The sequence below is a fragment of the Pseudomonas sp. PSE1(2024) genome (assembly GCF_050990555.1).
Lineage (GTDB): Bacteria > Pseudomonadota > Gammaproteobacteria > Pseudomonadales > Pseudomonadaceae > Aquipseudomonas > Aquipseudomonas aphyarum.
This window is the reverse complement of the sequence record NZ_CP158967.1, coordinates 3,408,506-3,464,947: the sequence shown is the minus strand read 5'-3', so window position 1 is coordinate 3,464,947 and position 56,442 is coordinate 3,408,506. Positions and strand designations below refer to the sequence as shown.

At 58.2% G+C, this 56,442-nt stretch carries 54 protein-coding genes and 2 pseudogenes (1 of these 56 running past the window's edge); 22 read left to right on the top strand and 34 right to left on the bottom strand.

Translation table 11 applies throughout. The features are described 5' to 3' along the window. On the top strand, nt 1-171 hold the 3' portion of the coding sequence (locus tag ABTV87_RS15595) for a hypothetical protein (RefSeq protein ID WP_085605137.1). 123 nt of this gene lie to the left of the window's left edge; the window shows 171 of its 294 coding nt (coding positions 124-294); the start codon falls outside the window, past its left edge; its stop codon occupies nt 169-171. A gap of 368 nt (nt 172-539) precedes the next feature. Here the strand turns inward: ABTV87_RS15595 and ABTV87_RS15590 are convergent. Beyond that, nucleotides 540-683, bottom strand: a pseudogene (locus ABTV87_RS15590) (IS4 family transposase); the annotation flags it as partial. A 153-nt stretch (nt 684-836) separates the two neighbouring features. Here ABTV87_RS15590 and ABTV87_RS15585 point away from each other — a divergent pair. Next, complete coding sequence (locus tag ABTV87_RS15585; RefSeq protein ID WP_139834455.1) at nt 837-2,006, top strand: acyltransferase family protein; 1,170 nt, start codon at nt 837-839, stop codon at nt 2,004-2,006. A 390-nt stretch (nt 2,007-2,396) separates the two neighbouring features. On the opposite strand, the gene ABTV87_RS15580 is transcribed toward ABTV87_RS15585, so the two are convergent. The 11 genes from ABTV87_RS15580 to ABTV87_RS15530 all read right to left on the bottom strand — a co-directional run bounded on the left by ABTV87_RS15580 (nt 2,397) and on the right by ABTV87_RS15530 (nt 12,745). After that, on the bottom strand, nt 2,397-3,566 hold the full coding sequence (locus tag ABTV87_RS15580; RefSeq protein ID WP_170929347.1) for an acyltransferase family protein: 1,170 nt from the start codon (nt 3,564-3,566) through the stop codon (nt 2,397-2,399). A gap of 162 nt (nt 3,567-3,728) precedes the next feature. Next, on the bottom strand, nt 3,729-4,859 hold the full coding sequence (locus ABTV87_RS15575) for an acyltransferase family protein (protein ID WP_170929348.1): 1,131 nt from the start codon (nt 4,857-4,859) through the stop codon (nt 3,729-3,731). Nucleotides 4,860-5,090: 231 nt separating this feature from the next. Further along, on the bottom strand, nt 5,091-5,375 hold the full coding sequence (locus ABTV87_RS15570; RefSeq protein WP_085603328.1) for a hypothetical protein: 285 nt from the start codon (nt 5,373-5,375) through the stop codon (nt 5,091-5,093). An 83-nt stretch (nt 5,376-5,458) separates the two neighbouring features. After that, on the bottom strand, nt 5,459-5,689 hold the full coding sequence (locus tag ABTV87_RS15565) for a hypothetical protein (RefSeq protein ID WP_433897867.1): 231 nt from the start codon (nt 5,687-5,689) through the stop codon (nt 5,459-5,461). Nucleotides 5,690-5,809: 120 nt separating this feature from the next. After that, the gene (locus ABTV87_RS15560) at nt 5,810-6,040 is read right to left on the bottom strand and encodes a hypothetical protein (protein ID WP_433897866.1); all 231 of its coding nucleotides are present in this window, start codon (nt 6,038-6,040) and stop codon (nt 5,810-5,812) included. Between the two features lie 71 nt (nt 6,041-6,111). Continuing rightward, nucleotides 6,112-7,737, bottom strand: a complete 1,626-nt coding sequence (locus ABTV87_RS15555; protein ID WP_433897865.1) for an ABC-F family ATP-binding cassette domain-containing protein — start codon at nt 7,735-7,737, stop codon at nt 6,112-6,114. Nucleotides 7,738-7,880: 143 nt separating this feature from the next. After that, nucleotides 7,881-8,918 carry a DNA topoisomerase IB gene (locus tag ABTV87_RS15550; protein WP_433897864.1) on the bottom strand — a complete coding sequence of 346 codons (1,038 nt, stop codon included), beginning with the start codon at nt 8,916-8,918 and terminating at the stop codon, nt 7,881-7,883. 73 nt (nt 8,919-8,991) lie between these two features. Next, nucleotides 8,992-10,071, bottom strand: coding sequence for a molybdenum ABC transporter ATP-binding protein (gene modC, locus ABTV87_RS15545; protein WP_433897863.1), 1,080 nt, complete (start codon nt 10,069-10,071; stop codon nt 8,992-8,994). A gap of 3 nt (nt 10,072-10,074) precedes the next feature. Further along, nucleotides 10,075-10,755, bottom strand: a complete 681-nt coding sequence (gene modB / locus ABTV87_RS15540; RefSeq protein ID WP_007958914.1) for a molybdate ABC transporter permease subunit — start codon at nt 10,753-10,755, stop codon at nt 10,075-10,077. Next, entirely contained in the window at nt 10,756-11,511 is a 756-nt protein-coding gene (modA, locus tag ABTV87_RS15535) for a molybdate ABC transporter substrate-binding protein (protein ID WP_221535021.1), read from the bottom strand. Between the two features lie 172 nt (nt 11,512-11,683). Then, nucleotides 11,684-12,745, bottom strand: a complete 1,062-nt coding sequence (locus tag ABTV87_RS15530) for an NAD(P)H-dependent flavin oxidoreductase (protein ID WP_221535020.1) — start codon at nt 12,743-12,745, stop codon at nt 11,684-11,686. Nucleotides 12,746-12,959: 214 nt separating this feature from the next. Between ABTV87_RS15530 and acuI the strand changes: the two genes are divergently transcribed. Beyond that, a complete protein-coding gene (gene acuI / locus ABTV87_RS15525; RefSeq protein ID WP_433897862.1) occupies nt 12,960-13,943 on the top strand; it encodes an acrylyl-CoA reductase (NADPH) in 984 nt (327 codons plus the stop codon). Here the strand turns inward: acuI and ada are convergent, their stop codons facing one another. The 5 genes from ada to ABTV87_RS15500 all read right to left on the bottom strand — a co-directional run bounded on the left by ada (nt 13,944) and on the right by ABTV87_RS15500 (nt 17,085). Beyond that, on the bottom strand, nt 13,944-15,017 hold the full coding sequence (gene ada, locus ABTV87_RS15520; RefSeq protein ID WP_433897861.1) for a bifunctional DNA-binding transcriptional regulator/O6-methylguanine-DNA methyltransferase Ada: 1,074 nt from the start codon (nt 15,015-15,017) through the stop codon (nt 13,944-13,946). A gap of 88 nt (nt 15,018-15,105) precedes the next feature. After that, nucleotides 15,106-15,768, bottom strand: coding sequence for a DNA oxidative demethylase AlkB (gene alkB, locus ABTV87_RS15515; protein ID WP_433897860.1), 663 nt, complete (start codon nt 15,766-15,768; stop codon nt 15,106-15,108). A 5-nt stretch (nt 15,769-15,773) separates the two neighbouring features. Next, nucleotides 15,774-16,487: a 2OG-Fe(II) oxygenase gene (locus ABTV87_RS15510; RefSeq protein ID WP_433897859.1), complete on the bottom strand. Its 714-nt coding sequence runs from the start codon at nt 16,485-16,487 to the stop codon at nt 15,774-15,776. Nucleotides 16,488-16,577: 90 nt separating this feature from the next. Further along, a complete protein-coding gene (locus ABTV87_RS15505; protein ID WP_007958927.1) occupies nt 16,578-16,748 on the bottom strand; it encodes a hypothetical protein in 171 nt (56 codons plus the stop codon). A gap of 34 nt (nt 16,749-16,782) precedes the next feature. Next, nucleotides 16,783-17,085 (bottom strand): DUF1883 domain-containing protein, encoded by a 303-nt coding sequence (locus tag ABTV87_RS15500; RefSeq protein WP_007958929.1) that lies wholly within the window; start codon nt 17,083-17,085, stop codon nt 16,783-16,785. A gap of 211 nt (nt 17,086-17,296) precedes the next feature. On the opposite strand from ABTV87_RS15500, the gene ABTV87_RS15495 reads away from it, so the two are divergent. After that, on the top strand, nt 17,297-17,653 hold the full coding sequence (locus tag ABTV87_RS15495) for a hypothetical protein (RefSeq protein WP_039768742.1): 357 nt from the start codon (nt 17,297-17,299) through the stop codon (nt 17,651-17,653). Nucleotides 17,654-17,725: 72 nt separating this feature from the next. Beyond that, nucleotides 17,726-17,956 (top strand): hypothetical protein, encoded by a 231-nt coding sequence (locus ABTV87_RS15490; protein WP_011334337.1) that lies wholly within the window; start codon nt 17,726-17,728, stop codon nt 17,954-17,956. 2 nt (nt 17,957-17,958) lie between these two features. Here the strand turns inward: ABTV87_RS15490 and ABTV87_RS15485 are convergent, their stop codons facing one another. Both ABTV87_RS15485 and ABTV87_RS15480 read right to left on the bottom strand, forming a co-directional pair. Then, the gene (locus tag ABTV87_RS15485) at nt 17,959-18,255 is read right to left on the bottom strand and encodes a hypothetical protein (protein WP_127798285.1); all 297 of its coding nucleotides are present in this window, start codon (nt 18,253-18,255) and stop codon (nt 17,959-17,961) included. 140 nt (nt 18,256-18,395) lie between these two features. Then, complete coding sequence (locus tag ABTV87_RS15480) at nt 18,396-18,584, bottom strand: hypothetical protein (protein WP_007958936.1); 189 nt, start codon at nt 18,582-18,584, stop codon at nt 18,396-18,398. Nucleotides 18,585-18,831: 247 nt separating this feature from the next. Here ABTV87_RS15480 and galU point away from each other — a divergent pair, with 247 nt between their 5' ends. Then, nucleotides 18,832-19,671 (top strand): UTP--glucose-1-phosphate uridylyltransferase GalU, encoded by an 840-nt coding sequence (gene galU, locus ABTV87_RS15475; RefSeq protein ID WP_007958937.1) that lies wholly within the window; start codon nt 18,832-18,834, stop codon nt 19,669-19,671. 129 nt (nt 19,672-19,800) lie between these two features. Next, complete coding sequence (gene gorA / locus ABTV87_RS15470) at nt 19,801-21,159, top strand: glutathione-disulfide reductase (RefSeq protein WP_433897858.1); 1,359 nt, start codon at nt 19,801-19,803, stop codon at nt 21,157-21,159. On the opposite strand, the gene ABTV87_RS15465 is transcribed toward gorA, so the two are convergent. Further along, nucleotides 21,156-22,160 carry a DNA-binding protein gene (locus tag ABTV87_RS15465; RefSeq protein ID WP_433897857.1) on the bottom strand — a complete coding sequence of 335 codons (1,005 nt, stop codon included), beginning with the start codon at nt 22,158-22,160 and terminating at the stop codon, nt 21,156-21,158. The two genes, gorA and ABTV87_RS15465, sit on opposite strands and share 4 nt — an antisense overlap. Nucleotides 22,161-22,337: 177 nt before the next feature. Between ABTV87_RS15465 and ABTV87_RS15460 the strand changes: the two genes are divergently transcribed. The 3 genes from ABTV87_RS15460 (at nt 22,338) to ahpF (ending at nt 25,667) form a co-directional block, all read left to right on the top strand. After that, entirely contained in the window at nt 22,338-23,276 is a 939-nt protein-coding gene (locus ABTV87_RS15460) for a site-specific integrase (RefSeq protein WP_221535006.1), read from the top strand. A gap of 136 nt (nt 23,277-23,412) precedes the next feature. Then, nucleotides 23,413-23,976, top strand: coding sequence for an alkyl hydroperoxide reductase subunit C (ahpC, locus tag ABTV87_RS15455; RefSeq protein WP_007958941.1), 564 nt, complete (start codon nt 23,413-23,415; stop codon nt 23,974-23,976). Nucleotides 23,977-24,104: 128 nt separating this feature from the next. Further along, nucleotides 24,105-25,667 carry an alkyl hydroperoxide reductase subunit F gene (gene ahpF / locus ABTV87_RS15450; protein WP_433897856.1) on the top strand — a complete coding sequence of 521 codons (1,563 nt, stop codon included), beginning with the start codon at nt 24,105-24,107 and terminating at the stop codon, nt 25,665-25,667. Nucleotides 25,668-25,749: 82 nt separating this feature from the next. Here the strand turns inward: ahpF and gloA are convergent, their stop codons facing one another. Beyond that, nucleotides 25,750-26,271 (bottom strand): lactoylglutathione lyase, encoded by a 522-nt coding sequence (gloA, locus tag ABTV87_RS15445; protein ID WP_065260490.1) that lies wholly within the window; start codon nt 26,269-26,271, stop codon nt 25,750-25,752. Between the two features lie 142 nt (nt 26,272-26,413). Here gloA and ABTV87_RS15440 point away from each other — a divergent pair, with 142 nt between their 5' ends. Beyond that, a complete protein-coding gene (locus ABTV87_RS15440; protein ID WP_221535004.1) occupies nt 26,414-26,932 on the top strand; it encodes a DUF4946 domain-containing protein in 519 nt (172 codons plus the stop codon). Nucleotides 26,933-27,139: 207 nt separating this feature from the next. Here the strand turns inward: ABTV87_RS15440 and ABTV87_RS15435 are convergent, their stop codons facing one another. The 3 genes from ABTV87_RS15435 to ABTV87_RS15425 form a co-directional block, all read right to left on the bottom strand. Continuing rightward, nucleotides 27,140-27,505 (bottom strand): histone-like nucleoid-structuring protein, MvaT/MvaU family, encoded by a 366-nt coding sequence (locus ABTV87_RS15435; protein ID WP_011334329.1) that lies wholly within the window; start codon nt 27,503-27,505, stop codon nt 27,140-27,142. Between the two features lie 234 nt (nt 27,506-27,739). Next, entirely contained in the window at nt 27,740-29,275 is a 1,536-nt protein-coding gene (locus ABTV87_RS15430) for an EAL domain-containing protein (RefSeq protein WP_433897855.1), read from the bottom strand. A 106-nt stretch (nt 29,276-29,381) separates the two neighbouring features. Continuing rightward, the gene (locus ABTV87_RS15425; protein WP_433897854.1) at nt 29,382-30,254 is read right to left on the bottom strand and encodes a LysR family transcriptional regulator; all 873 of its coding nucleotides are present in this window, start codon (nt 30,252-30,254) and stop codon (nt 29,382-29,384) included. A gap of 77 nt (nt 30,255-30,331) precedes the next feature. On the opposite strand from ABTV87_RS15425, the gene ABTV87_RS15420 reads away from it, so the two are divergent. Beyond that, nucleotides 30,332-31,279, top strand: a complete 948-nt coding sequence (locus ABTV87_RS15420; protein WP_433897853.1) for a DMT family transporter — start codon at nt 30,332-30,334, stop codon at nt 31,277-31,279. Between the two features lie 246 nt (nt 31,280-31,525). Continuing rightward, a complete protein-coding gene (hppD, locus tag ABTV87_RS15415; protein WP_007958955.1) occupies nt 31,526-32,602 on the top strand; it encodes a 4-hydroxyphenylpyruvate dioxygenase in 1,077 nt (358 codons plus the stop codon). A 127-nt stretch (nt 32,603-32,729) separates the two neighbouring features. Here the strand turns inward: hppD and rarD are convergent, their stop codons facing one another. The 3 genes from rarD to ABTV87_RS15400 form a co-directional block, all read right to left on the bottom strand. After that, nucleotides 32,730-33,611, bottom strand: coding sequence for an EamA family transporter RarD (gene rarD / locus ABTV87_RS15410; protein ID WP_258711796.1), 882 nt, complete (start codon nt 33,609-33,611; stop codon nt 32,730-32,732). Nucleotides 33,612-33,750: 139 nt separating this feature from the next. Beyond that, on the bottom strand, nt 33,751-34,764 hold the full coding sequence (locus ABTV87_RS15405; protein WP_129973253.1) for an aldo/keto reductase: 1,014 nt from the start codon (nt 34,762-34,764) through the stop codon (nt 33,751-33,753). Nucleotides 34,765-34,833: 69 nt separating this feature from the next. Continuing rightward, nucleotides 34,834-35,733 (bottom strand): LysR family transcriptional regulator, encoded by a 900-nt coding sequence (locus tag ABTV87_RS15400; RefSeq protein WP_221534999.1) that lies wholly within the window; start codon nt 35,731-35,733, stop codon nt 34,834-34,836. 97 nt (nt 35,734-35,830) lie between these two features. Here ABTV87_RS15400 and ABTV87_RS15395 point away from each other — a divergent pair, with 97 nt between their 5' ends. Together ABTV87_RS15395 and ABTV87_RS15390 are read left to right on the top strand one after the other, a co-directional pair. Continuing rightward, nucleotides 35,831-36,193, top strand: coding sequence for a hypothetical protein (locus tag ABTV87_RS15395; RefSeq protein ID WP_221534998.1), 363 nt, complete (start codon nt 35,831-35,833; stop codon nt 36,191-36,193). Between the two features lie 478 nt (nt 36,194-36,671). Beyond that, a pseudogene (locus ABTV87_RS15390) lies at nt 36,672-37,044 on the top strand (DUF6124 family protein). A 191-nt stretch (nt 37,045-37,235) separates the two neighbouring features. Here the strand turns inward: ABTV87_RS15390 and ABTV87_RS15385 are convergent. Beyond that, nucleotides 37,236-38,546: an MFS transporter gene (locus ABTV87_RS15385; protein ID WP_085603380.1), complete on the bottom strand. Its 1,311-nt coding sequence runs from the start codon at nt 38,544-38,546 to the stop codon at nt 37,236-37,238. A gap of 171 nt (nt 38,547-38,717) precedes the next feature. Between ABTV87_RS15385 and ABTV87_RS15380 the strand changes: the two genes are divergently transcribed. The 4 genes from ABTV87_RS15380 (at nt 38,718) to ABTV87_RS15365 (ending at nt 44,174) form a co-directional block, all read left to right on the top strand. After that, nucleotides 38,718-39,842: a sugar diacid recognition domain-containing protein gene (locus ABTV87_RS15380; RefSeq protein WP_114883310.1), complete on the top strand. Its 1,125-nt coding sequence runs from the start codon at nt 38,718-38,720 to the stop codon at nt 39,840-39,842. 91 nt (nt 39,843-39,933) lie between these two features. Beyond that, the gene (locus ABTV87_RS15375; RefSeq protein ID WP_221535813.1) at nt 39,934-41,073 is read left to right on the top strand and encodes a glycerate kinase; all 1,140 of its coding nucleotides are present in this window, start codon (nt 39,934-39,936) and stop codon (nt 41,071-41,073) included. Nucleotides 41,074-41,319: 246 nt separating this feature from the next. Next, the gene (locus ABTV87_RS15370; RefSeq protein WP_085603386.1) at nt 41,320-42,945 is read left to right on the top strand and encodes a methyl-accepting chemotaxis protein; all 1,626 of its coding nucleotides are present in this window, start codon (nt 41,320-41,322) and stop codon (nt 42,943-42,945) included. Nucleotides 42,946-42,986: 41 nt separating this feature from the next. Beyond that, entirely contained in the window at nt 42,987-44,174 is a 1,188-nt protein-coding gene (locus ABTV87_RS15365) for a pyridoxal phosphate-dependent aminotransferase (protein WP_221535812.1), read from the top strand. A gap of 125 nt (nt 44,175-44,299) precedes the next feature. Here ABTV87_RS15365 and ABTV87_RS15360 read toward each other — a convergent pair whose 3' ends face one another. The 5 genes from ABTV87_RS15360 to ABTV87_RS15340 form a co-directional block, all read right to left on the bottom strand. Then, on the bottom strand, nt 44,300-45,268 hold the full coding sequence (locus tag ABTV87_RS15360) for a 2-hydroxyacid dehydrogenase (RefSeq protein WP_221535811.1): 969 nt from the start codon (nt 45,266-45,268) through the stop codon (nt 44,300-44,302). A 21-nt stretch (nt 45,269-45,289) separates the two neighbouring features. Continuing rightward, nucleotides 45,290-46,588 (bottom strand): MFS transporter, encoded by a 1,299-nt coding sequence (locus ABTV87_RS15355; protein WP_085603390.1) that lies wholly within the window; start codon nt 46,586-46,588, stop codon nt 45,290-45,292. A 56-nt stretch (nt 46,589-46,644) separates the two neighbouring features. After that, complete coding sequence (locus tag ABTV87_RS15350) at nt 46,645-47,679, bottom strand: sugar kinase (protein ID WP_433897852.1); 1,035 nt, start codon at nt 47,677-47,679, stop codon at nt 46,645-46,647. Then, the gene (locus ABTV87_RS15345) at nt 47,672-48,454 is read right to left on the bottom strand and encodes a sugar phosphate isomerase/epimerase family protein (protein ID WP_221535830.1); all 783 of its coding nucleotides are present in this window, start codon (nt 48,452-48,454) and stop codon (nt 47,672-47,674) included. Before ABTV87_RS15345 ends, ABTV87_RS15350 begins: the two co-directional genes overlap by 8 nt. A 189-nt stretch (nt 48,455-48,643) precedes the next feature. Next, nucleotides 48,644-49,672 carry a LacI family DNA-binding transcriptional regulator gene (locus ABTV87_RS15340; protein ID WP_309475620.1) on the bottom strand — a complete coding sequence of 343 codons (1,029 nt, stop codon included), beginning with the start codon at nt 49,670-49,672 and terminating at the stop codon, nt 48,644-48,646. 237 nt (nt 49,673-49,909) lie between these two features. On the opposite strand from ABTV87_RS15340, the gene ABTV87_RS15335 reads away from it, so the two are divergent. The 3 genes from ABTV87_RS15335 to ABTV87_RS15325 all read left to right on the top strand — a co-directional run bounded on the left by ABTV87_RS15335 (nt 49,910) and on the right by ABTV87_RS15325 (nt 55,735). Beyond that, nucleotides 49,910-50,731, top strand: coding sequence for a hypothetical protein (locus ABTV87_RS15335; RefSeq protein ID WP_085603397.1), 822 nt, complete (start codon nt 49,910-49,912; stop codon nt 50,729-50,731). Between the two features lie 166 nt (nt 50,732-50,897). Next, entirely contained in the window at nt 50,898-52,883 is a 1,986-nt protein-coding gene (locus ABTV87_RS15330) for a hypothetical protein (protein ID WP_221534901.1), read from the top strand. A gap of 194 nt (nt 52,884-53,077) precedes the next feature. Next, nucleotides 53,078-55,735 (top strand): autotransporter outer membrane beta-barrel domain-containing protein, encoded by a 2,658-nt coding sequence (locus ABTV87_RS15325; protein ID WP_433897851.1) that lies wholly within the window; start codon nt 53,078-53,080, stop codon nt 55,733-55,735. A 52-nt stretch (nt 55,736-55,787) separates the two neighbouring features. On the opposite strand, the gene ABTV87_RS15320 is transcribed toward ABTV87_RS15325, so the two are convergent. Beyond that, nucleotides 55,788-56,429, bottom strand: a complete 642-nt coding sequence (locus ABTV87_RS15320) for a DUF1345 domain-containing protein (protein WP_085603401.1) — start codon at nt 56,427-56,429, stop codon at nt 55,788-55,790. Nucleotides 56,430-56,442 lie beyond the last annotated feature (13 nt).

Genomic DNA, 56,442 nt, shown 5'->3' with positions numbered 1-56,442 from the left:
TACATCAACGGTAAAGAAGGGAAACTGAAGAAATTCAACGAAAACGCCTTCGAAGCGAAAGGCGGCGGGGTGACCATCTCGCTGACGATCATGTCCGACGGCTCACCTGATGTCTCGTATACGGGCAAGAACAAAGCCAATGGGGTTTGCCAAGTGAAGAAAACGAAGTAATCCGGGTGTTCCATTAACCGGGCTTTGATCGCCCGGGCGTTGAGTGAACAGAAAAAAGGCCGATTCGATCTTGATTCTGTTCACTTAAGGGGAGAAGCCTTATGGTTCACTGGAGACCGTGTCTTTGAAATCTTCAGCGTCCTTGGCCTCGAAGGCCTTGGGTGGTGATAACGCTCCAATACCTCCCTTAACTCTGATAATCGTTGAGTCTGCCTTGACCTTCATAGCGGACTTCACGCGCCTCCCGGTGCGTCGGGAGCGTCAGGTTTCGTGTCCTGGCCTGCGGAGAGACTTTCATGCGCACCAAGCGGTCGTGCTGGCTGTAACGGGTCACCTCCTCACTATTCGTGCTTGTTTTTGGCCGGGATCAGCCAATGGCGGTGAATGGTGGCCTGACTGGAAAGGTTTACCGCCGACGCCACCCATTCAACGGGGATGTTTTGGGTGAAGGTGCTCAGGTCACAGAAGTAAAAAAAGTCGCCAAGTTCGAGCAATTCCTGTTGAACAGACATAAAAAATCCGAAGACAGAGATCTGGCAACGGGTTTTCGGGGAAGCCCTGCTGAGACTCGAATGCTTAAGTGAACAGCATTAGCCCAACGGCGGCCTTTATTCGAACATTACAGATGGTATAGTTCCGCGCCTATAGACCAAGGATCACCAGGTGTGAACAGCTCAACTATTGAAAGAAAAAGATGGACTTCTGTACAGATAATGCGTGGTCTGGCAGCGTTATTGGTCGCGGCCTACCATTTTGAGGATCAACTATTGGCCGTTCTAGGGATTGCCGCTCCCGGCCCATTGAGCTGGTTCGGTTTTTTTGGAGTAGATCTGTTCTTCGTTACAAGCGGGTTTGTACTCTGGCCTATGATCGCCAAAGAAAAATTAACATCTACTGACAGAGTTGGTTTTTTACTTGGTAGAACTGCCCGAATTTATATTCCATATTTAGCTGTGGTGTTTGTTATTTTATTTTTTGGACTTGGTAGCGGAAATGCCGATGTTGCAAAATCCATAATGCTCTACCCGCAGCGGATTTCAACGCAGCTATTGCCGGTAGCCTGGACTCTGGTATATGAGGTTTTGTTTTATTGGCTGGCGTTTGCGCTCATGTTTATTTATTCCAGTCGTAAAAGGTATTGCGCGCTAAGCATTGTTGTAGGGCTATTTGTATTGAAGGCAGTTGTAGTAATCAGCTCCGGGGCAGCGACTTTCTACGATTACAATGCCTTCATGGCGGACGTGTCTTGGAATCGTTGGGTAGATGGTCTATTGCCTGGCTACCTCACATCACTATGGTTCGTCGAATTTTTCTGCGGTGTCACATTGGCCTATTTGTTGTCATTAGGATGGGAATCGCGATTGGCAAAAATGTCAATTGTACTATGGATGGCCGCGGCCCTTGTTCTTTCGTTGGCAATCTATCTTTCGATTAATGTCTATGGGGTCTCTATGACCCGTGGAGACATGTTTTTACCTAGGATAATTTTGTTTGGTGGTGCTGCGGTGTTGATCTTTGCGGCAGCGATCGGCACGGAAATCAAGGATGTTGACTTGGGTATTTCAGAAAAAATAACTCGGGTTTTCGTTTGGCTGGGAGATGGGTCGTACTCGATTTATTTGATTCATACGGTAGCATTCGGCATAGCCTACGGAAATGGTCTTCGAACATGGTGCTCAAGTAATGGTTTTTCCGGATCGATTGTATTTGTTGGTTATTTCTTTCTGGTAATTATTGTTTCCGGTGCCATAGGAAACTATGTTGAGTTACCTGTTCACAGGAAAATAATGTTGGCGATAAGGAGAAAATCCTTTTTTCGGGTGGCTACCTATTAGTAGATGTTGATTATTCAAACCGCCTAAGCGCGGCTAATGAGATGTCACCCTGGCACCCTGCGAGGGCTGCGCGTTCGCAGGGTGTTTTTATTCCGGAGGCGTTCATCATAAATCCGCAGCCGCAACAGGGTTGGGCGTATGACGGGACAGATTTTTATGCGTCAGTCCCCCTTATGTGAATCCTTGATCACCAAATCCGGGAGGGCTCGAGCGGATTGATCACAACAGTGCTCGGCCACTTCAGGTATTGATCTTGTCTAATCCTGACATCGGTGCCTGTGCCGCTGAATGGACGGAACTTGAAGAATTTTAATTGTGCGCCGCTCATATTCGCACTGAGCTGGGGCGCTGCCCCAGCGCGGATGTGGCCCGGTAACCCGGTTGGGCGCCTTAATCAGGGGGATGAGCGCGATATGCGGGTGAGGGCTGTGTGTTAATCGAGCCGCCATGCGCGCCACCCTTTTCACGACCGTATACCAATCTAATCAACCATCTCCTACAAGGTTTTTCAACGGATAAATGTAGTCCGATGGACATCGTAATAATCAATCCAAGAAACATAAACTCAAATGCTATCGCTGCGGCGAATGACCTCTGTGTGCTCAGGTCGAATAAAGGCAGTGCGATGACGTGTATTAAGTAAAAGGCAAATGAGGCCTCGCCGAGCAATACAGCTTTTTTTGTAGATAGAAACATGCTGAGCATGCTTTGTTGGCTTTCGGCAATTGAAAGTATGAGCAGGGCAAAAAGCCAGGCATATGACGCGTCCCAACTGAAGGATGATAAATAGTTCAGTTTTGATGCCATGAGTAAAATAATGGCAGCGGCTATCGCGTAACTTGCGTAACCCCACTGTTTTGAATTTGTGCGATTCTCTTCTCGCCTTAAATAGTAAGCGGCGGTCAAGATTCCGAGTGTGAAATCAAATATCCTTGGCAGAGGGAAATTGTAAAGCATCCGATGCGCAGAATTGGGGTCGCCGAGAGTCAAAGAGTCATGCGGTGGTGTCCCGAAGTATACGGCTAAAGACAGTTGCGCAATTATGACGATCAGCGCAGCTGCAAACATATTGAAGCCCGGTCGTAGAATTCCAAGAGATGAAAATGCTGGAATTAGTAACGGGAAGCATAAATATAAAAAAAACTCGACACTAACACTCCATGCAGGACTGTTAAGTCCTGCGATTATGGATGTGTCTGAATGCCAGGCTTGTGCCGCAAAAATATATATGGCGATGGGGGTGTTGGCGTCTTTTTGCAGCCACACAAAAGCCATGCTCAATATATAAAGGGGGTAAACGCGGCTGAATCTAGCCCACAAATATTTGGGTGTGCTGCGCAGTGGATTTGTCTCGAATTGTTCAATATAGTTGTAAGCGATGATGAAGCCAGAAAGGACAAAGAAAAATGTGACCCCTGAATATCCAGATGCCATAATCCGCTCAGGCACTTCGCCAAGACCGGAAATAGGATAGTGAGAGAAGAATACCATCAGCGCTGCCACAAACCGAAGTCCGGTTAGCGCTGGGATCGCTCCCGTCCTATTTGAAAATTTTGGCATCATGCCGCTCCTCAATTTCACATAACTCTAAAGCAATAGCACCCAGCGAAGTGAAGGATGCGATCGAATTTCGTGGTTCACTAAAATCTCTGGTTTCCATCCTGGGTTTCACTGTACAAGTCTATTGTTGAGTTTCTTTCTACCGAGGCTGATCTGCCGACTTTAAGAGAGTTCGTGTTGTATTTCTTTTGTGTGTTTTTTCGTAAAAAAAGATTTTAGTGATTTTTGTGCAGGTTTTTCTATCGCAAGGTGCAGACCTATTGACATAACAATTACTACTGCCAGGAAAAATCCGTGCTGCATCAGCGTATACGCAAACGACTCGTTTGGTTGTGATGGGTACATACCCCTCATCAGAGTATGTATCAAATAGAGTGCGAAGGAAGCTTCTCCAAGCAGTATGGCGGCTCTGGTTGACAAGGCCCTGGATATAAAGGATTGCCGTGCCTGGGAGACGCCGATAATCAGCAAGGTAAAGGGGATAACATAGATAACGTCCCAGCTGAATACCGATCTGTAGTTCTCTTTCCATAGCATCATGGCAAATACAGCCATTAACGAAATATAAGTAAGTCTGCTCCATGTCACGTCTGATTGACGCGAGTTCTGCATGAATTGCTTGTAATAAATAGCGGCGGATATACCAATGCAGAAATCGAACAATCTTGTTGCGGGTGTGCGGTATAGCCACCGGTGGGCGGAGTCAGGGTCGAACGGTGATAAGTCCGCTTTGCCTGAAAGCCAAAAATACATAGCCAAAGCTAGCTGGCAGCTGAACATTAGTGTTGCAAAGCCAATTAATCGATTTTTCGATTTTGTGATGCCGAGATAGTGCATTACTGGCAGCACGAGAGGGAACATCAGGTATAAGAATGCTTCAACACTAATGCTCCATCCAGGCCCGTTGAAACCCATGGCCAATAACGTGTCTCCGCTCCATGCTTGAACCGCCAGCAGGTGTGGCCATAATGGAATTGTTTCGGATGAGTTCGCCCAGGCGTAAAGAGTGCAAAACGCATACAAGGGGTAAATTCGGTAAAACCTAGCAGCATAAAATGAAGATATTGATGCTCCGCTTCGTTTCTCAAATTTATCCAGGTAGTTATACGTGATTATAAAACCTGAAAGGATGAAAAAGAACGTAACTCCTGAGTAGCCGGCAACTTGAAATCTTTTCAGAATTTCGCCGGATCCAATAATTGGATAGTGCGAAAAAAAAACCATTAACGCAGCAAAGAAACGAATGCCGGTAAGTGCTGGAATGCTCCCAGCCTTGTCCATTGAGTCTCGCATGGAGCCTTCCTCTAAATTTGCGCGCGATTGTACAGCATCAGCGTAGTCATTCGTAAGTTGGTAGAAATCCCGTCGTTCAGCGAGATTTTTTCCCGGAGAAAAGTATGACTATCGGCGAAAGTGATCGGGGAGTTCGCGCGCGAACGCTGTAGGGGAGGCCCAATTTTGGTTTTCGGTACCACGAATAATCAAAGGCTTGCATGATATATCTCATGCAAGCCTTTTTTGTTTTCAGACAAACGCCTGCCCGTTGAATCCCCTAGGCAAGCGCTGAAGGCCAGCTATTGCAGTCAACCGCTCGATCCACTCGGAACGCCAGTCGGACGCCGTGTGCGCATCCTTTGAATGGCGAGCCGCGCGCCGCGCCGCATTGCGCTGGTCTTTGCGCGCATCCTTGTATGCGTCGGTGTTGCGGCAGCTGCGGCACTTCACACGATTGAGTTCGCTGCTGGAAGAGAGGTTGTTGCCCTTGTGCCCGCAGGCCAGGTGCCCGTCGACTTTGAAATGAATGACCATAAGACGTCTCCTTGGTGACGTGTAAAGGTATTGACCTCTCACCACCAAGGACGTTCTTTATTCGCGCACCGTGAATCGATGGCCTACCTGAAGCGTGGCAGTGGCCGGTCGATCGGTTTGAGCGATGACAGGGTGCTGCGAATCAGCGGGGTATCCTTTTCGATATCGTTCAGCCGGTCGCGGATGCGCAGGGCGGTGGGGTGCCCGCCTTGATGGTCGACCCAGTCGGCGATCTCTTTGCAGGCCGCGGCCAGACGTGCTTCGCGGGCATCGAGCAAGGTGAGGAGAGTGGTGATGGACTCTTTTTCGGACATGGAACACCTCCGTTCATTAATCCGCTCGGTGGCAGCAAAAAGCCCGCGAAGGGCGAGCTTTCTGCCGTTGGGGCGCTGCTCCTTCAGCTGGTTTGAGTATAGACCCGTAAATGACAGCTATCAGCCCGACGACTCGGGGGCGGTCACTCGCGAGCTGGCGGCGTTGAGCCGATGACATTCCTTGCGGGCGTCTTCTTCCCGATCGTAGCCATCGCCGATGAAACCGCCGGTTCGTGTGTCGCAGATGCGATACCAGCCCAGGGCTTCGGCGGGCTCATGGAGTGTTTCTCCGGCGCGCCGGCGGTGGATGACGATCTTGTTGCAGCGCTTCACGACGAATATGTCTTCCATGGCGTCACCGCGGCTGATTCGTACCAGATCAACTATAGAAGCCCTGAGCAATCGTGCAAAAAATAGCCAAGTCAGCTCGTCGGGTGCAGTTGCCAGCCCAATGGGCGCCAGCGCAGGTGGTGGGTCGGATTCAACGCTTCAAGGAAGTCCTGATCGTGGGAAACGGCGACGATTGCGCCCGGAAATGTCTGTAATGACCGCTCGAACGCTTCCACCGATGGCAGATCCAGATGATTGGTCGGTTCATCCAGCAGCAACAGCTGCGCAGGGTCCGCTCGCCACAAGGCCAGCGCCAGTGCGGCTTTCAGGCGCTCGCCACCGCTCAACGAAGCGCAAGGGGCCGTGGCGCGGCTCGCATCCAGCTGCAAGTGAGCGAGATAGCTGCGCAGGGTGCCCTCGGTCAGCGCCGCCCCTTGCATCATCAGCTGTTCGGTGATGGAACGCTGATCGTCCAGTTGCGCCAGTTGCTGATCCAGGAATGCGAAGGGCACATGAGTCGTGGCGGTTCCATCGACGAGTGTCAGTTCCCCGGCGAGCACTTTCAACAGGGTTGATTTGCCACAGCCGTTGGGACCGCTGACAGCGATGCGCATCGGGCCGTGGATCGTAAGGCTCAGTGCGCCGTTTGACAGCCAGGGCAGCTGAGCGTCGATCAGCGTGCAGATCTGGCGGTTGTTCGGCACCGCGCTCCCGGGCAGGTTGATCAGCACGCTGCCTTCGGGCTGCACCTTGGCGTAAGCCTCGCGCACCTGGGCATCCAGTTCGGACTTGCGGGCCTGATGACCCTGACGGACATGCCCCATGATCTCTCGCGCGGCGCCCTTGATCGCCACGTATTCGAAACTGGCAATGTTGGCGGTTTCGGCGTTGCGTCGCGAGTTGGCAGCGTGCCGCTGTATTGTGTCGTGCTCGCGTCGTAAGCGAATCCGCTCGCGCTGGCGTTCGCTTCTGGCGTGGTCGAGACGTGCCTGCGCCGCCGCTTGATGGATTCGTTGATGCTCGCGGAATGCCGAGTAATTGCCACCGAATTCGATAGCCCCCGATGCGCTCAACTCGACGATCCGCTGCATCCGGTCGAGTAGTTGTCGATCATGGCTGACGACGATCAGGCCGGTGTGCCAGCGTTCCAGCGAGTTCATCAGCCATTGCCGTCCCGATGCATCCAGATGGTTGGTCGGCTCATCGAGAACCAGCAACGGAGCCTGACTCAAAAACGCACCAATCAGGGCGATGCGCGCTTGCTGGCCGCCACTGAGGTTCCCGGTGTGATCGGTGAAGGCAACTTCGGCCAGGCCGGCGTCATCGAGCAGGCGACGCAGACGGTCCGCCAGATCCCATTGTTCGCCAATGAGGTCGAAATCCTCGACTGATCCGCAGCCCCGGTTCATTCGCTCCAGCGCCTGAAGAATCGCGGCGCTGCCGGTGGTCTCGGCGACCGTCTCGCCGGGTGCCGCGACAAAGGTTTGCGCCACGTAGGTTGTCGCCACGGCTCGCGTCACGCTACCGCTGGTGGGTTGCCAATGTCCGGCGATCAGGCGCGCCAGTACGCTTTTGCCCACGCCATTGCGCCCGACGATGGCGGTCGGGGTGTGATCGAATTTCAGATTGAGTGCAGTGAAAATCGTCTCGCCATTGGCGAACTGAAAACCCAGTTGATTCAGGGAGACGAGAGCAGGCGTACGCGAGACGTGAGTCATCGGCACCTCCAGAAAATGTCGTGAACAGTGACAAGCGCCATGTACGGCGTGTCGCGATTACATTTTTGAAGGCTTAGTTGTTCACTTCTGCGGTCATCCCGGGGAGGTAGGAGGGCGTAGCCTAGTCGAGACGGCCGAAGGCTTCAAGGCGTGCCTGCCTGCTCGACCATCCGCTCAAGGAACAGCGCCAACGCGACTTCTTCCTTGCGCAGGCCTTTGCGGATGCGCGGTTTTGGCAACTCGGCCAAGGCGCCGAGCATGAAATGCTCGACCACCGCCGGGTGGATGTAGCACTTGCGACAGACCGCCGGCGTGTTGCCCAGTTGTCGGGCGACACCTTTCACCATCTCCACCACATGCCGCTTGGCCTCGGTCTCGGATTCCCATTGCAGCTCCCGCAAAACCGCCAAAGCGAGGGCGCTGCCGGCCCAGGTACGGTAATCCTTGGCGGTGAAATCCGCGCCGGTCAGGGTTTGCAGGTAGGTATTGACGTCGGAGGAACTGATGGTGTGCCGCTCGCCATTTTCATCCAGATACTGAAACAGGTTCTGTCCCGGAATTTCCAGACAGCGCTTGATGATCCGCGCCAGGCGCCGGTCCTTCACCGTGATCTGATGTTCGATGCCGCTCTTGCCGCGAAACTGGAACAGGATCGCGCTGCCGTTGACCTCGACATGCCGGCTGCGCAGGGTGGTCAGACCGTAGGAGCGATTGTCTCGCGCGTATTGCGTGTTACCGACGCGTATCAGGGTGGCGTCGAGCAGCGTGATGACGGTCGCCATGACTTTGTCTCGGCTGAAGCCCGGCGATGCCAGCAGCGCTTCCAGCTGTTTACGCAGCTTGGGTAGTGCCAGACCAAATTCACGAAGACGCGAATACTTGTCCGCGTCACGCACTTCGCGCCAGCGCGCGTGATAGCGATATTGCTTGCGTCCACGGGCATCGCGGCCGGTGGCTTGCAGATGGCCGCGCGGGTCGGTGCAGATCCACACGTCGACGTAGGCCGGTGGGACGGCCAGTGCGTTGATGCGTTTGATCTCGTCAGGATCGGTGATGCGCTGGCCTGCGGGATCGAAGTAGGCGAATTTTCCGCGCAGTTTTTTGCGGGTGATACCGGGCTGCGTGTCATCGACGTAATGCAGATCCGAAGGCAACACCTCGGTGAGCGCAGTATCGGGCATGGCGGACTTCCTTCGCGGCAATTCAGGCTGTTAAAGCCATTGACCGCGCGTCATGACGGTCGTGCCCGCAGATTTACGCCAGTACCGCGACAGCCTTGATCTGGGCCCACAATGACTGGCCCGGATGCACGCCAAGCTGATCCCGTGAATAGCGAGTGATGCGCGCCAGCAACGGTGTGCCCCCGGCATCGAGGCGGATGAGCACGTGGGCGGCGTTATCGGCCGGTTGTTCGCTGACGACCGTGACCGGCAGGCGATTGAGGATGCTGCTGAACTCGCTGTTTTGCAGAGTCAGGCTGATGTCGCGCGCGTGAACCTTGCAACGCAATCTCTGGCCCGTCGTCATCGGCGCGTGGGTCACGCGGATGTTCAGTGACGAGTCCGGCAGTTGCAGGGTGAGCAATTGATAGTCGGCATCGTAGCCGCTGACCTGGCCTTCGATGATCACGCCGGCGTCGTTGTCCATGGCCAGGGGCAGGTCGAGCCGCGCCAGGGTTTCGCCAATCGGACCGCTGGCCAGCGCTTTGCCGTCGCTGAGCAACACCAGGTGATCGGCGAGCCTGGCCACTTCGTCCTGAGCATGACTGACATACAGCACCGGGATTTCCAGTTCGTCGTGCAGGCGTTGCAGGTAGGGCAGGATTTCGCTTTTGCGCTGACTGTCGAGGGCCGCCAAAGGCTCGTCCATCAGCAGCAGTCTGGGACTGGTCAACAGCGCGCGAGCGATGCCGACACGCTGGCGCTCACCGCCGGACAAGTGCTGAGGGTGACGATCGAGCAAGTGGCCGATGCCTAGCAGTTCTGTGGCTTGGGTCATGTCGACCCGGCGCTGCGCCTTGGGAATTCGCTTGAGGCCGAATTGCAGATTGGCCAACACCGACAGGTGCGGAAACAGGCTGGCTTCTTGAAAGACATAGCCGAGCGCGCGTTTGTGCGGCGGCACGAAAATACCTTGTTCGCTGTCCTGCCAGACCTCGTCATTGATGCGGATAAACGCCTGCGGCGCGCGTTCAAGCCCGGCGATGCAGCGCAGGCACGTGGTCTTGCCCGATCCGGACTGACCGAACAGCGCGGTCACGCCGCGACCGGGCATCTGCAGATCGACATCGAGGCTGAAGCCCGACCAGGCCAGTTTCAGACGTGCATCAATCATCGATCAGCTCCAGCCCGCGCGGGTCTTGCGGCTGGAATACAGCGCCAGCAACACCAGAAACGAAAACACCAGCATCGCCCCGGCGAGCCAGTGCGCCTGCGCGTACTCCATGGCTTCGACGTGGTCGTAGATTTGTACGGAAACTACCCGGGTCTTGTCGGGAATATTCCCACCGATCATCAGCACCACACCGAATTCGCCGACGGTGTGGGCGAAGCCGAGGATTGCCGCAGTGATGAAGCCGGGACGGGCCAGGGGCAGAATCACGCTGAAAAAAGTGTCCCAAGGATTGGCGCGTAATGTCGCGGCCACTTCCAGTGGGCGAGTGCCGATCGCGGAGAAGGCGTTTTGCAACGGCTGCACCACGAACGGCATGGAATAGAGCACCGAGCCGATCACAAGGCCGGTGAAGCTGAAGGTCAAGGTGCCAAGCCCCAGCCATTGGGTGAAATGACCAATGAAGCCATTGGGGCCAAGGGCCAGCAGCAGATAGAAACCGATGACCGTCGGTGGCAGCACCAACGGCAGGGCAACAATCGCGCCGATGGGGCCGCGCAACCAGGAGCGGCTGCGCGACAACCACAGGGCAATCGGAGTGCCGACGACCAGCAGGATCGCGGTGGTCAGGGACGCCAGTTTCAGGGTCAGCCAGATCGCCGCAAAATCGGCACTCGTGAGCGACATTTACAGCTGGTAACCGTAGGACTTGATGACCGCAGCGGCTTTCGGGCCTTTGAGGTAATCAACCAGCGCTTTGGCAGCGGCGTTGTCCTTGCCCTTGTTGAGGATCACCGCGTCTTGCTTGATCGGGTCGTGCATGCTCGCCGGAACGATCCACGCCGAGCCGCTGCTGACCTTGCCGTCCTTGTAGATCTGCGACAGGGCGACGAAGCCCAGCTCGGCGTTGCCGGTGGACACGAACTGATAGGCCTGGGTGATGTTCTGGCCTTCGACGATCTTGGTCTTGGTGGCTTCAGTCAGTTTCAGTTTTTCCAGCACCTGAGTGGCGGCCAGACCATAAGGGGCGGCTTTCGGGTTGGCGATGGACAGATGCTGGTACTCGTTTTTCTTCAGAACGTCGCCTTTGGCATCGACGTAACCTTCCTTGGCCGACCACAGCGCCAGGGTGCCGATGGCGTAGGTGAAGCGCGAACCTTTGACGGTGTCGCCTTCTTTCTCGAGTTTTTCAGGGGTGGTGTCATCGGCCGAGAGGAACACCTCGAACGGCGCGCCGTTTTTGATCTGGGTGTAGAACTGGCCGGTAGCGCCGTATGCAGCGACCAGTTTGTGCCCGGTGTCTTTTTCGAAATCGGCGGCAATCGCCTGGATTGGCGCGGTGAAGTTGGCCGCGACCGCGACTTGCACTTCGTCAGCCTGCGCGGCGCCGATGGCGAATACCGCGAGCAGGGCAGGGGCAAAACGTGAGGCACGATTGATCATGTAACGGCTCCGTGGGTGGCAAGTGCAGTGGGCAGTTGTTATTGGAAGGTAGACTGCGCCGATGCGAGGGGGCGAAACGCTATATAGCGAAATATATAGCGAAATGCCGCCAAACGGGAAGCACTGCTTTGAAACGGGTGAGGGCGCCACGCTCCTCACCCGTTCGGGGTCATCATCGCGTCAGTTTTGCCAGTGCGCCTACCGCCAGTTGCCGGGTCAGTTCAGCGGTGCCGAGGTCTTTGCCGAGCGTGAACGCCTGGCCGGCCCAGAGGTTGCTGAACTCCGCCTCACCCTTCGCGCGCAACGGCATCAAGGCACCGCCTGCCAGTGGAAAGGCAGGGGCCTTGTCCGACATCGGGCCCAGCTCCCGCATCACCCGATTGAGAATCCCCCGCGCCGGGCGTCCGGTAAACAGGTTGGTCACCGCCGTCTCGCTTTCCTTGGCGGTACGCAAGGCCTTGTGGTGCGACGCACTGACTTTCGCTTCCGGGGTAAACAGATACGCTGTCCCGACCTGAACCGCTGAAGCGCCGAGCAGGAACGCTGCCGCCACGCCGCGCGCATCGGCAATCGCACCAGCAGCAATCACCGGCACGCTGACCGCGTCGACCACTTGCGGCACCAGGGCAAACGTACCGACCTGGCTGCTCAGGTCAGCGCTGAGGAACATCCCGCGATGGCCACCGGCCTCGTAACCCATGGCGATGATCGCGTCGCAACCGTTCTGCTCCAGCCAGATCGCTTCGTCGACGGTGGTCGCCGATGAGATGATTTTCGCACCGGTGGCCTTGACCCGATCCAGCAGGGATTTTTCCGGCAGACCGAAGTGGAAGCTCACCACTTCAGGGCGAAACTCTTCCAGCACTTCGCAGGCGGCGGCATCGAAGGGCGCGCGGTTGGAGACCGGCGTCGGTGCATCGAAATCGACACCCAGTTCGCGATAGTAGGGTTCCAGCAGGTTTTTCCAGTCACGGGCCTTTTGCTCATCGGCGGCCGGCGGTTGATGGCAGAAGAAGTTGACGTTGAACGGCTTGCTCGTGCCCTGGCGAATGGTCTTCAGCTCTTCGCGCAGTTGCTCGATGGTCAGCATCGCGGCCGGCATCGAACCGAGGCCACCGGCGTTGCACGCTGCGATGACCATGGATGAGTTGGTGGCACCGGCCATGGGGCCCTGGATGATTGGCAGTTCGATGCCGAACAGGTCAAGAATGCGGGTATCAGGCCATTGGCTCATGGAATAGCTTCTCCGACAACAAAACAGGGCAGGGACGGTAGCAGCCGGTTTTTTAACGCAAAGCCACCCCCATGACCAGCACAGATTTGTAGCTTGAACAGCCGGCGTTGGCTCGGCGTTCGGGCCCGATTGGCTAAAGGTCGAGTGGGGCAAAATGTTGCAGTGTGCTATTTCAATCCCTCGACATCCTGAATTCCACCCGTGAGAGGCAGTCATGTTCAAAGGCATTTTGATCGACAAAGACGACAGCGGTTATCGCGCCAACCTGCAGGAGATCAACGACGAGCAGTTGCCGGAGGGCGATGTGACGGTACGCGTCGCTTACAGCACGCTGAATTTCAAGGACGGCCTGGCGATCACCGGCAGCAGCCCGGTGGTGCGCAAGTTTCCGATGGTGCCGGGGATCGATCTGGCGGGCACCGTTGAAGTCAGTTCGCACCCGGACTACAAGGTCGGCGATGCGGTTTTGCTCAACGGCTGGGGCGTCGGTGAAAACCACTGGGGCGGTCTGGCGCAAAAAGCGCGATTGAACGGTGACTGGCTGATTCCGCTGCCCAAGGCATTCACCGCCGCGCAAGCCATGGCCATCGGCACGGCCGGTTATACGGCGATGCTGTGCGTCATGGCGCTGGAACGCAACGGCGTGACCCCGCAACAGGGCGAAGTGCTGGTGACCGGTGCCAACGGCGGCGTCGGCAGTTTTGCCATCGCATTGTTGAGCAAGCTGGGCTACCGCGTGGTCGCTTCGACCGGTCGGGTGTCGGAACACGAATACCTGAAACAACTGGGTGCCAGCGAAATCATTGATCGCGCCACTCTTTCCGAACCCGGCAAGCCGCTGGGCAAGGAGCGCTGGGCGGGTGTCATCGATTCAGTCGGCAGTCACACGCTGGCCAATGCCTGCGCCAGCACACGGGCCGAAGGCACCGTGGCTGCGTGCGGTCTGGCTCAGGGCATGGACTTCCCGGCCTCAGTCGCGCCGTTCATTTTGCGTGGCGTGACGCTGGCCGGGATCAACAGCGTGACCCAACTCAAGGCCCGCCGCATCGAGGCCTGGGATCGTCTGGCGAAGGATCTGGATTTTGCCCTTTTGCCACTGATCAGCCATGAAATCAGCCTCGGCGAAGCTATCGACGCGGCACCGAAGTTGCTGGCGGGGCAACTCCGGGGGCGAGTTGTAGTTGATGTGAATCGCTGATTACTGTCGGGTTTTGCCTTCACGCTCGAGCAATTCGCGCTTGCGCTCCACGCCCCAGCGGTAGCCGCTGAGATTGCCGTCGCTGCGCACCACGCGGTGGCAAGGAATGGCCACTGCGAGGCTGTTGGCGCCGCAAGCCTGAGCCACTGCGCGCACGGCTTTTGGCGAGCCGATACGCAAGGCGATATCCGCATAGCTGGCGGTGCTGCCGACCGGTATTTCGCGCAGCGCCTGCCACACCCGTTCCTGAAACGCCGTGCCGCGCACATCCAGCGGCAAATTCAGGCCGATGGCAGGCGCTTCGATGAAGCCGACGACGCGGGCGATCAGCTGTTCGAACTCGGTGTCGGCGCCGATCAGGTTGGCCCGGCGAAACTGGTCCTGCAGGTCGCACACCAATTGGTGCGGATCGTCCCCCAACAGAATCGCGCAGATCCCGCGCTCGCTCTGTGCCACTAGAATGGCGCCGAGCGAGCACTGGCCGACGGCGAAGCGGATGTCGTTGTTCTGGCCGGCGGCCCGGAAGTCGCCGGGTTTCATGCCCAGCACCTGATCGGCCGCCTCGTAGAAACGGCTGTTGGAATTAAAGCCGGCGTCATACAGCGCTTCGGTCACCGAGCCGCCGTCGGCCAGACGCTGACGAACCCGGCGCGAGCGATGCGCGGCGGCGTAACCTTTGGGCGTCAGGCCCGTTGCGGCTTTGAACACACGATGAAAATGGAAGGCGCTCAGGCCGGCGGTTTCGGCGAGATCGTTGAGCGCCGGCAGGTTTTCCGACGCCTCGATCTGTCGGCAGGCTGCGGCAACGGTGGCGGCGTGCTGTGCAGCGACTTCGGTCTGATCCTTGCTCGCCCGTTTGCTGGGGCGATAGCCCGCTGCCTCGGCGTCCTCGGCGGTGTCGAAGAACTCGACGTTCTGCGGTTTCGGCAAGCGCGCCAGGCTGCTGGGGCGGCAATAGATGCCGGTGGTTTTCACGGCATAGACAAACTGGCCGTCCGCCCGAGGGTCGCGTGCGACGACAGCGGCCCAGCGTGGATCGTCTTCAGTGTTCAGCGAGGTGGAAAGCGTTTTCATGATGGAGAGTCCGTTGACCTGTTGAATTTCAGGTTAACCAGTGCCACCGGCCGGAACACTCCGACCCTTGCGGTCAAACTTTGCAGGATTATCCAGCGGTGCGAAACGTCAGGTTGAAGCGCTGTTCGCCAAGGCGCGGGTGCCGGCCAGGCTTGATCGGCAGGATGCCGTGATAGCGCAGTCGGTCGACGCCGCCCCAGATCACCATGTCGCCGTGCAGCAGCGAAATCTTCTGGCTCCTGTCGCCGCGAGCGAAACCGCCGAACAGAAATGTTGCGGGCAAGCCCAATGACAGAGAAACGATCGGCGCTTCGTAGGCGTTTTCGTCTTTGTCCTGATGCAACGACATCTTCGCGCCTGGGACATAACGATTGATCAGGCAGGAATCCGGTACGAAGTCGGCAAATCCGGCGCGATTCGCTGCGGTCTGGGCCAGCTCGCGAAACACCTCGGGCATGGCTGGCCAGGGTTGGTGGCTCACGGGATCTTCGGATGAATAGCGGTAGCCGCTTCGATCGGTGATCCAGCCCAGTGCGCCGCAACTGCTGGTGGCCACCGACATACTGAAGCCCCCGGGCGTCATCATGTGGCGCAATGGGGCACGGGTGATGATCGATTCCAGCGCCGGCAACAACTGCTCGATTTGCGGCAGGGCAAAGCCGCGCAGCACCCAGGACTGCTCGCCGATCTGTTCGGCGCGCCGGGGCTGCTCGGATTCTGTGTCGGCGAACAGATCGAAGTTGGTTTGCATGATCGTCAGGTCGCGTCGTGGAAGATGATGCCCAGAGTATGCCGTTTTCCGCTGTGCAGTCGGCTGACACCGTGGCGCATCGTCACCCGATAGTCGCCGCGCACGCCTTTGACCGGGCGCTGGTTGACGGCAAAGATCAGCGCGTCGCCTTTTCTCAGGTCCATCACCAGCGGACGGGACTGCATTCTCGGACGTTGTTCGGTCATGACGAACTCACCGCCGGTGAAGTCTTCGCCAGGTTCTGACAGAAGAATCGCCACCTGCAACGGAAATACATGTTCGCCGTACAGGTCCTGATGCAGACAGTTGTAGTCCTGCGGACCGTATTGCAGCAAGAGCGGGGTAGGTCGCAGTTGACCGGCGGCGTGACAGCGTTCGAGAAACTCGCTGTGTTGCTCTGGAAAGCGCGCTGGCAGGCCCATTCGTTCATGCCAGCGGTTGGCCAGAGGCACGAGTCGCGGGTAAAGCGCGCTGCGCAGGCGTTCCACCACGGGGGGAAGCGGATAGCGCAGGTATTTGTAATCCCCGCGCCCGAAACCGTGGCGGGCCATGATGACCTGGGATCGAAACGGTTCACTTTGTGGGTAAAGCGCACTCAACCGATCACAGGTGTCCGGGCGCAGCAGCGTGCGGATGACGGCACAACCGTCCTGATCCAGTTGCTGCTCCAGAGCAATCCAGTCGAGCGCATCGAGCGGGGAGGCGGGTGAGGGTGACATGCTGATTCCTTGGCTTACATTCAGGTATCAGTCTGGGCCGTCCACCCGGTCGCAACACTCCGCCGCTTGCGGTCGAATTTCGTCCGGGTCTTACAGGGCCTTGCTGACGCTGATGTCGCTGATCACATCATCGCTCTGGCCATGCAGGGCATCCAGTGCGGCCTTGGCTTCTTCCGGCGTGCCGTTTTCCAGCTGGGCGAACTCGAAGCGGCGTTCACCGTTGAGTTTGTACTTGATCACGTATTTGGTCGTTTGGGCCACGTTGATGCTTACCTGTCTGCGTTGGCGGAACTGCTCAGCTGAGTTTGGAGCTGGAGCGGCGAATGATCTTGATCGAGTGCGTCAGGGTCGGCTTGCGGGTCACGCTGATCGCCCGGCGATTGACGGTGTCGATGGTGATGTTCCAGAAACCGGTGCTCGGGGCGGTAATGCGGGCCGGGAACGTGTCGAAAGCACCGCCGTGATAGGTGTGACGGCCGCCATTCTTGAAGCTGCGGAAGTTGGCGTCGTTCATCAAGCGGATGTTGCAGGTTTGCGAGCATTGGATGACGACGATGTCGTCTTCGTTGAGGTGCTCGCGTTGGTGAATGAATTTCATGGGCGCCTCCAGAAGGGCTTTTTCTACAAAATCAAAACGATAGCATTGTCGATTGGCGCAGTTTATCAGCCCGGACAGGTTATTATCCGGCTGTCAGACAACGCTTTGACAATTAAAAACAGATATTCACGATTCTATGTGAGTTAAATGCAGCAGGCCTCGGAGAAAAACGGCATTCGTGCTGTCGGAGGGTCTTTATCGGAGGTTTTGTATGAAGTGGGGTGTGGTGATTCTGCCGTTGGCATTGGCTATGGGTGGTTGCGCAAGCGTTTCGGAAATCAATGAAACGTTGCCGACCATGAACGTCATTTCCGGCAAGAAACCCCATGAATATGCTGAGTGCCTGGCTGAAAAGCTGTCCAGCAGCCGGGGTGCCCTGCAGGTAGAGCGGAACAAGGACGAAGTCCGGGTCATCGTTCCGGGCAAGCTGGGATCGGGTCCGGCCGCGGTGTTTGACATCGAGGATCGCTCCGGTGGCAGCAGCATCAAGCTGCACGAGCGGATGTCCAATGTGCCGCTGCGTCCATGGGATGTGCGCAAAGCCGCCACGGCCTGTATTTCCGGCTGATAGACTGTCAGCAGTCAGCATTGATGCCGTCACAGCGTTGCTGTGGCGGCATTGTCATTTCTGGAGAGGTGAATGAAGAGAGAGCAGGTGCGGGAGCGACACAAGGAAGGGCTCATTGCGGCGACCCATGTGATCCAGAACCCGGCGAATCCGGGGGAGTGGATCGTGTTTTTCAAGAAAAGCGCCGGTCGCAGTTACTTTCTGGTCGACGATAACGACGAAGTCGAGTCCTTCAACCGGCTCGACGACCTGATCGAGGTCGTGCGCGGGCTGGGGATCAAGTTCGCCGAAATTCACATGTAAGGCTATTTACACACGACCACCACGCTACGGGTTTTGTAATTACCGACATCGACGCCCAGCGTCTTGTCGTCTTCCTTGGGCGCCGGTGTGCCGTCGGTCCCGACGATGCGGTAACCGGTTCCGGCGCACGATGCGTCCGCCTTTTCATAACAGGTGGCCCAGGAATTGGCTTCGCCGGAGCAGTCGATGCTCAACCCTTGTTCTCCGTTGTTCAGGTAGGTGGTCTGCGAGGTGGCGCAGCCGGCCAGGGCCGCGAGCGCAATCAGGGGCAGGAAGCTGATGAAGGGGCGGTTGATCATGGCAATGTCGTCTTCGAGGATGAGGGGGCTAGACGCTATGACAGCGCCGGCATGAAAAGGTTATAGCGATTGGCCACGTCTTTGTGCGCAGTCCAAAAAAAGCCCTGCGCGAAGGCAGGGCCGGGATTCGTCGTTGCGGATCAGTCTTGATCCTTGCCGCGACGTTTCGGTGCAGGAGGCGTGTAATCAAGCACCGCGGCTACTTCAATCGCCATCGCTTCAGTGGGCAACGGGCCGGACACATCTTCGCCGTTGGCGGCGGTGATATGCCACTGGCCATCTTTCCCCTTGGCGACGGTGTACCCATTGATGATTTTTGCTGCGGACATCTAACGGCCTCGTTGGCTGGTTCAAAGGCGCCATGATAACGGTAAATCGGCGATCTGGCGCAGGTCGATGAGGTGTTCCGAGATCTTTGGGCTACGCTGATTGCGCAGCCTCTGCGAGCGGATTGAACTATCCGCCGGAATATTTCTCTATGTTGACATCGGTTAGCCAGTGCGGGGCATTGTAAGGTGCGCTCCGCCTGATTAGACTGCGCCGAAACTCGTACACACAGCCCTTTCAAGGACTTATATGATCAAGAAATGCTTGTTCCCAGCAGCCGGTTACGGTACTCGCTTCCTCCCAGCGACTAAGGCCATGCCCAAAGAAATGCTGCCGGTGGTAAACAAGCCACTGATCCAGTACGGCGTCGAAGAAGCTCTGGATGCTGGCCTGAACGAAATCTCCATCGTGACCGGCCGTGGCAAGCGTGCCCTGGAAGACCACTTCGACATCAGCTATGAGCTGGAAAACCAGATCAAAGGCACCGACAAGGAAAAATACCTGGTCGGTATCCGCAAGCTGTTGGACGAGTGCTCGTTCTCCTACACCCGTCAGACCGAAATGAAAGGCCTGGGTCACGCGATCCTGACCGGCCGCCCGCTGATCGGTGACGAGCCGTTCGCCGTGGTGCTGGCGGACGACCTGTGCGTCAACCTTGAAGGCGACGGCGTGCTGACCCAGATGGTCAAGCTGTACAAGCAGTTCCGCTGCTCGATCATTGCCATCCAGGAAGTCGATCCGCAGGAAACCAGCAAGTACGGCGTGATCGCTGGCGAAATGATCCGCGACGACATCTACCGCGTACACAGCATGGTCGAGAAGCCAAAGCCGGAAGACGCACCGTCGAACCTGGCGATCATCGGCCGTTACATCCTGACCCCGGACATCTTCGACCTGATCGAACAGACCGAGCCAGGCAAAGGCGGTGAAATCCAGATCACCGACGCCCTGATGAAACAAGCCCAGAACGGCTGCGTGATGGCCTACAAGTTCAAGGGCAAGCGTTTCGACTGCGGTGGTGCTGAAGGCTACATCGAAGCAACCAACTTCTGCTTCGAGAACTTCTACAAGACTGGCAAGGCTTACTGATAAAGCCTGATCTGCCTGCACGAAAAAGCCACCTTCGGGTGGCTTTTTCATTTTCCGCCCCTTTATCGGCAGGAGTACTTGCCCAACGGACGACGGCGGGTATGCTGATCGCCTGCCGAGGAGATAGAAATGGCCTACGATTTTGACCTTTATGTGATTGGCGCCGGTTCCGGCGGTGTGCGGGCTGCGCGTTTTGCTGCCGGGTTCGGTGCGAAAGTGGCGGTGGCCGAGAGCCGTTATCTGGGCGGTACTTGCGTCAACGTCGGTTGCGTACCGAAAAAACTGTTGGTGTACGGCGCTCACTTTGCCGAAGACTTCGAACAATCCTCGGGTTTTGGCTGGAGCCTGGGTGAGGCGGATTTCGATTGGGCCACGCTGATTGCCAACAAGGATCGCGAGATCAATCGCCTGAACGGCATTTATCGCAATCTGCTGGTCAACAGCGGTGTGACGCTGCATGAAGCCCACGCGAAAATCGTTGGTCCGCACGAAGTTGAGGTCAACGGCGAGCGCTACACCGCGAAAAATATTCTGATCGCCACCGGTGGCTGGCCGCAGATCCCCGAGATTCCGGGGCATGAGCATGCGATCAGCTCGAACCAGGCGTTCTTCCTCAAAGAACTGCCCAAGCGTGTACTGGTCGTCGGTGGCGGTTACATTGCCGTCGAATTTGCCGGAATTTTCCATGGCTTGGGCGCCAACACGACATTGTTGTATCGCGGGGATCTGTTCCTGCGTGGTTTCGACGGTTCGGTTCGCAAGCATCTGCAGGAAGAACTGACCAAGCGCGGTCTGGATTTGCAATTCAATGCCGACATTGCCCGCATCGACAAGCAATCCGACGGCAGCCTGAAGGCGACCCTCAAGGATGGTCGCGTACTGGAAGCGGATTGTGTGTTCTACGCCACCGGCCGACGTCCGATGCTGGACAATCTGGGGCTGGAAAATACTGAGGTGCAGCTCGACGACAAGGGCTTCATCAAAGTCGACGAGCAATATCAAACCACCGAGCCGTCAATTCTGGCGCTGGGCGATGTCATCGGTCGTGTGCAGTTGACGCCAGTGGCGCTGGCTGAAGGCATGGCAGTGGCACGGCGCCTGTTCAAACCTGAGCAATACCGCCCAGTGGATTACAAGATGATCCCCACGGCAGTGTTCAGTCTGCCGAACATCGGTACCGTCGGCCTGACCGAAGAAGAGGCGCGGGAAGCGGGTCACGAAGTCGTGATCTACGAAAGCCGCTTCCGGCCGATGAAGCTGACCCTGACGGACTGCCAGGAGCGCACGCTGATGAAACTGGTGGTCGATGGCAAGTCCGACAAGGTGCTGGGCTGTCACATGGTCGGGCCGGATGCTGGCGAGATCGTGCAAGGTCTGGCGATCGCGTTGAAGGCTGGCGCCACCAAGCGTGACTTCGACGACACCATCGGGGTGCACCCGACGGCGGCCGAAGAATTTGTCACCATGCGTACGCCGGTCGGCGCTTAAGTCTTTTTCGGTTCTGCTGCGTCTGGCGCTGCCGCAACGGTGGTGGCCAGGCGCAGGCTGTCTTGCGCCTTGGTCAACTCCTTCTCCAATGACTGATTGAGCTGCGACTGCTCGTCGACGTTTTGCTTGAGCGTCTGGCTTTCCAGCAGCGCCACGCGCAGACGTTCCTGGAGGAGGGTGCGCTCGCTGTCGACGCGGGACACTTGCTCCAGCAATTGATCCTGACGCTGATTGCTGTGTTTGAGCTGATCCTGCATCAGGCTTAGTTCGCGTACGGTGCCGCGATTTTCGGTCAGCAGGCGTTCGTTGTCGCGGTGCAGCTGGGTGATTTCGTCCTGGCGTACCAGTGCGCTTTGCTGCGCCTGACGCAGCTCCATCTGCAACTGCTGCACCTGGGTTTCGTGACGACTTTGTTCCTGCTCGCGCTGTTCCTTGATGGCGTTGCGGTAGTGCTCAAGCGCATCGCGGGCGTGCAGGTGCTTTTCTTCCAGCGAGCGGATCTGCTCGTCCTTGTCCTGCAAGCGCAATTCAAAATCGGCCAGCGCCTGATTCAGCCCGGCGTTGCGGGTCTGTTCGGTCTGTAGCATCGAGCGGGTGTCGCTCAGGGCTTCGGATTCCTTGGTCAGCGCGGCGGCCTGAATGTCGTGCTTCTTCTCCAGTTGCGCGTGATCCTGACGAAGCTGATTCAGCTCGTCCTCCAGCGCCTGACGCTGTTGCTCGTACTGCTCGCGCGCCTGATCAATCGGCTCCTGAGCCTGTTCTTTCAAGCGTTGGGCAAGGCGCGTGACGAGCGCCAGCAGCTCGTCATCGATGGGCTCTGCCGAACGATCGGCCGGTTCGCTGCCGTCATCGAGCTCCTTCAGGTAGCGATGAATCGTGGTTTTGGAACCCGTATTGCCCAGCTCGATGCGTACTGCGTCGATGCTGGGGTGTTCGCCACGGGCGAGGATCGCTGTGCGCGCGATCTGAACTACTGCTTTGTTAACACCGCCACGGGCCATATCTGCTCCTACCATTTCGTACTGTGGTACATGCCACCAAAGTACGCAGTGTACCATGTTGAAAATAAAGTGAAACAAGCACCGATAAACGGGCGGGATATACTGGTATTACCCCATGTGAAACCCCTAAAATCGGTTTCCGCACAAACCCTCAGTACGCCGCGAGAAAATCAGCCCATGAGCGATATCGATCGCTATCTGCAAGCCGCCACCCGTGACAACACCCGCCGCAGCTATCGTTCGGCCGTCGAGCATTTCGAAACGGTCTGGGGTGGGTTCCTGCCCGCGACAGCGGACAGCATCGCGCGGTATCTGGTGGCGCATGCCGGCGTGCTGTCGGTCAACACGCTGAAGTTGCGTCTGTCGGCGCTGGCGCAGTGGCACAACAGTCAGGGCTTCGCCGATCCCACCAAGTCGCCGGTGGTGCGCAAAGTGTTCAAGGGCATTCGTGCGCTGCATCCCGCGCAGGAAAAGCAGGCCGAGCCGCTGCAGCTGCGCGATCTTGAGCAGACCGTCGCCTGGCTTGAGCAGGAAATGAAGGACGCTAGAGAGAATCAGGACCGGCCGCTGTTGCTCAGAGCCTGCCGTGATCGGGCTTTAATCCTGCTGGGCTTCTGGCGCGGCTTTCGTAGTGATGAATTGTGTCGGGTGCAGATCGAACACGTGCAGGCGCACGCCGGCAGCGGTATCACCCTTTACCTGCCGCGTAGCAAGGGCGACCGGGAAAACCTCGGTCAGACCTATCAGGCTCCGGCGTTATTGAAGCTATGCCCGGTGCAGGCTTACATCGAATGGATCACCGAAGCGGCACTGGTGCGAGGTCCGGTATTTCGCGCCGTCGACCGCTGGGGCAATCTGAGCGAGGAGGGTTTGCACGCCAACAGCGTGATTCCGTTGCTGCGTCAGGCCCTGGAGCGCGCGGGGATCTCCGCCGAGCGCTACACCAGCCATTCCCTGCGACGCGGCTTCGCAACGTGGGCCCATCAAAGCGGCTGGGATCTCAAATCATTGATGAGTTACGTGGGCTGGAAGGATATGAAGTCCGCCATGCGCTATGTTGAAGCGAGCCCCTTTCACGGGATGGCCCGGATTACGGATAAGCCGCTGTCGCCGTAGATATCGTTTTCTTCTATTAATACCCTCAGCTAATAGCGAAAACAAATCAGCAGCATCAGGTTTGCCAATGAGCCATCCGTCGAGTGACTGGGTAGGATTCACCCATCGAATTCACAACCCTAACGGAGAGTCATCAATGCCTATCATCAACAGCCAAGTAAAACCGTTCAAAGCTACCGCGTTCAAAAACGGCGACTTCGTACAAGTCTCGGACGCTGACCTGAAAGGCAAATGGTCCGTAGTGTTCTTCTACCCGGCCGACTTCACTTTCGTTTGCCCAACCGAGCTCGAAGACCTGGCTGACAACTACGCCGCCTTCCAGAAACTGGGCGTAGAGATCTACAGCGTTTCGACCGACACCCACTTTGCCCACGCTGCCTGGCACAACACTTCGCCAGCCATCGGCAAAATCCAGTACACCATGATCGGCGACCCGACTCAGGTCATCTCCCGCAACTTCGACGTGCTGATCGAAGAAGCTGGTCTGGCGGATCGTGGCACCTTCGTGATCAACCCTGAAGGCCAGATCAAAATCGTTGAACTGAACGATGGCGGCGTTGGCCGTGACGCTTCCGAGCTGCTGCGCAAAATCAAGGCTGCTCAGTACGTTGCTGCTCACCCAGGCGAAGTTTGCCCGGCCAAATGGAAAGAAGGCGAGGCCACTCTGGCTCCGTCCCTGGACCTGGTCGGCAAGATCTAAGTCTGTGACACGCAATGCAGGGCGGGACTCCGCACCTACTTAAGTAAGCTGCACCGCCCAATAGAAAAGCCCGGGCGAGATTCGCTCGGGCTTTTTTTCGCCTCAAATAAAGTCAGGAGATCGCCCGTATGTTGGACGCCAATCTTAAAGCCCAGTTGAAATCGTACCTGGAACGGGTCACCCAGCCGATCGAGATCGTTGCTTCACTCGACGACGGTGCGAAATCCCGTGAAATGCTCGACCTGCTGAAAGACGTTGCCAGTCTTTCGCACCAGATTACCTTGATCGACAGCGGCGACGATGCGCGAAAACCGTCGTTCTCGGTCAACCGCCCCGGTGCCGATATCAGCCTGCGTTTCGCCGGCATCCCGATGGGCCATGAATTCACTTCGCTGGTGCTGGCCCTGCTGCAAGTCGGCGGCCACCCTTCGAAGGCCAGTGTCGAAGTGATCGAACAGATCCGCTCGCTCAAGGGCGAGTTCAACTTCGAGACTTACTTCTCGCTGTCCTGCCAGAACTGCCCGGACGTCGTTCAGGCGCTGAACCTGATGGCCGTGCTGAACCCGAACATCCGCCACGTCGCCATCGACGGCGCGCTGTTCCAGGACGAAGTCAACGATCGCAAGATCATGGCTGTGCCGAGCATTTACCTGAACGGCGAAAACTTCGGCCAGGGCCGCATGGGCCTGGAAGAAATCCTCGCCAAGCTCGACACCGGCGCAATCGAGCGTCAGGCCGAGAAAATCAGCGCCAAGCAAGCCTTTGATGTGCTGGTGGTCGGCGGTGGCCCGGCCGGTGCTTCGGCGGCGATCTACGCCGCACGTAAAGGCATTCGCACCGGTGTTGCAGCCGAGCGCTTCGGCGGTCAGGTGCTGGACACCATGGCCATCGAGAACTTCATTTCCGTGCAGGAAACCGAAGGCCCGAAACTGGCGACCGCGCTGGAAGAACACGTCAAACAGTACGACGTCGACATCATGAACCTGCAACGCGCCGACAAGCTGATCCCCGGCAAGAATGGCGAGCTGCATGAGGTTCACTTCGCCAGCGGCGCGACCCTCAAGGCCAAGAGCGTGATTCTGGCGACCGGCGCGCGCTGGCGTGAAATGAACGTGCCGGGCGAGCAGGAATACCGCAACAAAGGCGTGGCGTACTGCCCGCACTGTGACGGTCCGCTGTTCAAAGGCAAGCGTGTGGCAGTGATTGGCGGCGGTAACTCCGGCGTCGAAGCGGCTATCGATCTGGCCGGTATCGTCTCTCACGTCACCTTGCTGGAGTTCGACGTTCAGTTGCGTGCCGACGCCGTTTTGCAACGCAAGCTGCACAGCCTGCCGAACGTCACCGTGATCACCAGTGCGCTGACCACCGAAGTCACCGGTGACGGTCAAAAGGTCAACGGCCTGCGCTACAAGGATCGCAATACTGACGAACTGCGCACGGTCGAGCTGGAAGGGATCTTCGTGCAGATCGGTCTGCTGCCCAACACCGATTGGCTCAAAGGCACCATCGAGCTGTCGCCGCGCGGCGAGATCATTGTCGACAACCGAGGTGAAACCTCGATCCCGGGTATCTTCGCTGCCGGCGACGTGACCACCGTGCCTTACAAGCAGATCGTGATTGCAGTGGGCGAGGGCGCCAAGGCTTCCCTCAGTGCTTTCGATCACCTGATCCGCACTTCGGCTCCGGCGTAAATCCCGGGCCTGAAAAAGAAAAACCCTCATCAGCGATGATGGGGGTTTTTCTTTGCGTGTTGCTTTTTACCCAGGTCCAGCTTTACAGCGGAGCTGGCTGAATGATCTCGACCCAGTAGCCATCCGGATCCTTGATGAACGCCAAGCTCTTCATGCGGCCATCGGTCAGGCGCTTCTGGAAGTCGCAGCCCAGTTCTTCAAAGCGCGCGCAGGCAGCGACGATGTCCGGTACCGAGATGCAGATGTGACCGAAACCGCGCGGGTCGGTATTGCCGTTGTGGTAGGCGAAATCCGCGTCGTTCTCGGTGCCGTGGTTGTGGGTCAGTTCCAGAATGCCGGGAATCGACTTCATCCACTCGGTGCGCGCAGCGGCGTCGGCCGGGATCTGCGATTTGTCGACCAGGGCGAGGAAGTACAGGCTGAATTCCGCTTCCGGGAAGTCACGTTTTTCTACCAGCGAGAAACCCAGTACGCGGGTGTAGAAATCCAGCGACTTGGTGATGTCTTTGACGCGCAGCATGGTGTGGTTGAACACGAAGTTGCGGGTTGCGCTGTCCGGGGTGGCGGTGACGCCAGGGAAAGTGTTCAGTTCTTGCAGGCTCATGAGCCCTCCGTAACAAATTGGGGCGAGTGAATGGGCGCAATGATACGCATGCCTGGCAGCATCGCCAAACCGAAAGCGCGGGCTTGCCCTGCGAGCGGGCGGGCCTCAGACTTTACGGCTCAATCCGCGAGTGCCTCTGGTAATGATCCGACCGTTCAAATCGCTGTTCGTTTTCCTGGGTTTTTCCCTGCTTGCTCTGCCGGCATTTGCCGAGGCGCCGAGCATCACCTGGCCCGCCGGTTGGGAAGTCGAGGCGCTGCCCGAAACCTCCCCGGAAGTCTCCCGTCAGCGGGCAGTGAAGACTGACGCCGATGGCAATCAGGTGATGGTGATGGAGTTGACGATGACCCGCGTGGAAAGTGGTCATCAGGTCAACTTGCAGGGCGTGTTGCTGGAAATGCGCAAGTCGGTGCAGAAAGACTTTTTCCAGAGCGGTTATCAGAGTGTCTGCAACAAGGTTCACGCGAGTACGCTGGGCTCGATGACTGCGCTTGAAACCACTTGTACGGTGACTGAAAACGGCCGTCATGTGTTGTCGCAAACATTGGTTGCAGCGGTCGAGGCGGATAAGGCTTACGTACTTTCGTATGCCGGGCAGGCGGAGGTTTATAAGGCGAGCGGCGACGACATAATGGCTGCGCGAAACAGCTTGAAATTCTAGTCGTCTGTTCGTGGTCAGCCTGATGTTAGATACCGGAACTGATTAAACATAAAGTTAATCTCCGGCTAACGGGGCAACATTCGGAAGCATAGTTTCAGCGCGAGAACGGTTTGAGATTCAACTTGCCCGCCAGAAAAATCGTTGCATTTGTTAAATATTGTCCGAAAAAAAGCCCTGCATATGCAGGGCTTTCATGTTTGCGAGGGATTAACCGCGCAACCAGGAATCAACGGTGGCTGCACCGTATTGTTCCTTCCAGGCTTTCAGGCCACGGTGGTTGCCACCCTTGGTCTCGATCAGCTCGCCGGTGTGCGGGTTCTGATAGACCTTGACCACGCGAGCGCGGCGGGTTTTAGGTGCGGCGGTCGATTGCAGACCGGATTTCGCCGGGTTCGGATCGAGAATGGCGATGATGTCTTTCAGGCCTTTGCCGTAGGTTTTCATCAGCCCCTGGAGCTTTTCTTCGAATTCGATTTCTTTCTTGAGCCCGGCATCGTTCTTCAGCGATTCCAGCTGCTTGAGCTGTTCCTGAAGGGCCTTTTCAGCTGCACGAAATTCAGCGAGTCTGGACAATATCTTTACTCCAATAGTGTGTTTGGCTGATACCAACCGCAAACAAAGCTATAAGCCAAGAGCCTTGAAGCGACTCGGTGATAATGGCTCACCTGCCCATCTTGCAACAGGTAAGAAAAATTGTAGTAGTTAATGCGACAAGAGTAAATCCTGACTTTTTCTTCATGTAACAACAACGCTGTTTTGTATCAATTTGGTGCGAGCTGTCGGCGAGTCAGGATTTATCCCGCCAAGTTAATGATGAGTTAATGCTTCGATGAAGTCTGCAGCCGGCATCGGTTTGCCAAAAAGGTAGCCTTGCAGAAAGTTGACATGGTGGGCTGCCAGATAATCGCACTGGGCTTGCGTCTCGACACCTTCGGCCACAATGCCCAGATCCAGTTTGGTGGAAAGCTCGATGATGCTGTCCAGAATGTGCCGGGACAGGGCGTCTTTATCGATCATGGCGACAAATGTCTGATCGATCTTGAGGAAGTCGACATTGAAAGTCCTCAAGTAGCCAAGGCTTGAATGGCCGGTACCAAAGTCGTCAATCGCGATCTTCACGCCCATTGCACGCAGCTGCGCGAACAGTTGATGGGTGATGTCGGAGGGCTCGATCAGCTCGCGTTCGGTCAACTCCAGTACCAGGCTGATGCTGCCGGGCTGGAACGCTGACAAAAATTCACGGCAATCCTCAACCAGCTCCAGATCGTGGCAGTGGCTGGCGGTGATGTTGATGCCGATGTGGAACGGCGCGGTAAAGGTTGCTGACAGCGGCCCCAGCACGACAGCAGTTTGCTGCATCAAGGCGCGGGTCATCGGCACGATCAACCCGGAGTGTTCGGCAAAGGGTATGAACAGGTCCGGACGCACCAGCCCCTCCTTGGGATGGTTCCAGCGCATCAGCACTTCCGCGCCCGACCAGCGTTTGCTGTCGCCGTGCACCACCGGTTGAAAGTACGGAATGAATTCTCCCGCCTCCAGCGCTCGCAGCATTTCATGGCTGGGCGAGGTGGAGCGCCTCTGCACGATGTAGCCGATCGCTCCCGATACCGCACCGAAGAACATCAGCAGACTGAACAGCGGCGGGTACTCGTCTTTCATGTAGCGCCAGGTTTCGCCTGCCGGAAACGCGGCGCTGACCGAGAACGCGTAGTGCGACGAGTGCAAGGTACTTTGCGCCACGGGCAACGCGGGCAGGGCGCCCTGATGCACTTTGCCGTCGGCGGAGAGCCAGTTGTTGCCGACTTGCAGCAATAACAACGTGTGCCGGCCGATCAGGCGCAGAATGTTGCTCAGGTGATAGCCGTCCAGCGTGGTCAGTGCGCCGCCGCGGCCCTCGCTCAGGCGATAGACCAGCAGCGCGGTGTCAGGCGTGACCGGGTTGCCGTTCATGAGCCACAACTTGCCCTGGGCGTAGTCGCCCGGATTCACCGCTTCCTTGAAGTCGCCGAACAGCGAACTGCAATAGAGATTGTCGTCCCACACCAGATTGGTCGAGCGCACGAACGGACGGCGAGTGACTTGTTCGCGCAACGCCAGTTTGACGGTCTCGCAGGTCTGGCCGGCCAAAGGCAACAGTTCGCGGGCGGCCTGGGCGGTGTTGTCGAGCATCAGTTCGAACTGCCGCAGGGCTTCATCGGCGGTGTGTTGCGAACTCTGCTGAAGGGCGCGTCCGGCCTGCATATAAAGAATCACGCTGCCGAGTACGATCGGCAGCAGGCCGCACAGTAATGTCACGATAATCCGGGTGCTGCGATTGCGGCGGGGCCTGACGGTCAGTGGCATTGGCGCATCCTGTCGCGATGGAGTGGGGCTCTTGATGGCAGGCGAAGCGTGCGCGCAAAGCCCGAGGTCTGAGCCCATGATAGATGGCCAATGACAGCTGCGCCGCTCAACGATAATCCAGCCGTGTTGCCAGCTGAATGAATGCCAGCGTGGCGGGCGATGCCTGGCGCTGATCCAGCACCGCCAGACCGACTTGTCGGGTGACGGCGGGAGACAGCGGTCGCTTGACATAGCGAGGGTCGGGATCGAAAGGTAACGAACTTTCAGCCACCACAGTCATCGCATCGCCCCGGCCCACGGTGTCGAGTGTGCTGAGCAGCTGCGAGCAGCGATAGCGGATGTTCGGGCTCAACCGCGCCGCGTTGAACAGGCGCGATACCAGCTCCGACGAACCTGCCTCGGTCAGCACGAACGGATCGTTGCATAAGTCTTTCAGCGTCACGGATTCGTGCGCCGCCAACGGTTGACCGAGCGGGAGCAGGGCGACCATCTGATCTTCAATCAAGGCGAACGTGTCGAAGCGCTCCTCGGGCAGCACCACAAAACCGATATCGATCCGCCGCTCCTCCAGCCACTGAATGACCTGCCGATCCGGGCCTTCATCGATGTGCACTTCGATCCCCGGATGCGCCTCGCGATACTGCTGAAGAATCCGCGGCAACAATTTGATCGAAGACGTCGGCCCGAACGAGCCGATGCGCAGCGTGCCGCGTTTCATGCCCCGCGCATCCGCCGCCTCCTGGCGCAACGTATTGGCCAAACCAAGCATCGCCCGCGCCCGCAGCAGCAATTGTTCGCCGATGTCGCTCAGTTCCACTTGGGATTGATGGCGGCGCAGCAGCTCGACGCCCAGTTCCTGTTCCAGAGATTTCAAGGCGTGGGACACCGCCGACTGGGAAATCCCCAGACGATGGGCGGCGAGGGTGAAACCGCGCAGTTCGGCCACCAGCGAGAAGATTTCGAGTTGGGTCAGGGTCATGAGTAAAGACTCATTTTACGATGATGAGGAATCAATCGAATGATACGTCATCCGTCAGTCTCATCGTTGGGAGCGTTATGAGTTGTCATGAACCTGTCCGTCCGGCCGCCTCGGACATGCCCGTCTACCTGAACCTGGCCCTGGTCACCATGATCTGGGGCGGAACGTGGGTAGCCGGGCGATTTCTTGCTGGCAGCCTGTGCCCGGTGTTCGCCGCCAGCCTGCGGTTTCTGCTGGCCAGTGTGGCGTTGGTCGTGTGTTTAAGGCTCGCTCGAATACGGTTGGCGCGGCCCACGTTCAGGCAATGGCTGCTACTGGCCCTGTTGGGGTTCTTCGGAATTTTCTTCTACAACCTGTGCTTCTTTTACGGGTTGCAGTACATCAACGCTTCCCGGGCCTCGTTGATCGTGGCGCTGAATCCGGCGGTAATCGGTCTGGCGTCATGGCTGCTGTTCAATGAGCGGCTGAGTCGATTGAAGGTGATCGGCATCGCAATCTGCATCAGCGGGGCGGGTGTGGTGATCGTCAGTCGCAATCCGCAACTGCTGAGCGAAACGCCGGACGCGTGGATTGGCGATCTGCTGATCCTCGGCTGCGTTTTGAGCTGGGGCGTCTATTCGCTGTTCTCCCGCAGCCTCAACCAGAGCATCGGCCCGGTGCAGACCGTGACCTTTTCGATTCTGCTGGGCACCCTGATGTTGTGGGCGCTGGCCCTGAACCGGGGCGAAGTGGACGTTGCAGCGCTGGCCGCGCTTGGCACGCGCCAATGGCTGAGCCTGGCCTATCTGGGCGTGCTCGGCTCGGCGCTGGCCTACATCGGTTACTACGATGGCATCCGCAAGATCGGCGCCACGCGCTCCGGCGTGTTCATCGCGCTCAACCCGCTGACCGCCGTGCTGGCCGGTGCAATCCTGCTGGGTGAACAGCTGACGCTGGCCATGTGCCTGGGCGGCGTGCTGATTCTGGCGGGCATCTGGCTGTGCAACAAACCCCTTGCACCGGCCGGAAAAAAGCGGATTTTATAGAGAGGGCAGACAACCCTATTTACGCTGTGTAGAATCGGGTTACGCATACAATAATAATCGTCTTCTGGCAGCAGAAGCCTCGCCCGCAAGAGCCTTGGGTCGACAATGAAGATATTCGGGTTTCAACTGATCTACGGTGACTTCCTCGCCCGCAGTGTGCGTGGCATCTCCTGTGCGCCACCCACCGGTCTCAGCATTACTGACAAATAACTCTGGTTAATTGATAAGAATGATGAGGCGCCAACCATGGCAGATTTATACGAAAACCCAATGGGCCTGATGGGCTTCGAGTTCATCGAGTTCGCATCGCCGACTCCTGGCACCCTTGAGCCGATCTTCGAGATCATGGGCTTCACCAAGGTCGCGACCCACCGTTCCAAGAACGTGCACCTGTATCGCCAGGGTGCGATCAACCTGATCCTCAACAACGAACCCCACAGCGTTGCTTCGTACTTCGCGGCTGAACACGGCCCGTCGGTGTGCGGCATGGCGTTCCGGGTCAAGGATTCGCAGAAGGCCTACAACCGTGCACTGGAACTCGGCGCCCAGCCGATCCACATCGAAACCGGTCCGATGGAACTGAACCTGCCGGCGATCAAAGGCATTGGCGGCGCGCCGTTGTACCTGATCGACCGTTTCGGCGAAGGCAGCTCGATCTATGACATCGACTTCGTGTTCCTGGAAGGCGTTGACCGCAACCCGGTCGGTGCCGGCCTGAAGATCATCGATCACCTGACCCACAACGTGTATCGCGGTCGCATGGCCTACTGGGCGAACTTCTACGAGAAGCTGTTCAACTTCCGTGAGATCCGCTACTTCGACATCAAGGGCGAATACACCGGCCTGACCTCGAAAGCGATGACCGCACCGGACGGCATGATCCGCATCCCGCTCAACGAAGAATCGTCGAAGGGCGCCGGGCAGATCGAAGAGTTCCTGATGCAGTTCAACGGCGAAGGCATCCAGCACGTGGCGTTCCTCACCGACGACCTGGTCAAGACCTGGGATCAGTTGAAGAAGATCGGCATGCGCTTCATGACCGCGCCGCCGGACACCTACTACGAAATGCTCGAAGGCCGCCTGCCGAACCACGGCGAGCCGGTCGATCAGTTGCAATCGCGCGGCATCCTGCTCGACGGTGCGTCGGATAAAGAAGACAAGCGTCTGCTGCTGCAGATCTTCTCGGAAACCCTGATGGGCCCGGTGTTCTTCGAATTCATCCAGCGCAAGGGCGACGATGGCTTCGGCGAAGGCAACTTCAAGGCACTGTTCGAATCGATCGAGCGTGACCAGGTGCGTCGTGGCGTGCTCGCTACCGAGTAATTAGCTGCACCGATAAAAAATGTGGGAGCGGGCTTGCTCGCGAAGGCGTCGGATCAGTCAACTGAAGTGTTGAATGAACGATTGCTTTCGCGAGCAAGCCCGCTCCCACATTTGTTTTGTGCTGCTTTTAAGGCCTGCGCTGGCGCATCAGATGTTTGAACCCTTCAAACACCAGCACCACCACGGCGAGCCAGATCGGGATGTAGGTCAGCCATTCTCCAGGCTTGATGCTTTCGCCGAGCAACAGCGCCACACCCAGCAACAGCACCGGCTCAACGTAACTCAACAAACCAAACAGGCTGAATGGCAGCAAACGACTGGCGATGATGTACACCACCAGTGCCGAGGCACTGATCAGACCGAGCAGCGGAATCAGCCATGTCAGCGCCGGGTACTGATCGAACACGCCGAAACCCTGTTCGCCGCCGCGCACAAACCAGTACGCCACCGGCAGCATCAAAGTCATGTCGACCCACAAACCGCCGAGGTTGTCGGTCTTGAGGTATTTGCGCAGCACGAAATACAACGGGTAACCGACGACTACGACCAGCGTCGCCCAGGAAAACCCGCCGACCTGATACAACTCGTTCAACACACCGAGGCTGGCAAAAAACACCGCGACTTTTTGCAGGTATGACAGGTTTTCGCCATAAGCGATGCGCCCGGTCAGGACCATGGACAACGGCAGCAGGAAGTAACCCAGCGACACATCAAGGCTGTAGCCGTTGAGCGGCGCCCACATGAACAGCCACAACTGCACGCCGAGCAACGCGGACGAAACGATCAGGCCACCGATCAACTTCGGCAGCGCAGGGACCCGGCGCAGCAGCTCCAGCACCCGCCGCCATTCGCCGGACAGCAACATGAACACGGTCATGCAGGGCACGGTCAGCAGCATCCGCCAACCGAAGATTTCCACGCCGCTCAACGGGGTGAGCAGCGAGGTGTAGTAATACATGACGGCGAACAGCGTCGATGCTGTCACCGATAGAGCAATGCCTTTAGACAAACTGTCCTCGCGGGGGTGATGGTGAAACGGGGCGCGCAGGATACGTGGTTTTTGTGGTGAATATTGGCCGAGTGATCAATATTTCCAACATCCGACACAGGTCCCGTGAGAACAGAGACCTGTGTCGAAGCATAGGTGCTTAAGCCTGATGCGGCTTACGGCCCGACACAAAATGACTCACATCATTAAACCCCGGCGTAGACGCATGCCCCGGCGTCACCAGTGAGTCGATAAACGCCTCATCCTCCGCCGTAATCTTCACCGCCTGCGCCTTGGTGTACGCATCCCACTGTTCCTCAGTACGCGGCCCGACAATCGCCGACGTCACCGCGCCGTTGTTCAGCACCCAGGCAATCGCAAACTCGACAATCCCGACCCCACGCTCCTGAGTGTATTGCTGAATCTGCTGGGCAATGCGCAACGACTCCACCCGCCATTCAGTTTCCAGAATCCGTTTGTCCTGGCGCCCGGCACGGCTGTTGGCGTCCGGCGTCACGTCCGGTGCGTACTTGCCGCTGAGCACGCCACGGGCCAGCGGGCTGTAAGGCACCACGCCGAGGCCGTAAGTCTGGGCGGCGGTGATCTGTTCGGTTTCGGCCTGACGGTTGACGATGTTGTAGAGCGGCTGGCTGATCACCGGCCGATCAACGCCCAGTTTGTCCGCCACGCGAATCACCTCGGCAATCCGCCAGCCGCGATAGTTCGACAGGCCCCAATAACGGATCTTGCCCTGGCGAATCAGATCGCCAATCGCCGAGATCGTCACCTCCAGCGGGGTGTTGTGGTCTTCGCGGTGCAGGTAATAGATGTCGAGGTAGTCGGTGCCAAGCCGGGTCAGGCTGGCCTCCAGACCGTTGAAGATGTGCTTGCGGCTCAGACCGCTGCGATTCGGCACGCCGTCCACCGGGCCGAAGCCGACCTTGGTCGCCAGCACCCATTCATGCCGATGACGGGCGATGGCCTCGCCGACGATCTCTTCCGAACGGCCGTTGGTGTAGACGTCGGCGGTGTCGATGAAATTGATGCCCTGATCCCAGGCCTTGTCGATGATACGCAGCGAATCTTCCGCGCTGGTCTGCTCGCCGAACATCATCGTGCCGAGGGTGAGGGTGGACACCTGCAACCCCGAGTGACCCAGTGTGCGATAGCTCATGCCGAAATCCTTTTGTCGGTGGGAAAGCTTCCATCAAATACCAGAAGCGCCCGGCGCGGCAAAGTGAATTTATCGACGCAATGTCTCGCAACGCTGCCTTAAAAACGCCTGCAACACCTTGACCCGTTCCGACACTTGCACCCGATGCGGGCACAACAGATTGAACGGCACGCTCTCGCCATGCCAGTCATCGAACAGCGTCACCAGCCGCCCGGCGCGCACGTCTTCGGCCACGTCGAGCCAGGCTTTATAGGCGATCCCATGCCCGGCGAGCGCCCAGCGGCGGGCGACTTCGCCGTCGTCGCTGAGGTAGTCGCCGCGTACTTCGACCTCGACGGTTTCGTCGTCGCGATGGAAGCGCCAGGTGTTGTAAGGACGACCGTTGCGCAGGTAGAGCAGGGCGCTGTGCTCGCTCAGTTCAGCAGGATTTTGCGGTGTGCCGTGGCGTTCCAGATACGCAGGGTTGGCGCAGGCCACACGCCGATGCTCGGGCAGAATCGGCAACGCCACCAGCGTCGAATCACTCGGCACACCAAAGCGCAGCGCCACATCAACCGTCTCGCGAAACAGGTCCGCGTGTCGGTCGTTGAGCAGCAATTGCAGCTGAATGTGCGGGTGCTCGTGCTTGAAATCGTCTAGCCACGGTAACAGCACATTGCGCCCGAAGTCCGACGGCGCCGCCAGTTGCAGCACGCCGCTCAAGCCTTCGGTTTGCTGCTTCAGTGCCTGCTCGCCCTCGGCCAGTGTCGCCAGCGCCAGACGCACGCTTTCCAGATAACGCCGGCCTTCTTCGGTCAGGCGCATGCTGCGGGTGGAGCGGGCGAACAGGCGAATGCCGAGGCGGGTTTCCAGGCGTTTCAACGCGATGCTCGCTGCAGCCGGCGTCAGCTCCAGCGCCCGGGCAGCGGCGGAGATGCTGCCGGAGTCGGCGGTGCGGACGAAGATTTCCAGATCGAGGATTGAGCTCATTAGTAAAAATCCGTTGAAGATCCTTGGCGTTTTGCGGGATTTTTCCTGGATTGGCAAGCGCAGATACTGAAATCCTGAATAACCGCAGGAGACAGACATGACGTGGACATTTGATCATCTGGCCTTCAGCACCGCTGACGGTCAGGCGCTGCAGGACGCTTTTGGTGGGTTGTTGGGATTGACGCCGGGGCGGCGGCCGCCGTTTCCGTTTCCCGGGCGGTGGTTGTATCAGGATGGGGAGGCGTTGGTGCATGTGATTGAGCAGCCCGCGCTGGATGAGGCGGCGTTGAGTCATATTGCGTTTCGCACCGATGAAGATGCGGCGGTGGTTTTGAAGCGGGTGCAGGGGAGTGGGTTGCCGTATCAGGTGGCGCAGGTGCCAGAGGATGGGATCTGGCAGATTTTTGTGCAGATGCCGGGCGGGTTGGTGCTTGAGCTGGATGCGAAAAGCAGTGCGTGATGCTCGTTCCCACGCTCTGCGTGGGAATGCCTCAAGGGACGCTCCGCGTTCCAGCTCTGGAAGGGACGCGGAGCGTCCCGGGCTGCATTCCCACGCGGAGCGTGGGAACGATCTGGAGTGGGGTGTTTAAGTGAAGTGTTTAAAGGACACGTTCGGACACGCACCCAGGCTACACAACCTTGCGCCGTTGCCTACGACTAAGCCAGAATCCGCCGGCTTGTGCGCTCAAGGGCCGGGTTTTATCGTTGTCCCGTCGCTGAAATACAGCGATCGGGTTTGGTAGCCCGGATCTGACTTGTTGCGCAATTCACCGTATTCGGACGCTTATCCGTCCGTGCTTTTATGGTGGCCATGCGTGGGGCGCTTTCGAGCGCGCCGGTTTTCCAAGTCACCGGTCTACCAACCCGTGTATGGCCACCACCTCTTCGTTTGGTAGCGAAGTTTGATGGCTCCATTTTTCTGATTTGGAGATTCAAACGTGATCAAACCAACACCCAGCCCACCCGAAACCGACACCCACCTCGCCCTACGAGTCCCTCGACTCCAAGACATTCCACGAAGCCGCCGAACGCGCCCTCGATCACTACCTCAATCCGCTGCTCCCCAGAAAACCGGTGCTCAAACCCAACACTCGTTACCTCATCGCCCCCGGCATCGACAGCGAAGAACTGCTGGCCGATGCCTCTGAAACCCTGACTTGCGCCAAAACCATGGCCACTGACTTCGCCGGGCTGGTGGACGGCTCGCAGCGACATGTGCTGCTGGGCATTGCGCAATTGATCATGCTGAGTGAACTGGCGGTGAATCGGGCGCTGGATAATCTGGAGTTGAAGACAGAAACACCGCTCTAGCCAGATCCTTAGCCTGATCGTTCCCACGCTCCGCGTGGGAATGCAGCCCGGGACGCTCTGCGTCCCTTCCAGAGCTGGAACGCGGAGCGTCCCTTGAGGCATTCCCACGCGGACGGTTCGACGCCTCGACGTGGGAACGATCTAAATGAAAAACGGCCCGTAATGGGCCGTTTCTGTATTTCGACTAAGGCTTAAGCCCGCAACGTCCGCGTCATCCGCAACGCCAGCAAACTCCCGCCGACAATCACACCCGCCAGCAGATACAACGCCGCATCCGTCGACCCGGTGCTGTCCTTGACCCAACCCACAAGGTAAGGGCTCAGGAACCCGGCCATCTGCCCCATCGAGTTGATCAACGCCAGACCACCCGCCGCAGCACCCGCACTCAGCATGGCAGTCGGCACCGGCCAGAACATCGGCAAACCGGTCAGCGCGCCCATGGTCGCGATGGTCAGACCGAGGATCGCAATCGCCGGATTCGCCGCAAAGTTCACCGCAATCAGCAGGCCGACAGCACCCATCAACATCGGCACCACCAAATGCCAGCGACGTTCTTTACGCAAGTCCGCCGAACGCCCGACCACCAGCATGAACACCGCCGCCAGCAAGTAAGGAATCGCACTCAACCAGCCAATCACCAGGTTGTCGCTGAAGCCGAGGTTCTTGATGATCGACGGCAGCCAGAAGTTGATCGCGTACACGCCGCTCTGGATGCAGAAGTAGATCAGGCCGAAGGCCCAGATGGCCGGGTTCTTGAACACGGCGATCAGCGAATCGGAAGTGGTTTTCGGTTTGTTCGCCAGGTCTTCCGCCTGATCCGCTTCCAGCACCGAACGCTCATGCGGGGTCAGCCATTTGGCGTTGGCGAAGTTGTCGCTGAGCAGGAAGTAGGCGAGTGCGCCCAGTACCACGGTCGGAATGCCTTGCAGCAGGAACATCCACTGCCAGCCCGCGAGGCCACCCTGGCCGGCGGCGAAGTGATTGAGGATCCAGCCGGAAAACGGGCTGCCGAGCAGGCCCGACACCGGGATCGCCGACATGAACAGCGCCATGATCCGGCCACGGCGGAAGGTCGGGAACCACTGCGAGAGATAGAGCACAACGCCCGGGAAGAAGCCGGCTTCAGCAGCGCCAGTGAACAGGCGCAGGGTGTAGAACTCGGTCGGTGTGGTGACGAACAGCAAGCAGGTCGACAGCGTGCCCCAGGTGATCATCATCAGCGCGATCCAGCGCCGTGGGCCGAACTTGGTCAGGGCCAGGTTGCTCGGTACGCCGCACAGCACGTAGCCGATGAAGAAGATACCGGCACCGAGGCCGTACACGGTTTCGCTGAATTTCAGCGCGTCGAGCATCTGCAGTTTGGCGAATCCAACGTTGACCCGGTCGAGGTAGTTGAACAGGTAGCAGATGAAGATGAAGGGGATCAAACGCAGGGTGATGCGTTTGTAGACGGCATTTTTATCGTCATCGATGGTCTGGGCGGCAGCGGCGCTCTGCGACATGGCGGCTCTCTCTTTATTATGATTTTTTGCGATGCAAAGGGTAACGTTGATCGCCCTGAGAGTCTCGGCCACCTTTGGCCGGATTGTCTTTGTGCCTGAGCACAGGGTTTGCCGCCAGACCCTGTGCGGGTGAACAACCGTCCGCGCCTGTTTTCAAGGATTCCAGCCCCTATGTTCGAACTCGATCACGACCTCGCCCAGGACATCGTCGACCGGGCCATGGCCATTTTGCCGTACAACGTCAACGTCATGGACAGCCAGGGCTTGATCCTCGGCAGTGGCGAGCCGGAGCGGATCAACACCCGCCACGAAGGCGCGCAACTGGTGCTGGCCAACGGTCGGGTGGTGGAGATCGACGCACAGACTGCCGTGCATTTGAAGGGCGTGCAGCCGGGGATCAATCTGCCGCTGCTGCTCGATCAGCGTTTGATCGGTGTGCTCGGCATCACCGGCGAGCCGGAGCAGCTGCGAACTTACGCCGAACTGGTGCGCATGACCGCCGAGATGCTGGTCGGCCAACGCAATCAGCAATCCGAGCAGCAATGGCGGCGGCAGCGTTGCGATGACTTGCTCGCGCTGCTGTTGAGTGAAGCGGGGGATTCGCCGCGTCTGGTGGATGAAGCTCAGCAACTCGGGCTCAAACCGCAACTGACGCGGGTGCCGTATCTGTTCGAGCTGGGCCTGGAACACGGGCCGGGGCAAACCGTCGAGGCGCTGAGTGCCTGGCTGATGTCGCGCTACCCCGACAGTTGGTGTGTGAGCTCCGCCAAGTCGTCGCTGCTCTGGTGCCGGCCGGCGAGTCAGAACGTCGAGCATGATCGCCTGCTGGAAAAACTCGATGGCCTGGGCTGGAACATCCTGCGCATTGCCGTCGGCGGGCAGGCCGATGGACTGACCGGCTTGCGGCGGTGCTATCGGCGGGTGGGCGATCTGCTCGCTTACGGCCGCGAGGTGTTGCCGCGCTCACGGCTGCTGACCCTCAATCGCTATCGCTTGCCGGTGATGCTCTGGCGCCATCGCAACGATGATGCGCTGGATGAACTGCTCAAACCGTTGCGCAAAGTGATCGCCAAGGACAGCAACGGCCAGTTGCTCGCGACCCTGCGCAGTTGGTGCGATCACGACGGGCAGAGCCAGGCCTGCGCCGATGCGTTGGGGATTCACCGCAACAGCCTGCGTTATCGCATGGAGCGGATTGCCGAGTTGAGCGGGGTCGATCCGCTGAGACTCGACGGGATGCTGGCGCTGTATCTAGGTGTGCAATTGCTGCCACAGACCGACGATTTGTCGAAATGAACAATAAACGCCTGCACGACTTGTGCAGCGGACAGGCGTCAACGCGCAAGGCGACTGGCAGCATGAGGGGCATTGGAACTGGAGAATTCGCATGAAAATCGTCATCGCCCCCGATTCGTTCAAGGACAGCCTGAGTGCCCAAGGCGTTGCAGAAGCCATCGCGCTGGGCCTGGCGCAGGTCTGGCCGCAGGCGACGCTGGTCAAATGCCCGATGGCCGACGGTGGCGAAGGCACGGTGGAGTCGATTCTCGCCGCGTGCGAAGGCGAACTGCGCCGCACCCGAGTGCGTGGCCCGTTGGGCGCGGCGGTTGAAGCGGCGTGGGGCTGGTTGCCGCACAACTACACCGCAATCATCGAAATGGCCGAGGCCAGCGGTCTGCAACTGGTCCCGCCGGGGCAGCGTGACGCGTGCATCAGCAGCACCTTCGGCACCGGTGAACTGATTCGCGCTGCGCTGGATGCCGGCGCACAACGCATCATTCTAGCCATCGGCGGCAGCGCCACCAACGACGGCGGCGCCGGTGCAATGCAGGCGCTTGGCGTGAAACTGCTGGATGCTCAAGGGCAATCGCTGGTGCCGGGCGGTCTGGCGCTGGCGCAACTCGTACGTCTGGATCTGAGCGAACTCGACCCACGTCTGGCGCAAGTCCGCTTCGATATCGCCGCCGACGTCAACAATCCGCTGTGCGGCCCCCACGGCGCCTCGGCGATTTTCGGCCCGCAGAAGGGCGCATCACCCGCGCAAGTTCAACAACTGGATCAGGCCCTCGGCCACTTCGCCGAACTCTGCGCGCAAGCGTTGGGCAAGGACGTACGCGATGAGCCGGGCAGCGGCGCGGCAGGCGGGTTGGGTTTCGCCGCCAAGGCGTTTCTCGGCGCGCGTTTCCAGGCCGGTGTCGAAGTGGTCGCCGAACTGGTCGGACTGGCCGATGCCGTGAAGGGCGCAGACCTGGTCATCACCGGCGAAGGACGCTTCGATGCCCAGACCCTGCGCGGCAAAACCCCGTTCGGCGTAGCGCGAATCGCCAAGCAGCAAGGTGTACCCGTGATCGTCATCGCCGGCACTTTGGGTGAGGGCTATCAGGAACTCTACGATCACGGCATCGACGCCGCCTTCGCCGTCACCAGCGGCCCGATGACCCTCGAACAGGCCTGCGCCGAAGCTCCACGTCTATTGCGCGAACGCGCCACCGATATAGCTCGCGTCTGGCGCCTGGCATCCCCGACCTGACCTGTCATCCATCATCGACCTGACCTGTCATCCATCATCTAAAACAACGGGTGTTTCACCGCTGAAACACCCGCAACACTTTGAAAAATATTTCGTCTTTCCCCGCAATCTTCCTCAAGCCTGGCCGATACAGAAGTCAGGCGCACACAAGACTTCCTAAAACAGTGACGCCGGACTGAAGCCCGCCCCATGGGCCAGTGATCACGGCATGGACGCTCGTAGTTTCAATCATCCGAGAGTCCTCCTATGTCCTTGCGTAATCTGAATATCGCGCCCCGTGCCTTCCTCGGTTTTGCCTTTATTGCCCTGCTGGTGATCGTGCTCGGCGTGTTCGCCGTCAATCGCATGTCGATCATCCGCCAGGCGTCGCTGGAGATGGAGTCGACGCAGTTGCCGAGCGTCACGCAACTCGCCGTGGTCACGGAAAACGTCCTGCGCCTGCGCATTCTGTCGTTCCGCATTCTGGTCAACCGCGACCCGGCCGGTTTGCAGGAAGCCCAGACCCGCATCGGCGTGCTGGTGGACAAGGTGCGCGCCGCCCAGGCCAGTTACGCGGCACTGCCGGCCAGTTCGGAAGAGCGCGCGCTGTATCAGACTTTCTCGACGACCCTCGACAACTACGTGCAGGCGCAGAACCAGATGATGGAGCTGTCGCGCCAGGACAAGCTCGACGAGATGCGTACCCTGATCAACACGAAGATCAAGGACGGCACCGACAAAATGGGCGAACAGCTCAACCAGCTGATTGCGATCAACGCCGCTGACGCCAAGACCGCCTCGACCCATGCGGACGAGTATTACAGCGGCGCTATCAGCGGCATCATCGCCGTGGCCGTGATTGCCGCGCTGTTGACAGTGCTGCTGGCCTGGCTGCTGACCCGCAGCATCGTCACCCCGCTGAACCGCGCCGTCGCTGCCGCGCAAACCATTGCCGGCGGCAACCTGACCAAAGCCATCGAAGTCGACGGCAAGGACGAACCGGCGCGCCTGCTTGAAGCCTTGGCCGCGATGCAGACCAACCTGCGCAAGACCATCGAACAGATCGCCGGCTCCGCCACGCAACTGGGCGCCGCTGCCGAAGAACTCAGCGCCGTGACCGAAGAAGCGTCCCGTGGCCTGCAACAGCAGAACGACGAAATCGAACAGGCCGCCACCGCCGTCAACGAAATGACCGCCGCGGTGGAAGAGGTCGCACGCAACGCGGTGTCGACTTCCGAAGCCTCAAACCAGTCGACCCACGCCGCCCGCGAAGGTCGCGATCAAGTGGTGAAAACCGTCGACGCGATCCAGACCATGACCCACGACGTGCAGAACACCGCGCAAATGATCGAAGGCCTGGCCGCTCAGGGCCGCGACATCGGCAAGGTGCTGGACGTGATCCGCGCCATCGCCGAACAGACCAACCTGCTGGCGCTCAACGCCGCCATCGAAGCCGCCCGTGCCGGTGAAGCGGGACGCGGATTCGCCGTGGTAGCGGACGAGGTTCGGGCCTTGGCTCATCGCACTGCGCAGTCGACCCAGGAAATCGAAAAAATGGTCGCCGGCATCCAGAACGGCACCGGCGAAGCGGTCGAGTCGATGCAGCAAAGCAACCAACGCACCCAGTCCACCCTGGAAATGGCCCGTGCCGCTGGCGTCGCGCTGGAGCAGATCACCCAATCGATTCACCAGATCAACGAACGCAACCTGGTGATCGCCAGTGCTTCTGAAGAGCAGGCGCAGGTGTCCCGCGAGGTCGATCGCAACCTGGTCAACATCCGCGACCTGGCCACTCAATCGGCCGCCGGCGCGAATCAAACCAGTGCCGCGACCCACGAACTGTCGCGTCTGGCGGTGGATTTGAATGCGATGGTGGCGCGCTTCGTGATTTGACCTAGGGTGAAGGCTGGAGACCGCGCAATCAGGAGACGTACATGCGCTATTCAGCCTTGACCCAACGAATCGCCGGGGAGGGAGCAGCGGCCTGGCGGATTCACGACCGAGCGCTGGAGTTACGCGCCGAGGGCATTGATGTGTTGCTGCTGTCCGTGGGTGATCCGGATTTCGATACGCCGCTGCCGATCATCCACGGCGCCATCGACAGCCTGCTGGCCGGCGATACCCATTATTCCGAAGTGCGCGGCCGGCTGGAGCTGCGCAAGCGGATTGCCGAGCGCCATCGGCGCAACAGCGGCCAGGATGTGGATGCCGAGCATGTGATCGTACTTCCCGGCGCGCAATGCGCGGTGTATTCGGTGGCGCAATGTCTGCTGGATCCGGGTGATGAAGTGATCGTCGCCGAGCCGATGTATGTAACTTATGAAGGCGTGTTTGGTGCTTGCGGCGCAACCGTGGTGCCGGTGCCGGTCCGCCCTGAGAACGGCTTTCGCGTCGATCCGGTGGATGTCGCGGCGCGGATCACTCCGAAGACGCGGGCCATGCTGCTCAACAGTCCCAACAATCCTTCCGGTGCCAGTCTGTCGCTGTTGATCTGGCAGGAGCTGGCGGCGTTGTGCATTCGCCACGACCTGTGGCTGATCAGCGATGAGGTCTACAGCGAATTGTTATACGAAGGCGAGCACGTCAGCCCGGCGAGTCTGCCGGGGATGGCCGAGCGCACCGCAACCATCAACAGCCTGTCCAAATCCCATGCGATGACCGGGTGGCGGATCGGCTGGATGATCGGACCGAAACCCTTGGCCGAGCATTTGGTGAATCTGTCGTTGAGCATGTTGTTCGGCCTGCCGGATTTTGTGCAGAAAGCGGCGCAGATCGCGCTGGAGAAAGATTTGCCGGAAGTGACGCAGATGCGCGAGGAATACCGGTTGCGTCGGGATCTGGTGTGCGAGCGCTTGCGCGGCTGTCCGGGGTTGTACCCGATCAAGCCGGATGGCGGGATGTTCGTGATGGTCGACGTGCGTCAGACCGGGCTCGGCGCGCAGGATTTTGCCGAGCGGTTGCTGGAGGGGTATGGGGTTTCGGTGCTGGCCGGTGAAGCGTTCGGGCCCAGTGCGGCGGGGCATATTCGCATCGGGCTGGTGGTGGATCGGGTGAAGCTGGCGGATGCGTGTTCAAGGATTGCCCTTTGTGCTGCGCAACTTCTGCAAGTGCGCAGCGCCTGAGGGTTTCCTCCTGATCGTTCCCACGCTCCGCGTGGGAATGCAGCCCGGGACGCTCCGTGTCCCTTCCAGAGCTGGAACGCGGAGCGTCCCTTGAGGCATTCCCACGCAGAGCGTGGGAACGATCATCAGTGGAGAGGATTCACCAAGTTGGCGGGTTTTTCCCCAGTCAACGCCGCCAACAGATTCTCCACCGCACACCGCGCCATCGCTTCGCGCGTCTCATGGGTCGCCGAGCCCATGTGCGGCGTCGCCACCACGTTGTTCAGCTGCAACAACGGCGAGTCGTGATTCAGCGGCTCGCGTTCAAACACATCCAGCCCCGCCGCGCGAATCCGGTTATGGCGCAAGGCGTCGATCATCGCCGCCTCATCCACAACTTTGCCCCGTGAGATGTTGATGAAAATGCTCTCCGGCCGCATCAACGCAAACTGCTCGGCACCAATCAAACCTTCAGTCTGCGCCGTCAACGGTAACGTCAGACAGATGAAATCCGCCTGTTGCAGCAAATCCTCCAGACTGCGGTACTGCGCATCGAAGCGTTCTTCCACCGCCGGTTTGCGCGACTGGCTGTGATAGATCACCGGCATCCCGAATCCGAAATGCCCACGCTGGGCCAGCGCCTCGCCGATGCGCCCCATGCCGATGATGCCCAGCGTCTTGCCATGCACATCGGTGCCGAAATGCGCCGGGCCGATGCTGCGATGCCAGTGACCGCCGCGCACCATGTTCGCCAGTTCCACCACGCGTCGGGCAGTGGCCAGGATCAGCGCGAAACCGGTGTCGGCGGTGGTTTCAGTGAGCACGTCCGGGGTGTTGGTCAGCATGACCTTGCGTCGGGTCAGGTAGTCAATGTCGTAGTTGTCGACGCCGACCGAGACGCTGGAAATCGCTTCAAGCTTCGGCGCCAGATCGAGCAGCGCCGCGTCCAGTTTCAGGCTTGCACCGAGCAACCCGTGGGCAAACGGCAGGGCGTCGCGAAGCTTCATCAGACCGTCGGCATCGAGGCTGTCGATCAGCGTCACGTCGACCTGTTCCTCAAGGCGCGCCATCAACGCCGGCGACAGTTTCTTGTACAGCACAACCTGTTTTTTCATCGCAGTCATCTCTCTATCAATTCAGGAGTGGGCCGGCAGCGGACGCGGTGCGACTGGCTTGGCCGTCACCCGGTCGCTCGCGCCGGGCTTGAGAAAAATCGTCAGCACCACCGAGAGCATCAGCGCGCCACTCATCAGCAGATACGAAGCGCCGGGCGAACCGGTAGAGCTGTTGAGGTAACCGACCAGATACGAGCCGCCGAACGAACCGAGAGCACCCATGCTGTTGATCAGCGCCATGGCGCCACCGGCAACGTTGGCCGGCAGGATCTCCGGCACGATGGCGAAGAACGGCCCGTACGGCGCGTACATGCACGCGCCGGCAATCACCAGCAGCGTGTACGACCACCAGAAATGTTCGGCGCCCAAAGCGTAGGAACCGTAGAACGCCACCGAGGCAATCAGCAGCGGCGGCCAGACGAAGCGTTTGCGCTTTTGCAGTTTGTCCGAGCCCCACGACACCAGCAGCATGCCGATTACCGCCGCCAGATACGGCAGGGCCGACAGCCAGCCGGCCTCGATCATGTCCATCTGCGCGCCGGCCTTGAGGATCGACGGCAGCCACAACACGAAGCCGTAGACGCCGATGCTCCAGCAGAAGAATTGCAGCGCCAGAATGATTACCTTCGGCGAACGGAAGGCTTCGGCGTAGTTCTTCACCGCTTTGATGCCGATCTGTTCGGCGGCGAGCGCGCTTTCCAGATCGTGCTTTTCCTGGTCGTTGAGCCACTTCGCCTGGGCCGGACGATCATCGGCCAGCTTCCACCAGATAAATGCCCAGAGCACCGCCGGCAGACCCTCGATGATGAACATCCAGCGCCAGCTGAAATGCTGCACCAGATAGCCCGAAACCACCGACATCCAGAGCATGGTTACCGGGTTGCCGAGGATCAGGAAGGTGTTGGCCCGCGAGCGTTCGGCGCGGGTGAACCAGTGACAGAGATAGACCAGCATCGCCGGCATCACCGCCGCTTCGACCACGCCGAGCATGAAGCGGATGACGATCAGCCAATAGGCGTTGGAGACCACGCCGGTCAGCGTGGCGAGCCCGCCCCAGAGGATCAGGCTGACGAAGATCAGCTTCTTGACGCTGTGCTTTTGCGCGTAGATCGCGCCGGGCACCTGGAAGAAAAAGTAACCGAGGAAGAACAGCGCGCCGAGCAGCGAGGACAGGCCCGGGGTGATCATCAGGTCGGCGGCCATCCCGGACGCGGCGGCGAATCCGTAATTGGCGCGGTCCAGGTACGCCAGGCTGTAGGTGATGAACACGATCGGCATGATGTACCACCAGCGGCGGGTGGCGAGGGTTGCGGTTTTCATGGTCTTGCTCCTGAGCTTGTTGTTTTTGTCGCAGCAGGGTTCAGATTTTGTAGTGGCTATGCGGGCCCATTCGCGAGCAAGCCCGCTCCCACATTTGGAACGCATTCCAGTGTGGGAGCGGCGGTGCGACGATTCGACTTGCTCGCGAAGGCGGCCTCGAATTCAGCGGTGACTTCGGATCGGGTCGGCAAACCCTCCATGTCGCCACGGCTCTGCACCGCACGACTGCCAATCCAGTTGGCGCGTCTGACCGCCTCGGGAAAACTCTGGTGCTCCAGCAGGGCACTGATCATCCCGACCGCAAATCCATCCCCGGCACCGACCGTATCGACCACGGTTTCCACCGGCATCCCGGCGACAAACCCCTGATCCAGATGCGTGCGGTAATACGCACCCTGCGGCCCGAGCTTGATCGCCACGGCTTCGGCACCCTGATCGAGATAGAACGCGGCGATATCCGCCGGATCTTCAAACCCGGTCAGCAATCGACCTTCGCTCAACCCCGGCAACACCCAGTGGGCGAGGGCGGCGAGGCGGTTGATCTCGCTGATCATCTCCCGCTCGCTGGCCCACAGGCTCGGACGCAGGTTCGGGTCGAACGACACGCTGCGCCCGGCGTTGCGCATGCGGGTCATCAGTTCATGGGACATTTCCCGGGCCGATGCGGACAGCGCCGGTGGAATGCCAGTGGCGTGCAGATGCCGGGCGCTTAACAGCGTCGGGCTGATCGACTGCGGCGACAGATGACTGGCCGCCGAGCCGCGACGAAAGTACTCGACCGTCGGATCGCTGCCGTCATCGTTGCGGGATTTCAGCTGGAAACCGGTCGGGTGCGCGTTGTCGACTTCGACATGGCTGCAATCCAGACCTTCGCGGGCCAGGGTTTCAACGACAAATCGTCCCAGCGAATCAGCCCCGACACGGCTCAGCCACGCCACCTTGAAACCCAGCCGCGACAATCCGATGGCGACGTTGCTGTCCGCCCCGGCAATCCGTTTGTGAAACTGCTCGACGGTGGCCAGATCACCGCTCTGTTCGGCGACAAACATGGCCATGGTTTCGCCGAACGACAGAATATCGATCTCAGACATGAGCAGGCTCCAGGCGGGACTGGCCGAGGCGGGCGAGGGCGGCGACGTGTTCGGTGGTGAGTTGCACCAGATCATCGCCCTGCAACGGGTATTCGGCGGCGCGCATGACCCCTTGGGCCATGTGCCGCAGCAGTTGTTCCCACAGATGCAGGTCGGTGGCGGCCGGTGGCACCGCCACCAGTTTGCCGTCCGCGCGGCGGGCCACGGCTTTGCAATGTACGTAGCCGACATGGCGGCCCAACAGTCGGGCGGCGCTGGTGGCGGACTGGTCTTGCCACTGCCAATTGCCGATATCGAAGGTCATTTTGATCGGCAGGTTGTGATGCTCGACGGCGGCGAAGAAGCGCTGGAACGGTTCGATACGACCGCCGTGCAGGGTCTGGTCGTTCTCCACCAACAGTTGCACCTGGCTTTGCGCAAGGATTTGCGCCAGCGTTTGCAGATCGTTGTTGTCGGTGAAGAAACCAAGGGAAACCTTCAGCCACCTCGAGCCGAACGCTTCGGCGTTTTGCAGCGCGGTGATGAGTTCCGGATTGGGCCGCGACTGACCGGCCAGCCACAGTTCGGTCGGCGAGGAATAGATGCTTTGCAGGCCTTGAGCTTGCGTGGCGGTGGAGAGTTGTTCCGGGACTTCGTTGGTCAGCAGCTCTTCGCGCCATTCGATGCGATTGGCGCCCGCAGCGGCCAGCACCTCTATGAACGAAGCCTGACCACGACGGCGAACAAGGTCGGCACCGAAGCTGGAAAGGCTGATGGAAACGGCAGGTTTATTCATTGTTATCTACCTCTGAAACCGGTTTCATTTTTGTTCAAAAAAAATCAGTAAGTTGTGCAGTGCTCTTTCGGGCCCCTTCGCGGGCAAGTCGAGTCGTCGCACCGCCGCTCCCACAGATATAGCGTCGTTAACAGTTCTCGAGTACACCCGAACACCTGTGGGAGCGGGCTTGCCCGCGAAGAGGCCGTGTCAGTCACCACAAAATCCACGGGTCGAACCGCGCTCAATGAGCACCGGCGCAAAATCCAGCGTCCGTGCCGCTTCATCGTCCCCACGCAACCGCTTGAGCAAACACTCAAACGCCCGCGCACCAATCTCCTCTGTAGGCTGGGCGAGGGCGGTGATTCCGCTGCCTACCAACGGATACCAATCCAGATCATCCAGCGCGATCAGCCCGACAGCCTCGAACAGCCGGCAGCCAATCTCGCGTAAGGCCAGGGTACAGGCCAGCGCCGCCACGCCATTGGCGCAGAACAGGGCTTTCGGGCCGTTATCAGGTGTGTTCAAAAAGATTTGAAGATCGTTCGCTAGGCTTGGGCCGGTTTCCAGCACCGCGCCACGCATGTCTTCACGCTGGCCAATCTGCTGCTGAAAACCGCTGACCCGCTCGATCCGCGAACTGGTGCCGTCATAGGGTTCCGTCACCAGCAACACATCGCGATAGCCACGCTGCTGAAGATGTTCGAGCGCCATCTCGATGGCCTGCGGGTTGTTCAGCCCGACCATGTCGCTGTCCAGCCCCTCGACTTTGCGATCCACCAGCACCAGCGGCATTTCCCGCTTCAACTCATCCAGTTCATCCCGGTGATGGCCCAGGGTGTTCACGATCAGCCCTTCGATGTTGTACGAGCGCAACAGCGCCAGGTGCTGGCGTTCCTGCTCGTCATCGCGGTCGGTGTTGCACACCACCAGGCTGTAACCGTGCCGGCGGCAGGCGGTTTCCACGCCGTGCATCACGGCAATCGAATAAGGGTTGCGGATATCGGCCACCAGCATGCCGATCAGGCGCGTGCGGCCGCGTTTCAGGCCGCGGGCCATTTGATTGGGGCGATAGCCGAGTTCGGCAATGGCCTGCTCGATGCGCTGGGCGATGGCATCCGAGAGCAGGGCGCGGTCGTCACCAATGAAGCGCGAGACGCTGGCCTTGGACACGCCTGCGTGTTCGGCGACGTCGAGCATGGTGACGCGGCTGCGCTGGGCGGCGGAGAAATCGTTCACGGGTGGGTCTTCTTATTGTCTGAAACCGGTTTCAGGAGACACCAAACCCTTTGGTGGCGTCAAGTGAAGATGCTTTGCGTAGCCGGGTGGAAGTCGGATAAGTCCGACAGACGGTAGCAATACCTGTCAGATCTGACAGTAGGCAGCGCAGGAGATCAGATGTTTACTTTTACCCAACGAACAGCTTTTTATTTTCATCAGATTCCAATCATCAATTTTGATGGCAGGTTATGAAAAATGTCGATATCGACCAATAAGGCACCCACTTCCGCGGGAACAGTTAATTCAGCGGGAGGCGGTATTCTTGCCGACATTATAAAAGTTGACGGTGTAGACCCGAGTGATGTCGAGGGTAATCTCACACCTCCAGAATCTACAGGCGGGACTATTGCGAGAGTACCGAGATGGAAGGACTATTCGGCTGATCCAAAAAGGCCGGACAGGTTGCAAGTGTTTTTCGAACAGCTCGGAAGTATAACGACGATTCACGACAAGCCTTACGTGCCAGTGAGTATTACTGAGATTCAGATACCGCTTACTCCTTTATTGTTGAGCAAAAGCGGAGTTGCCTGGTTGTATTATCTGGTCACTGACGCGGACGGTAACGACGATCCCGCGCCCCGGCGGAAACTGACAATCGATCACACGCAGATTCCAGTTCGGCCATTACCCGAAGTAAAGTTTCTTCACACGACTTTCTGGGGGTACTGGAACTGTATTATTCTTCCCGCTCTCAGCGGGGGTGGGTGGATTGAAGTTTTGCCTCAAGTGATTGGCAGTCCCAAAGATCTTTATATATTGGAATGGAGAGGATGTGAAAGTCTCAACGGTGTAGGCGAAGTTAGCGAAACATTTGGTACTTTTGAGAGAGAGTTGAGTGCCGAGGATAATTCGAAAGGTTTCAGAATGCTCATACCGTACGAAAGGTTTATAAAGCCGTTAACGCCTGGTGTGGTCATTCAATCGGCGTTAGTGGTGGGTAAAATTTACAGTGGAGGGAGGTTGGTTGCGCAGTCCGGATCTGCGTTGGTAAAAATCGATACAACAATACCTGGATAGTTGTGCCGTCATAACGAGCACTTCGCTTGTTGTTTTTCGGGTGGATGGTTCTTGCCGATTGAATGGAAAGGGTCTTCAGAAACACGTAACTCCCTGAAAGACTCTGGTCATTTTGGTAAGTGTTCTTGAGTAACAGCTTTTCTATTCTCATCATGGAGCGTGTGAAATGACTATCGAAGAAAAAATTCCTGCTGATACAAAAAGTGCGAAAAGTGCGAATGCAGGTGGCGGCGTCCTTTCTGATCCACCGGTTATTGCTAACCTCGCAGTGAATGGGCGAGTTAAAAAGGCTGATTTTGACAGAGGGACTGTCGACATCGAACTTTCTGGATTGAACAACTCGGCCAGTGGGACGGCAACACTTGAACGGGTTAATCCGGACGGCACGGTCACGCCTCTTGAGTCAAAAAACCTGGAGGGCGCCAACGTACCGTTGATGTATGCATTGAAAATAACCGACATTCCTGAACATACAGCGCCGGAAGATCCTACTCCTTATTTATTTCGGTTCGCGGTTTACGATGGCGACGGCAACGAGGACCATTCCACGGCTCCTACTACCGTGTTGGCCAGGTATCGTGGGCCATACGCAAGGAAAACCCCTTCAGGCAGAGGCCTTGTCCCGGCGGTTGCGTATGTGAATGCGCCGGCCGATGGCATCCTGAATCAGGCTTGGTTTAACAACAATCCAGGAGGGCTCAGGTGCAAGCCAGTCACAACTTATCCTTTTAGTCATGCGGAAGATATTCATAACTTCTATTTGAATACGAGAGCTTTGCCCTCGAGTTCGCAAACTCCGATTTTTAGCGGGACGCTGAATGCGAGCGGAGAGTTTGTTTTAGGTAATGACGTCCTACGCGCACTGGGTAATGTATCACTTTATCAACTCACCAATATTGTTGACGTCGCCGGATTCAGGAGCGGCGATTCGATACCCAAAAAGGACCTTGCAATCCAGCAGCCACCGGCAGTTGTATTTTTCCCTCTTGAAGTTCCAGAAGCCGGTACCGATGGCACCACCGTGCTGACGCTGAAACACTTCAACCCTGTTGTAAATGGTGTAAGCAAAACCGTAAAGGTCAACCTGCCTCGGCCTACGAACGGTGCTGCGGGAGCAATTATTGAAGTCAAGCTGGAAAATGAAGTCCTTGGCAGTAAGCCTTTGGGCGCATCGGGAGGGCTGGAATTTGATATGACCTACGATGCATATGCTGCTGCGATTGGCACGTCAACTGTCGAGGTTGCCGCAAAACTTACCTACACCTACAAAGAGGGTTCTGCAGCTGCTCAGGATTCGAAACAGGTAACCACGGTATATTTGAACAATAAGCGGCCAGAGATAGGATTGATACCGGAGCCGGATCTTGATAGTGAGAACATTCCACCTGTTGAGGTTACCGGCGACACACGTACTCTAAATCACCTCGTTCCAGGTGACTTTGGGGAGCCGATTAAATTTACGTTCAAAATGTGGGAAATGGACGTTGGTGATCCACTGTCCGGTACTGCAACGGTGGGCTTCCATTACAACGAAAAGTTCATGGGGGATACAACCATTGAGCCGACCGATACAGAGGCCTCAATATATGTAGACTTCGCTACAGTCTCTGTTCATGGCACTGGTATAAAAAAAGCGTATTGCGACATTCGTTATCTGGATGTTGACGCTACTGTCAAACAGAAAACCCCGACCGATGTTAACTTCGAGGCTAATGAGGTCAAGCTGGAGGAGCACGCGGCGAGGACTTTCAATACCGACAGAGTATGCAGTTGCCCTTCGTTCGACCTGGTTGGAGGCGAGCTTCTATGGCGTGTGGCCGTGCCACAAGGGCAAAGTTCGCTGCCGGCAGGTCAAAGCATCACGCTGCATGCCGTAGGTTATGACGACGTCGCAATGAATATACCAATCGGTACTCCTCACTCGGAGACGAAACAGGTTGTTGCCGGGGTGCAAACCATTTTTGATGTCAACTTCACTTATCTCAAGACATTGCAAGGTCCGATCGTGCCATTTCCAGGAACCCCCGACTTTAACTACGTATATGTATGGTACGAAACCACGATCGCCGGAACACTCTACAAATCACCGGAAGTCCTGCACAGGGTCAACGTGCGCAATACCAGTAGCAAGTTCTGCGATGGCAGCGAGTAAGTAACTACCGACCGTGCCTGGCTTACAGGGAGACTGTGAGCCAGGTAACGGTTTCACTTACGAGTTATGAAGGTATGTCCGGCTACAAAAGAGGACTTGTCCTACAGATGTATGTGGGGTTGGTCTGTAGTCTCCCGCCCCGCAAATCCTGCTTCAGCGGATATTCCGACAACTTCATGTAAGAGTTTTTTCCTATGCCAATGTCGTCATTGCGTTCCAGAACAATTGTCAAAGGATGCGCACTTTCGGCGCTCTCATCATTTGTGTTTCTCGCTGCGTCCGTACAGGCCGGGACCGTTCCTGGCGGCACGACTCATACCATTGACAACACGTTACCCGCCGAAGACTGGACGTTGAATCCCGGCTCTACGCTCATTTCCAACGGTGCCCAGGCACTCGACGTGACCGCTCAGGGCGCGACATTCAACAATAACGGTGGGAGTGCGGGGCGCCTCGATGGAAGACTTAATTCAACGTTCAATCTAACCAACGCGTCCGTTGATCGTATCGGCGGTGGATTTGCGGTAATGGTCAACGACAGCACTGCAAACTTCGACAACAGCACGGTCACCAGCGACGACATCGGCCTGCAACTGATCCGCAACAATTCGGGGCAGATCGGCTCCAGGGTTTTCCTCACGAACAACAGTTCTGTTGTCGCGCTCAACGGTGGCGCTCTGGCGACCGGGTTCAGCCAGATCAATCTTGCGAATTCATCCATCGAGGCCACCAGTTCGACGGCTTATGGCGTTCGCTTGAGCAATGCCGATCTCAATGCTGTCGGCAGTACGATTACCGGTGGATTGAACGGTTTACAAATCGGTCGTGAAATTGCCGGGGTCAGAACCTCCACAATAAAACTGGATAGCACCACGGTCGAAGGTAAAGCGGGTGCTGCCATCGTTGTCGGTTTTCAGGACAGGTCGGGAATCACTGCGAATATCGACGCTACCAACGGTACTCGACTGATCGGCGCCAATGGCACGATGGTGGAGGTCAACGATGGGGCCGCAGTCAATTTCAAAGCGGATCGCAGCGACCTCACGGGCAACTTTGTTGTGGAGTCCGGCAGCTCGGCCACCGTTACCTTGCAAAATGCCTCGACGCTCAATGGTGATTTGCAGAATGTCGGCCAGGTAAGCCTCGACGCGAGCGCAATGACTGGTAACGTGTTGGCGGATAGCGCGAGTCCCGCTCTGGTGCAACTGACCAATGGTTCATCGCTCGAAGGTGATTTGCGCAATGTCGCTCGTTCGGTGCTCGACACCGGCAGTGTTCTGAACGGCAATGTACAAGCCGCTGCGGGAACCGCGGCCACTGTCAGCCTGAACAACGGCTCGGTTATCAACGGCAACGTCGACAATGTCGCCAGCCTCTCACTGAACAATGGCAGCACGCTGACCGGCAACGTCACCACCGATACCAATGGCAGTGTCCTGCTGGACAACGGTTCGGTACTCACCGGTCAGATCAACAACTCGGGCAATCTGACCATCAACAATGCTGCGCAATGGGTCATGACCGGCGACAGCACCGTGCAGCAACTGGGCATGAACAACGGTGTCGTGCAGATGGGTACCAACGAGCAGTTCCTCCATCTGAAAGTCGGCAATCTCTCGGGTAATGGCACCTTCGTGATGGGGACCGATCTGGGTAATGGCAATACTGATTTTATTGAGGCGGACAATGCCACCGGGCGTCACCAATTGTTGATCTCGGCTACGGGGACTACGCCGGTTACGGCAGATGCGGTGAAAGTCGGCAATATTGCCGCTGGCACCGCTGCTTTTACTCTGGCCAATAAAGACACGGTGGATGCCGGTACATTCGTTTACCGACTGAAGCAGGACGGGCAGGGCCTGTACCTCGACCCGGACAAGGAAACTGTCAGCACTTCGACCAACACCGCCCTGGCTTTGGCCGGCAGTGCCCGCAGCGTATTGAACGCGGAAATGAACATGCTCAGCGACCAGATCGGTGATCGTGGATTGAGCCTCCAACCCGACGCTTCGCTTCGCGCGGCCAGCGACAGTGACACCACTAAATTGAGCAACAGTGTCTGGGTGCGTACGAATGGCAACCAGTACCGCGTCAAGAATGCCTATGGCAATGGCTACAGTCAGAACACGAACGGCATCACCGGTGGTGCCGATACGATGATGGACATTGCCGGCCGCGCCTGGGTTGTCGGTGGTTTCGTGGGCGCCAGCCGCACCAACATGGACCTCAAATACGGCTCCAGCGCGACGGTCGACAGTCTGAATGCCGGCGCCTACGGCAGCACCTACGATGTTGGAAGTGGTGTGTTCGTCAACGTCATGGTCAAGATCAACCAGTTCGACAACAAGGCCAAGGTCACCATGAGCGACGGCACGCGGGCCAAGGGCGGCTACAAGGCTTTGGGTGCCAGTGGTTCGGTGGCGGTGGGCAAGCATATTCGCCTGAAAGACGACTGGTTTGTCGAGCCGCAGGTCCGGGTGTCGACCGGTGTGACCCAGAGCGACAGCTATCGATTGGATAACGGCCTTGAAGTCGAAGCCGACACCATGCGTTCGCTTCAGGGCAATGTTGGAGTAAGGGGTGGTCGAGTCATTGCCCTTGAAAAAGGCAGCCTGCTGGAACCGAGCCTGTCGCTGGGCGCCAACCATGAGTTTGTCAAAGCCAACCGGGTCAAGATCAACGACGACAGGTTAGATGACGATCGCGCCAGCAGTGGTGTTGGATATGGAGCGGGTTTGAAGTGGACACCGGCGCAACGCAACTGGCAGGTTTCCGGTCAGGTCGGTGGCAGCAAAGGTAATACCGTCAATCAGGACTGGAGTGGCAGCCTGCGGGTCAGTTACTTCTTCTGATGCGCTGAAACAACAAACGCCCCGTGCAGAGATGCCGGGGCGTTTTTTGTGCTCAACCGAACAGCCCGGCGGCGATGTTGATCGAGAAACCCAGAATCGCGGTGTTGAACACAAACCCGATCAACGACTGCGCCAGCACGATCTTGCGTATCTCCCGTGTCGCCACGCCGACATCCGCAGTTTGCACGGCCACGCCGATGGTGAACGAGAAGTACAGAAAGTCCCAATAGTTGGGCGTTGTCAGGCCATCGGCAAAGCGCAGCGCGGGCTCCTTGCCGTCCCAGGTGTAAAACAGCCGGGCGTAGTGGACGCAGAAAATCACGCCGATCAGCAGCCATGAGCCGATGACCGTCAATGCGGTAAAACCGTAATGCATCAGTTTGTGGTGGGTATCCAGGTCCTTGCTGCCGACAAGTTCCAGGGTGATGGCCGCCAGGCTTGCCAGCGCCGCAATACACACCACGAACAGCACCAGCCCGGCGTTTTCATCTTCGACGACGGCGATCTGCTTGACGTCCGGCGCCTTGGCCCGGGCGGTGAGCCAGAGCATCAGCACCAGATAGGTCCAGACCCCGGCATTCCAGCCGATGAGTATTTTACTGATGACGGAATCGGCGGGTACCAACAGGCCGACGGCGAGGCCGAGCAGGAAGGCGGCAGAGAGGCGAGGGTGGGTGCGGGCGAGGAAGCGCATGGAGAGCTCTTTG

Coding starts and splice junctions, on each gene's coding strand:
- ABTV87_RS15580 (WP_170929347.1), bottom strand. CDS start 3,566: ATGCCAAAATTTTCAAATAGGACGGGAGCGATCCCAGCGCTAACCGGA.
- ABTV87_RS15575 (WP_170929348.1), bottom strand. CDS start 4,859: ATGCGAGACTCAATGGACAAGGCTGGGAGCATTCCAGCACTTACCGGC.
- ABTV87_RS15570 (WP_085603328.1), bottom strand. CDS start 5,375: ATGGTCATTCATTTCAAAGTCGACGGGCACCTGGCCTGCGGGCACAAG.
- ABTV87_RS15565 (WP_433897867.1), bottom strand. CDS start 5,689: ATGTCCGAAAAAGAGTCCATCACCACTCTCCTCACCTTGCTCGATGCC.
- ABTV87_RS15560 (WP_433897866.1), bottom strand. CDS start 6,040: ATGGAAGACATATTCGTCGTGAAGCGCTGCAACAAGATCGTCATCCAC.
- ABTV87_RS15555 (WP_433897865.1), bottom strand. CDS start 7,737: ATGACTCACGTCTCGCGTACGCCTGCTCTCGTCTCCCTGAATCAACTG.
- ABTV87_RS15550 (WP_433897864.1), bottom strand. CDS start 8,918: ATGCCCGATACTGCGCTCACCGAGGTGTTGCCTTCGGATCTGCATTAC.
- modC (WP_433897863.1), bottom strand. CDS start 10,071: ATGATTGATGCACGTCTGAAACTGGCCTGGTCGGGCTTCAGCCTCGAT.
- modB (WP_007958914.1), bottom strand. CDS start 10,755: ATGTCGCTCACGAGTGCCGATTTTGCGGCGATCTGGCTGACCCTGAAA.
- modA (WP_221535021.1), bottom strand. CDS start 11,511: ATGATCAATCGTGCCTCACGTTTTGCCCCTGCCCTGCTCGCGGTATTC.
- ABTV87_RS15530 (WP_221535020.1), bottom strand. CDS start 12,745: ATGAGCCAATGGCCTGATACCCGCATTCTTGACCTGTTCGGCATCGAA.
- acuI (WP_433897862.1), top strand. CDS start 12,960: ATGTTCAAAGGCATTTTGATCGACAAAGACGACAGCGGTTATCGCGCC.
- ada (WP_433897861.1), bottom strand. CDS start 15,017: ATGAAAACGCTTTCCACCTCGCTGAACACTGAAGACGATCCACGCTGG.
- alkB (WP_433897860.1), bottom strand. CDS start 15,768: ATGCAAACCAACTTCGATCTGTTCGCCGACACAGAATCCGAGCAGCCC.
- ABTV87_RS15510 (WP_433897859.1), bottom strand. CDS start 16,487: ATGTCACCCTCACCCGCCTCCCCGCTCGATGCGCTCGACTGGATTGCT.
- ABTV87_RS15500 (WP_007958929.1), bottom strand. CDS start 17,085: ATGAAATTCATTCACCAACGCGAGCACCTCAACGAAGACGACATCGTC.
- ABTV87_RS15495 (WP_039768742.1), top strand. CDS start 17,297: ATGAAGTGGGGTGTGGTGATTCTGCCGTTGGCATTGGCTATGGGTGGT.
- ABTV87_RS15490 (WP_011334337.1), top strand. CDS start 17,726: ATGAAGAGAGAGCAGGTGCGGGAGCGACACAAGGAAGGGCTCATTGCG.
- ABTV87_RS15485 (WP_127798285.1), bottom strand. CDS start 18,255: ATGATCAACCGCCCCTTCATCAGCTTCCTGCCCCTGATTGCGCTCGCG.
- ABTV87_RS15480 (WP_007958936.1), bottom strand. CDS start 18,584: ATGTCCGCAGCAAAAATCATCAATGGGTACACCGTCGCCAAGGGGAAA.
- galU (WP_007958937.1), top strand. CDS start 18,832: ATGATCAAGAAATGCTTGTTCCCAGCAGCCGGTTACGGTACTCGCTTC.
- gorA (WP_433897858.1), top strand. CDS start 19,801: ATGGCCTACGATTTTGACCTTTATGTGATTGGCGCCGGTTCCGGCGGT.
- ABTV87_RS15465 (WP_433897857.1), bottom strand. CDS start 22,160: ATGGCCCGTGGCGGTGTTAACAAAGCAGTAGTTCAGATCGCGCGCACA.
- ABTV87_RS15460 (WP_221535006.1), top strand. CDS start 22,338: ATGAGCGATATCGATCGCTATCTGCAAGCCGCCACCCGTGACAACACC.
- ahpC (WP_007958941.1), top strand. CDS start 23,413: ATGCCTATCATCAACAGCCAAGTAAAACCGTTCAAAGCTACCGCGTTC.
- ahpF (WP_433897856.1), top strand. CDS start 24,105: ATGTTGGACGCCAATCTTAAAGCCCAGTTGAAATCGTACCTGGAACGG.
- gloA (WP_065260490.1), bottom strand. CDS start 26,271: ATGAGCCTGCAAGAACTGAACACTTTCCCTGGCGTCACCGCCACCCCG.
- ABTV87_RS15440 (WP_221535004.1), top strand. CDS start 26,414: ATGATCCGACCGTTCAAATCGCTGTTCGTTTTCCTGGGTTTTTCCCTG.
- ABTV87_RS15430 (WP_433897855.1), bottom strand. CDS start 29,275: ATGCCACTGACCGTCAGGCCCCGCCGCAATCGCAGCACCCGGATTATC.
- ABTV87_RS15425 (WP_433897854.1), bottom strand. CDS start 30,254: ATGACCCTGACCCAACTCGAAATCTTCTCGCTGGTGGCCGAACTGCGC.
- ABTV87_RS15420 (WP_433897853.1), top strand. CDS start 30,332: ATGAGTTGTCATGAACCTGTCCGTCCGGCCGCCTCGGACATGCCCGTC.
- hppD (WP_007958955.1), top strand. CDS start 31,526: ATGGCAGATTTATACGAAAACCCAATGGGCCTGATGGGCTTCGAGTTC.
- ABTV87_RS15405 (WP_129973253.1), bottom strand. CDS start 34,764: ATGAGCTATCGCACACTGGGTCACTCGGGGTTGCAGGTGTCCACCCTC.
- ABTV87_RS15400 (WP_221534999.1), bottom strand. CDS start 35,733: ATGAGCTCAATCCTCGATCTGGAAATCTTCGTCCGCACCGCCGACTCC.
- ABTV87_RS15395 (WP_221534998.1), top strand. CDS start 35,831: ATGACGTGGACATTTGATCATCTGGCCTTCAGCACCGCTGACGGTCAG.
- ABTV87_RS15385 (WP_085603380.1), bottom strand. CDS start 38,546: ATGTCGCAGAGCGCCGCTGCCGCCCAGACCATCGATGACGATAAAAAT.
- ABTV87_RS15380 (WP_114883310.1), top strand. CDS start 38,718: ATGTTCGAACTCGATCACGACCTCGCCCAGGACATCGTCGACCGGGCC.
- ABTV87_RS15375 (WP_221535813.1), top strand. CDS start 39,934: ATGAAAATCGTCATCGCCCCCGATTCGTTCAAGGACAGCCTGAGTGCC.
- ABTV87_RS15370 (WP_085603386.1), top strand. CDS start 41,320: ATGTCCTTGCGTAATCTGAATATCGCGCCCCGTGCCTTCCTCGGTTTT.
- ABTV87_RS15365 (WP_221535812.1), top strand. CDS start 42,987: ATGCGCTATTCAGCCTTGACCCAACGAATCGCCGGGGAGGGAGCAGCG.
- ABTV87_RS15360 (WP_221535811.1), bottom strand. CDS start 45,268: ATGAAAAAACAGGTTGTGCTGTACAAGAAACTGTCGCCGGCGTTGATG.
- ABTV87_RS15355 (WP_085603390.1), bottom strand. CDS start 46,588: ATGAAAACCGCAACCCTCGCCACCCGCCGCTGGTGGTACATCATGCCG.
- ABTV87_RS15350 (WP_433897852.1), bottom strand. CDS start 47,679: ATGTCTGAGATCGATATTCTGTCGTTCGGCGAAACCATGGCCATGTTT.
- ABTV87_RS15345 (WP_221535830.1), bottom strand. CDS start 48,454: ATGAATAAACCTGCCGTTTCCATCAGCCTTTCCAGCTTCGGTGCCGAC.
- ABTV87_RS15335 (WP_085603397.1), top strand. CDS start 49,910: ATGTCGATATCGACCAATAAGGCACCCACTTCCGCGGGAACAGTTAAT.
- ABTV87_RS15330 (WP_221534901.1), top strand. CDS start 50,898: ATGACTATCGAAGAAAAAATTCCTGCTGATACAAAAAGTGCGAAAAGT.
- ABTV87_RS15325 (WP_433897851.1), top strand. CDS start 53,078: ATGCCAATGTCGTCATTGCGTTCCAGAACAATTGTCAAAGGATGCGCA.
- ABTV87_RS15320 (WP_085603401.1), bottom strand. CDS start 56,429: ATGCGCTTCCTCGCCCGCACCCACCCTCGCCTCTCTGCCGCCTTCCTG.